Source organism: Streptomyces sp. NPDC024687 (genome assembly GCF_055559055.1).
Map to the genome: position 1 here is coordinate 228,371 of NZ_JBVHLJ010000006.1, position 55,213 is coordinate 283,583.

50 protein-coding genes, 1 tRNA gene and 3 pseudogenes (2 of these 54 cut by a window edge) are annotated in these 55,213 nt (G+C 70.0%); 29 read left to right on the plus strand and 25 right to left on the minus strand.

Annotated features, from left to right (window positions below; all coding sequences use genetic code 11):
• Positions 1 to 593, minus strand: partial view of a DeoR/GlpR family DNA-binding transcription regulator gene (locus tag ACZ39I_RS24555; RefSeq protein ID WP_467246470.1) — the 5' portion only. 169 nt of this gene lie to the left of the window's left edge; the window shows 593 of its 762 coding nt (coding positions 1–593); it begins with the start codon at positions 591 to 593; its stop codon lies off the left edge, out of view.
• Positions 594 to 787: 194 nt separating this feature from the next.
• Positions 788 to 2,305 carry an MFS transporter gene (locus ACZ39I_RS24560; protein ID WP_352388453.1) on the minus strand — a complete coding sequence of 506 codons (1,518 nt, stop codon included), beginning with the start codon at positions 2,303 to 2,305 and terminating at the stop codon, positions 788 to 790.
• 62 nt (positions 2,306 to 2,367) lie between these two features.
• On the opposite strand from ACZ39I_RS24560, the gene ACZ39I_RS24565 reads away from it, so the two are divergent.
• Positions 2,368 to 3,381: a helix-turn-helix transcriptional regulator gene (locus tag ACZ39I_RS24565; protein WP_467246945.1), complete on the plus strand. Its 1,014-nt coding sequence runs from the start codon at positions 2,368 to 2,370 to the stop codon at positions 3,379 to 3,381.
• Between the two features lie 301 nt (positions 3,382 to 3,682).
• Here the strand turns inward: ACZ39I_RS24565 and ACZ39I_RS24570 are convergent, their stop codons facing one another.
• Positions 3,683 to 4,681, minus strand: coding sequence for a sigma-70 family RNA polymerase sigma factor (locus ACZ39I_RS24570; protein ID WP_467246472.1), 999 nt, complete (start codon positions 4,679 to 4,681; stop codon positions 3,683 to 3,685).
• Positions 4,682 to 4,874: 193 nt separating this feature from the next.
• Here ACZ39I_RS24570 and ACZ39I_RS24575 point away from each other — a divergent pair, with 193 nt between their 5' ends.
• The gene (locus ACZ39I_RS24575; RefSeq protein WP_467246473.1) at positions 4,875 to 5,405 is read left to right on the plus strand and encodes a GNAT family N-acetyltransferase; all 531 of its coding nucleotides are present in this window, start codon (positions 4,875 to 4,877) and stop codon (positions 5,403 to 5,405) included.
• 17 nt (positions 5,406 to 5,422) lie between these two features.
• Here the strand turns inward: ACZ39I_RS24575 and ACZ39I_RS24580 are convergent, their stop codons facing one another.
• A complete protein-coding gene (locus ACZ39I_RS24580; protein WP_467246474.1) occupies positions 5,423 to 6,214 on the minus strand; it encodes a dioxygenase family protein in 792 nt (263 codons plus the stop codon).
• Positions 6,215 to 6,350: 136 nt separating this feature from the next.
• Here ACZ39I_RS24580 and ACZ39I_RS24585 point away from each other — a divergent pair, with 136 nt between their 5' ends.
• The gene (locus ACZ39I_RS24585; RefSeq protein WP_467246475.1) at positions 6,351 to 6,860 is read left to right on the plus strand and encodes a MarR family winged helix-turn-helix transcriptional regulator; all 510 of its coding nucleotides are present in this window, start codon (positions 6,351 to 6,353) and stop codon (positions 6,858 to 6,860) included.
• Positions 6,861 to 6,965: 105 nt separating this feature from the next.
• Here ACZ39I_RS24585 and ACZ39I_RS24590 read toward each other — a convergent pair whose 3' ends face one another.
• Both ACZ39I_RS24590 and ACZ39I_RS24595 read right to left on the minus strand, forming a co-directional pair.
• Positions 6,966 to 8,507, minus strand: coding sequence for an MFS transporter (locus tag ACZ39I_RS24590; RefSeq protein ID WP_393603017.1), 1,542 nt, complete (start codon positions 8,505 to 8,507; stop codon positions 6,966 to 6,968).
• A gap of 131 nt (positions 8,508 to 8,638) precedes the next feature.
• On the minus strand, positions 8,639 to 9,277 hold the full coding sequence (locus ACZ39I_RS24595; RefSeq protein WP_467246476.1) for a TetR/AcrR family transcriptional regulator: 639 nt from the start codon (positions 9,275 to 9,277) through the stop codon (positions 8,639 to 8,641).
• A 246-nt stretch (positions 9,278 to 9,523) separates the two neighbouring features.
• On the opposite strand from ACZ39I_RS24595, the gene ACZ39I_RS24600 reads away from it, so the two are divergent.
• The gene (locus ACZ39I_RS24600) at positions 9,524 to 10,801 is read left to right on the plus strand and encodes a M6 family metalloprotease domain-containing protein (RefSeq protein WP_467246478.1); all 1,278 of its coding nucleotides are present in this window, start codon (positions 9,524 to 9,526) and stop codon (positions 10,799 to 10,801) included.
• Positions 10,802 to 11,141: 340 nt separating this feature from the next.
• Positions 11,142 to 12,734, plus strand: coding sequence for an IclR family transcriptional regulator domain-containing protein (locus ACZ39I_RS24605; RefSeq protein ID WP_467246480.1), 1,593 nt, complete (start codon positions 11,142 to 11,144; stop codon positions 12,732 to 12,734).
• Positions 12,735 to 12,757: 23 nt separating this feature from the next.
• Here the strand turns inward: ACZ39I_RS24605 and ACZ39I_RS24610 are convergent, their stop codons facing one another.
• The gene (locus ACZ39I_RS24610) at positions 12,758 to 13,519 is read right to left on the minus strand and encodes an SDR family NAD(P)-dependent oxidoreductase (protein WP_467246481.1); all 762 of its coding nucleotides are present in this window, start codon (positions 13,517 to 13,519) and stop codon (positions 12,758 to 12,760) included.
• 257 nt (positions 13,520 to 13,776) lie between these two features.
• Here ACZ39I_RS24610 and ACZ39I_RS24615 point away from each other — a divergent pair.
• Positions 13,777 to 13,852: transfer RNA gene (locus ACZ39I_RS24615), tRNA-Arg, on the plus strand.
• Between the two features lie 82 nt (positions 13,853 to 13,934).
• Here the strand turns inward: ACZ39I_RS24615 and ACZ39I_RS24620 are convergent.
• Positions 13,935 to 14,195, minus strand: a complete 261-nt coding sequence (locus tag ACZ39I_RS24620; protein WP_467246483.1) for a tyrosine-type recombinase/integrase — start codon at positions 14,193 to 14,195, stop codon at positions 13,935 to 13,937.
• On the opposite strand from ACZ39I_RS24620, the gene ACZ39I_RS24625 reads away from it, so the two are divergent.
• The 8 genes and pseudogenes from ACZ39I_RS24625 (at position 14,101) to ACZ39I_RS24660 (ending at position 20,359) form a co-directional block, all read left to right on the plus strand.
• Complete coding sequence (locus ACZ39I_RS24625) at positions 14,101 to 14,529, plus strand: ATP-binding protein (RefSeq protein WP_467246485.1); 429 nt, start codon at positions 14,101 to 14,103, stop codon at positions 14,527 to 14,529. The two genes, ACZ39I_RS24620 and ACZ39I_RS24625, sit on opposite strands and share 95 nt — an antisense overlap.
• A 59-nt stretch (positions 14,530 to 14,588) precedes the next feature.
• Positions 14,589 to 14,943 (plus strand): annotated as a pseudogene (locus tag ACZ39I_RS24630) (hypothetical protein).
• Positions 14,940 to 15,380, plus strand: coding sequence for a hypothetical protein (locus ACZ39I_RS24635; RefSeq protein ID WP_467246487.1), 441 nt, complete (start codon positions 14,940 to 14,942; stop codon positions 15,378 to 15,380). The pseudogene ACZ39I_RS24630 and the gene ACZ39I_RS24635 overlap by 4 nt, the downstream one beginning before the upstream one ends.
• 619 nt (positions 15,381 to 15,999) lie before the next feature.
• The gene (locus tag ACZ39I_RS24640) at positions 16,000 to 16,230 is read left to right on the plus strand and encodes a hypothetical protein (RefSeq protein WP_467246489.1); all 231 of its coding nucleotides are present in this window, start codon (positions 16,000 to 16,002) and stop codon (positions 16,228 to 16,230) included.
• The gene (locus ACZ39I_RS24645) at positions 16,227 to 17,192 is read left to right on the plus strand and encodes a hypothetical protein (RefSeq protein WP_467246491.1); all 966 of its coding nucleotides are present in this window, start codon (positions 16,227 to 16,229) and stop codon (positions 17,190 to 17,192) included. The genes ACZ39I_RS24640 and ACZ39I_RS24645 overlap by 4 nt, the downstream gene beginning before the upstream one ends.
• A 1,104-nt stretch (positions 17,193 to 18,296) precedes the next feature.
• Positions 18,297 to 18,500: pseudogene (locus tag ACZ39I_RS24650) on the plus strand (Uma2 family endonuclease); the annotation flags it as partial.
• 112 nt (positions 18,501 to 18,612) lie between these two features.
• Positions 18,613 to 19,005, plus strand: coding sequence for a hypothetical protein (locus ACZ39I_RS24655; protein ID WP_467246493.1), 393 nt, complete (start codon positions 18,613 to 18,615; stop codon positions 19,003 to 19,005).
• Between the two features lie 109 nt (positions 19,006 to 19,114).
• On the plus strand, positions 19,115 to 20,359 hold the full coding sequence (locus tag ACZ39I_RS24660; RefSeq protein WP_467246495.1) for a hypothetical protein: 1,245 nt from the start codon (positions 19,115 to 19,117) through the stop codon (positions 20,357 to 20,359).
• A gap of 2 nt (positions 20,360 to 20,361) precedes the next feature.
• Here the strand turns inward: ACZ39I_RS24660 and helR are convergent, their stop codons facing one another.
• Positions 20,362 to 22,551: an RNA polymerase recycling motor ATPase HelR gene (gene helR, locus ACZ39I_RS24665; RefSeq protein WP_467246497.1), complete on the minus strand. Its 2,190-nt coding sequence runs from the start codon at positions 22,549 to 22,551 to the stop codon at positions 20,362 to 20,364.
• Positions 22,552 to 22,845: 294 nt separating this feature from the next.
• Between helR and ACZ39I_RS24670 the strand changes: the two genes are divergently transcribed.
• The 5 genes from ACZ39I_RS24670 (at position 22,846) to ACZ39I_RS24690 (ending at position 27,305) form a co-directional block, all read left to right on the plus strand.
• A complete protein-coding gene (locus ACZ39I_RS24670; protein WP_467246499.1) occupies positions 22,846 to 23,514 on the plus strand; it encodes a glycoside hydrolase family 11 protein in 669 nt (222 codons plus the stop codon).
• A complete protein-coding gene (locus tag ACZ39I_RS24675) occupies positions 23,514 to 24,191 on the plus strand; it encodes a polysaccharide deacetylase family protein (RefSeq protein ID WP_467246500.1) in 678 nt (225 codons plus the stop codon). The genes ACZ39I_RS24670 and ACZ39I_RS24675 overlap by 1 nt, the downstream gene beginning before the upstream one ends.
• Positions 24,192 to 24,510: 319 nt before the next feature.
• The gene (locus tag ACZ39I_RS24680) at positions 24,511 to 25,428 is read left to right on the plus strand and encodes a peptidoglycan recognition protein family protein (protein ID WP_467246501.1); all 918 of its coding nucleotides are present in this window, start codon (positions 24,511 to 24,513) and stop codon (positions 25,426 to 25,428) included.
• 130 nt (positions 25,429 to 25,558) lie between these two features.
• Positions 25,559 to 26,698 carry a DUF2235 domain-containing protein gene (locus ACZ39I_RS24685; RefSeq protein WP_467246503.1) on the plus strand — a complete coding sequence of 380 codons (1,140 nt, stop codon included), beginning with the start codon at positions 25,559 to 25,561 and terminating at the stop codon, positions 26,696 to 26,698.
• A 103-nt stretch (positions 26,699 to 26,801) separates the two neighbouring features.
• Positions 26,802 to 27,305, plus strand: a complete 504-nt coding sequence (locus ACZ39I_RS24690) for a glutathione peroxidase (RefSeq protein WP_451475606.1) — start codon at positions 26,802 to 26,804, stop codon at positions 27,303 to 27,305.
• Positions 27,306 to 27,609: 304 nt separating this feature from the next.
• Here the strand turns inward: ACZ39I_RS24690 and ACZ39I_RS24695 are convergent, their stop codons facing one another.
• The 3 genes from ACZ39I_RS24695 to ACZ39I_RS24705 form a co-directional block, all read right to left on the minus strand.
• The gene (locus tag ACZ39I_RS24695) at positions 27,610 to 27,801 is read right to left on the minus strand and encodes a DUF397 domain-containing protein (RefSeq protein WP_266518024.1); all 192 of its coding nucleotides are present in this window, start codon (positions 27,799 to 27,801) and stop codon (positions 27,610 to 27,612) included.
• 223 nt (positions 27,802 to 28,024) lie between these two features.
• Complete coding sequence (locus ACZ39I_RS24700; RefSeq protein WP_352388492.1) at positions 28,025 to 28,894, minus strand: helix-turn-helix domain-containing protein; 870 nt, start codon at positions 28,892 to 28,894, stop codon at positions 28,025 to 28,027.
• A gap of 345 nt (positions 28,895 to 29,239) precedes the next feature.
• Entirely contained in the window at positions 29,240 to 29,995 is a 756-nt protein-coding gene (locus ACZ39I_RS24705) for a GOLPH3/VPS74 family protein (protein ID WP_352388494.1), read from the minus strand.
• A gap of 235 nt (positions 29,996 to 30,230) precedes the next feature.
• On the opposite strand from ACZ39I_RS24705, the gene ACZ39I_RS24710 reads away from it, so the two are divergent.
• Both ACZ39I_RS24710 and ACZ39I_RS24715 read left to right on the plus strand, forming a co-directional pair.
• A complete protein-coding gene (locus tag ACZ39I_RS24710; protein ID WP_467246505.1) occupies positions 30,231 to 33,104 on the plus strand; it encodes a D-alanyl-D-alanine carboxypeptidase in 2,874 nt (957 codons plus the stop codon).
• A 155-nt stretch (positions 33,105 to 33,259) separates the two neighbouring features.
• A complete protein-coding gene (locus ACZ39I_RS24715; protein WP_467246507.1) occupies positions 33,260 to 35,146 on the plus strand; it encodes an MFS transporter in 1,887 nt (628 codons plus the stop codon).
• Positions 35,147 to 35,161: 15 nt separating this feature from the next.
• Here the strand turns inward: ACZ39I_RS24715 and ACZ39I_RS24720 are convergent, their stop codons facing one another.
• Positions 35,162 to 36,004, minus strand: a complete 843-nt coding sequence (locus ACZ39I_RS24720) for a hypothetical protein (RefSeq protein WP_467246509.1) — start codon at positions 36,002 to 36,004, stop codon at positions 35,162 to 35,164.
• Positions 36,005 to 36,101: 97 nt separating this feature from the next.
• On the opposite strand from ACZ39I_RS24720, the gene ACZ39I_RS24725 reads away from it, so the two are divergent.
• Both ACZ39I_RS24725 and ACZ39I_RS24730 read left to right on the plus strand, forming a co-directional pair.
• The gene (locus ACZ39I_RS24725; protein ID WP_467246511.1) at positions 36,102 to 36,890 is read left to right on the plus strand and encodes an SDR family oxidoreductase; all 789 of its coding nucleotides are present in this window, start codon (positions 36,102 to 36,104) and stop codon (positions 36,888 to 36,890) included.
• A 126-nt stretch (positions 36,891 to 37,016) separates the two neighbouring features.
• The gene (locus ACZ39I_RS24730; RefSeq protein WP_467246513.1) at positions 37,017 to 38,582 is read left to right on the plus strand and encodes a sodium:solute symporter family protein; all 1,566 of its coding nucleotides are present in this window, start codon (positions 37,017 to 37,019) and stop codon (positions 38,580 to 38,582) included.
• Positions 38,583 to 38,659: 77 nt separating this feature from the next.
• On the opposite strand, the gene ACZ39I_RS24735 is transcribed toward ACZ39I_RS24730, so the two are convergent.
• Together ACZ39I_RS24735 and ACZ39I_RS24740 are read right to left on the minus strand one after the other, a co-directional pair.
• Positions 38,660 to 39,778: an ADP-ribosylglycohydrolase family protein gene (locus tag ACZ39I_RS24735; protein WP_403653627.1), complete on the minus strand. Its 1,119-nt coding sequence runs from the start codon at positions 39,776 to 39,778 to the stop codon at positions 38,660 to 38,662.
• Positions 39,779 to 39,920: 142 nt separating this feature from the next.
• Positions 39,921 to 40,745: an NAD(P)H-binding protein gene (locus ACZ39I_RS24740; protein ID WP_467246515.1), complete on the minus strand. Its 825-nt coding sequence runs from the start codon at positions 40,743 to 40,745 to the stop codon at positions 39,921 to 39,923.
• A 111-nt stretch (positions 40,746 to 40,856) separates the two neighbouring features.
• Here ACZ39I_RS24740 and ACZ39I_RS24745 point away from each other — a divergent pair, with 111 nt between their 5' ends.
• On the plus strand, positions 40,857 to 41,267 hold the full coding sequence (locus tag ACZ39I_RS24745) for a winged helix-turn-helix transcriptional regulator (protein WP_467246517.1): 411 nt from the start codon (positions 40,857 to 40,859) through the stop codon (positions 41,265 to 41,267).
• Positions 41,268 to 41,450: 183 nt separating this feature from the next.
• On the opposite strand, the gene ACZ39I_RS24750 is transcribed toward ACZ39I_RS24745, so the two are convergent.
• The gene (locus ACZ39I_RS24750; protein WP_467246519.1) at positions 41,451 to 44,753 is read right to left on the minus strand and encodes a tetratricopeptide repeat protein; all 3,303 of its coding nucleotides are present in this window, start codon (positions 44,751 to 44,753) and stop codon (positions 41,451 to 41,453) included.
• Between the two features lie 89 nt (positions 44,754 to 44,842).
• Between ACZ39I_RS24750 and ACZ39I_RS24755 the strand changes: the two genes are divergently transcribed.
• A complete protein-coding gene (locus tag ACZ39I_RS24755; RefSeq protein ID WP_467246521.1) occupies positions 44,843 to 45,349 on the plus strand; it encodes a DUF2165 domain-containing protein in 507 nt (168 codons plus the stop codon).
• 1 nt (position 45,350) lies between these two features.
• On the opposite strand, the gene ACZ39I_RS24760 is transcribed toward ACZ39I_RS24755, so the two are convergent.
• The 3 genes from ACZ39I_RS24760 to ACZ39I_RS24770 form a co-directional block, all read right to left on the minus strand.
• Entirely contained in the window at positions 45,351 to 45,911 is a 561-nt protein-coding gene (locus tag ACZ39I_RS24760) for a hypothetical protein (protein WP_467246523.1), read from the minus strand.
• A gap of 112 nt (positions 45,912 to 46,023) precedes the next feature.
• Entirely contained in the window at positions 46,024 to 48,636 is a 2,613-nt protein-coding gene (locus tag ACZ39I_RS24765) for a bifunctional FO biosynthesis protein CofGH (protein WP_467246525.1), read from the minus strand.
• 58 nt (positions 48,637 to 48,694) lie between these two features.
• Positions 48,695 to 49,537 carry an LLM class F420-dependent oxidoreductase gene (locus tag ACZ39I_RS24770; protein WP_467246527.1) on the minus strand — a complete coding sequence of 281 codons (843 nt, stop codon included), beginning with the start codon at positions 49,535 to 49,537 and terminating at the stop codon, positions 48,695 to 48,697.
• A gap of 205 nt (positions 49,538 to 49,742) precedes the next feature.
• Between ACZ39I_RS24770 and ACZ39I_RS24775 the strand changes: the two genes are divergently transcribed.
• Positions 49,743 to 50,879 carry an FAD-dependent oxidoreductase gene (locus tag ACZ39I_RS24775; protein WP_467246529.1) on the plus strand — a complete coding sequence of 379 codons (1,137 nt, stop codon included), beginning with the start codon at positions 49,743 to 49,745 and terminating at the stop codon, positions 50,877 to 50,879.
• Between the two features lie 35 nt (positions 50,880 to 50,914).
• On the opposite strand, the gene ACZ39I_RS24780 is transcribed toward ACZ39I_RS24775, so the two are convergent.
• From ACZ39I_RS24780 to ACZ39I_RS24800, 5 genes and pseudogenes are all read right to left on the minus strand, one after another.
• On the minus strand, positions 50,915 to 51,052 hold the full coding sequence (locus ACZ39I_RS24780) for a hypothetical protein (RefSeq protein ID WP_467246530.1): 138 nt from the start codon (positions 51,050 to 51,052) through the stop codon (positions 50,915 to 50,917).
• Positions 50,992 to 51,172, minus strand: a pseudogene (locus ACZ39I_RS24785) (hypothetical protein); the annotation flags it as partial. The gene ACZ39I_RS24780 and the pseudogene ACZ39I_RS24785, both read right to left, overlap by 61 nt.
• Entirely contained in the window at positions 51,163 to 51,915 is a 753-nt protein-coding gene (locus ACZ39I_RS24790) for an anti-sigma factor (protein ID WP_467246532.1), read from the minus strand. The gene ACZ39I_RS24790 and the pseudogene ACZ39I_RS24785, both read right to left, overlap by 10 nt.
• A complete protein-coding gene (locus ACZ39I_RS24795; RefSeq protein WP_467246534.1) occupies positions 51,912 to 52,388 on the minus strand; it encodes a sigma-70 family RNA polymerase sigma factor in 477 nt (158 codons plus the stop codon). Before ACZ39I_RS24795 ends, ACZ39I_RS24790 begins: the two co-directional genes overlap by 4 nt.
• Before the next feature lie 112 nt (positions 52,389 to 52,500).
• Positions 52,501 to 52,875 (minus strand): hypothetical protein, encoded by a 375-nt coding sequence (locus tag ACZ39I_RS24800; RefSeq protein ID WP_467246536.1) that lies wholly within the window; start codon positions 52,873 to 52,875, stop codon positions 52,501 to 52,503.
• 197 nt (positions 52,876 to 53,072) lie between these two features.
• On the opposite strand from ACZ39I_RS24800, the gene ACZ39I_RS24805 reads away from it, so the two are divergent.
• From ACZ39I_RS24805 to ACZ39I_RS24815, 3 genes are all read left to right on the plus strand, one after another.
• The gene (locus ACZ39I_RS24805) at positions 53,073 to 53,531 is read left to right on the plus strand and encodes an ATP-binding protein (RefSeq protein WP_467246538.1); all 459 of its coding nucleotides are present in this window, start codon (positions 53,073 to 53,075) and stop codon (positions 53,529 to 53,531) included.
• A gap of 108 nt (positions 53,532 to 53,639) precedes the next feature.
• On the plus strand, positions 53,640 to 54,230 hold the full coding sequence (gene sigK, locus ACZ39I_RS24810; RefSeq protein WP_467246540.1) for an ECF RNA polymerase sigma factor SigK: 591 nt from the start codon (positions 53,640 to 53,642) through the stop codon (positions 54,228 to 54,230).
• Positions 54,230 to 54,979 carry an anti-sigma factor gene (locus ACZ39I_RS24815; RefSeq protein WP_467246541.1) on the plus strand — a complete coding sequence of 250 codons (750 nt, stop codon included), beginning with the start codon at positions 54,230 to 54,232 and terminating at the stop codon, positions 54,977 to 54,979. The genes sigK and ACZ39I_RS24815 overlap by 1 nt, the downstream gene beginning before the upstream one ends.
• A 15-nt stretch (positions 54,980 to 54,994) precedes the next feature.
• Here the strand turns inward: ACZ39I_RS24815 and ACZ39I_RS24820 are convergent, their stop codons facing one another.
• On the minus strand, positions 54,995 to 55,213 hold the end of the coding sequence (locus ACZ39I_RS24820) for an ATP-binding protein (RefSeq protein ID WP_467246542.1). It continues 219 nt past the right edge of the window; the window shows 219 of its 438 coding nt (coding positions 220–438); its start codon lies beyond the right edge, outside the window; the stop codon is at positions 54,995 to 54,997.

The window sequence follows — 55,213 nt, forward strand, 5'->3', positions numbered from 1 at the left end:
CCGAGTGCGGCGCGCTTGACCGCGGCCTCGGCGAGGTCGGGGGTGGTGAGGCCGTGCTCGGCGGAGAAGCCGTTGGCCGCCACGAAGAGGACATCGGCCCGGATCTCGCCGTACGCCCGCAGCGCCCAGGCGTCCACGGCGGCGCGCGTACGGTGCCGTACGCGCCCCCCGACCAGGTGGAGCTGGATGCCGGGGTGGTCCGCGAGGCGGGCCGCGATCGGCAGGCTGTGCGTGACGACGGTGAGCGAGGCCTCCAGCGGGACGGCGGCGGCCAGGCGGGCCACGGTCGTACCGGCGTCGAGGATCAGGGTGCCCTCGGCCGGCAGTTCGGCGAGGGCGGCCTTGGCGATGTGGTCCTTCTCGCTGGCCGCGGTCGTCTCGCGCTCGGCGAGGTCCGGCTCGAAGTCGAGGCGCCCGGCCGGGATGGCCCCGCCGTGCACCCGGCGCAGCAGGCCCGCGCGGTCGAGGGCCTTCAGGTCGCGCCGGATGGTCTCGGCGGTGACCTGGAACTCCTCGGCCAGCGAGACGACGTCCACCCGCCCGCCGTCACGGGCGAGCCGGAGGATCTCCTGCTGCCGTTCCGGTGCGTACATGTCCGCTCGCCTCCGACCGATGCCCGAACGTGTGGTTTCAGAGGGGAGGCTACGCCCGGATTTCCGGAAAGTAAACAGGTTCGGATGTCATCCGGGCATGAACGGACTTACATGGAGCTTCCAACGGACGGTTGTGTCCGTGTACGGCACAGGGCCCGGTACCGCAGCCGGTACCGGGCCCATCACCTCCGATGTCAGGAGACGAGTGCGGGCTCCTGCTCCGCCTGTGCCGGAAGCTCGGCCGCCCCCTCCACGTGCTGCGCGGGCCGCTTCGGCAGCGCGAACATCAGCAGGAAGATGACGCCCATCACCGCCGCGACCCATCCGAGCGCGTGCTGGAAGGCGTCCACGAAGGCCGGGCCCACCTGCTCCGGCCGCAGGTCGTCGCCGATGACCCCGAAGAACACCACCGACACCAGCCCGAGCCCGAGCGCGTTGCCCATCTGCTGCACGGTGTTGATGAGTCCCGACGCCGAACCGGCGTGCTCGCGCGGCACCTCGGAGAGCACCGCGTCGGTGAGCGGGGCGACGATCAGGCCCATGCCGACGCCCATCACGACCAGCGGCAACGCCATCTGCCACGAGCTGATCGCCATGCCGTACCGCTCGGCCTCCCACAGGTAGAGGAGCACGCCCACCGCCATCAGCAGCGCGCCCGCCTGGAGCACCCCCCGCCCGAACCGCGGCACGAGCACCTGCACGGACAGCCCCGCGGCCGTGGAGACGGCGAGCGAGAACGGCACCCCGGTCAGCCCGGCCCGCAGCGGGCTCCAGCCCAGCCCGGTCTGCATGTACAGCGTCCACACCAGGAAGAAGATGCCGAGCCCGACCCCGAACACCGTCTGCACGGCGATCCCGGCCGCGAAGCTCTTCACCCTGAACAGCGACAGCTCGACCAGCGGCGACCCGTCCCGCGCGGCCTTGCGCCTCTCGTACGCCACCAGCGCCGCGAACACGAGGGGTGCGCCGGCCATCGACACGTACCCCCACACCGGCCAGTCCAGCTCCTCACCGCGGGTCAGCGGGTAGAGCAGCATCAGCAGCCCGAGCACGACCATGGCCACGCCCACCAGGTCCAGCTTCAGCGCCCGCGGGGCCTTGGACTCGGTGATGAAACGGCTCCCGAGCACCAGCCCCATGATCCCGACCGGCAGGTTGATGAGGAAGATCGGCCGCCACTCCAGCCCGAAGAGGTTCCACTCGGTCAGCAGCGCCCCTAGCAGCGGACCGGACACGGCCCCCAGCCCGACGACCGCGCCGAACAGCCCGAACACCTTGCCGCGCTCGTGCGCGGGGAAGGTCGCGTGCACGATCGACAGGACCTGCGGCACCATCATCGCCGCCATGCCGCCCTGCAGGATCCGGGCCGCGACCAGCATCTCCGGGTTCGCGGCGAAGCCGCACAGCGCCGACGCGAGCGTGAACCCGCCGATCCCGACGAGGAACAGCCGCTTGCGCCCGTGGATGTCACCGAGCCGCCCTCCGGTGATCAGCCCCGCGGCGAAGGCCAGGGCGTAACCGGCGGTGATCCACTGGATCTGGCTGACGGAGGCGCCGGCGTCCTGCCGGATGGACGGGATGGCGATGTTGACGATCGTGACGTCGACGAGGTCCATGAAGGCCGCGGTCATCACGATGGCGAGGGCGAACCAGCGGCGCCGGTCGCCCGCGGCGGGCCGCGGAGCGGTGGATGTGGTCTCGGTGGAGGTCATGCCATGAAGCTAGGGCCCCATTAGGTCAGATCGTGTCCTACTTCTACGGCATTCTCGAACTCATGACGACGGACACCCCGGCACGGCTCCTGACGCTCCTCTCCCTCCTCCAGACGCCCCGCGAATGGCCCGGCGGCGAGCTCGCCGGCCGGCTCGGGGTCTCCCGCCGCACGGTCCGGCGGGACATCGACCGCCTGCGCGAACTGGGTTACCCCGTCCAGGCGACCAAGGGGTCCGACGGCGGCTACCGGCTCGTCGCGGGCAAGGCCATGCCCCCGCTCGTCCTCGACGACGAGGAGGCGGTGGCCATCGCGGTCGGGCTGCGGGCCGGGGCAGGGCATGCGGTCGAGGGGATGGAGGAGGCGTCCGTACGGGCGCTGGCAAAACTGGAACAGGTCCTGCCGTCCCGCCTGCGGCACCGCGTGTCCACGCTGCAGGCCGCGACGACTCCGCTGACCAGCGGGGACGGGGCGAGCATCGCGACCGAGACCCTGACGGTGATGGCGTCCACGGTGGCCGGACACGAACGGCTCCGGTTCGCCTACCGCGCCAAGGACGGCGCCGAGTCCCGACGCGTCGTGGAACCGTACCGTCTGGTCTCCACCGGGCGCCGCTGGTACCTCGTCGCCTACGACCTCGACCGCGGCGACTGGCGGACCTTCCGGGTCGACCGGGTGAACGATCCCTTCGCCACGGGGGCGCGGTTCGCTCCGCGGGAGTTGCCGACGGGTGGCGCGGCGGAGTATCTGCGGCAGTCGATGTACCACCGCCAGGAGACCTACGAACTGGTCGTGACGTTCGAGGGCGAGGCGTCCGTGGTGGCGGCCCGGGTGCCGACGTGGATGGGGGTGCCGGAGCCGGTGGGCGAGGGACGGTGCCGGCTGCGGACGACCGTCGGGGACGCGGTGGACTGGATGGCGGTGCGGCTGGCCATGACCGGAGTCGAGTTCGTGGTGGAGGAGCCCGCGGAACTGGCGGCCGCGGTGCGGGAGTTGGGGGGACGATTGGTCCGGGCGGCAGAGGGGTGGAAGAATCTGCCGTCCGGTGGGTCACCCCGTGGTTCAGGTACGGGGTGACCCACCGTTCCGCTGTGCCGGGCCATGCGAAGGCGGGCGAAGGCGGGGCGTGAAAAAGAGCCGGACCCCGGCGCCCGGGGGGAGGGGCGCCGAAGTCCGGCTCTGGGAGAGTCCCGGCGCCGGGGGGGGGGATTGCGGCGGGACTTGGTTCAAGAGGGTCCGAAGGGGCCGAAGACCCGGTCTCCGGGCCCCGAACACCTGGACCCTGAAGTCTTGTTCCCTGGGGCCGGGCGGTTAAGCGGCCTAGTACAGCCATGTTTACGCGGTCTTTAGCCACCCGGCGTACGCGGGCACGCCCCACCTACGCCGCCGCGTCGAACCCGGTGGACCGCGCCAGCTTCTTCAGCTCCAGCAGGGCGTGCTTCTCGATCTGCCGGATCCGCTCGCGGGTGAGTCCGTGCTCCTTGCCGACCTCGGTCAGCGTGCGCTCGCGCCCGTCCTCGATGCCGTACCGCATCTTGATGATGGAAGCGGTGCGCTGGTCGAGGCGGCCGATGAGGTCGTCCAGTTCCTCGCTGCGCAGCAGCGTCAGCACCGACTGCTCCGGCGAGACCGCGGAGGTGTCCTCCAGGAGGTCACCGAACTGGGTGTCGCCGCTGTCGTCCACCGACATGTTCAGCGAGACCGGGTCGCGGGCCCAGTCCAGGACGTCGATCACGCGCTCGGGGTTCGAGCCGAGCTCGGCGGCGACCTCCGCGGGCTCCGGGTCGCGGCCGTGCTCGCGGTTGAACTCGCGCTGCACTCGGCGGATGCGGCCCAGCTCCTCCACGAGGTGGACGGGCAGCCGGATGGTGCGGGACTGGTCGGCGATGGAGCGGGTGATGGCCTGACGGATCCACCAGGTCGCGTACGTCGAGAACTTGAAGCCCTTGCGGTAGTCGAACTTCTCGACCGCGCGCACCAGGCCGGCGTTGCCCTCCTGGATCAGGTCGAGCAGGGGCAGTCCGCTGCGGGGGTAGCGGCGGGCCACGGCCACGACCAGGCGGAGGTTGGAACGGATGAACACGTCCTTGGCGCGCTCACTCTCCTCCACCAGGGCCTCCAGCTCCTCGCGGGTGGCGTCGGCCTTGGCTTCCTCGTACCCGTCGAGGACCTGCCGGGCGAACACACCCGCCTCGATGATCTGGGACAGCTCGACTTCCTTGGCGGCGTCGAGCAGCGGCGTACGCGCGATCTCGTCGAGGTACATGCCGACCAGGTCGCGGTCGGCGATCTCGCCGCCATGGACGCGAACACTGCGTGCCGCGTCGGTAGACCCGCCGGTGGCGGACTTACGACGGGCGACGGCACGGGTTGCCATGCGTGCTCCCTTGCGATGTTGGGTCAGCGGGTGGTCCGTCGGACGCTGGGTCCCGGTTCCGGTTGCTTTCCGGACTCTCCTCGGGTGCCCTGCATCCGATGGAAACAACGACTGGAAACCGGACAGAATTCCCAAGCCGTGCCGCTATTTTTCTGATCTTGCAGTACCCTGTCCGGCCACATGAGGAGGAGCGATGCCGTCGGAACGTACAGAGGTGCAGGTCAGGCCGGGAGTCGAAAGCGACCTCGGGGCCCTCACCGACCTCTACAACCACTACGTTCGTGAGACGCCGATCACATTCGACACCGCTGTCTTCACCCCGGAGGAGCGCCGCCCCTGGCTGCTCTCCCACCCTGAAGACGGCCCGTACCGCCTGAAGGTTGCCACCGACACGGACCCGACAGGAACCTCACAGCGGATCCTCGGGTACGCCACGTCCAGCCCGTTCCGCGCGAAGCCCGCGTACGTGACCTCCGTGGAGGTCACCGTCTACCTCGCTCCGGACGCGGGCGGCCGGGGCATCGGCACCCTCCTCTACAAGGCCCTCTTCGAGGCCCTGGCCGGCGAGGACGTGCACCGCGCCTACGCGGGCATCGCACAACCCAACGAAGCGTCCACGCGGCTGCATGAACGCTTCGGTTTCCGGCACGTCGGCACGTACCGGGAAGTGGGCAGGAAGTTCGGCCGCTACTGGGACGTGGCCTGGTACGAGAAGGGCCTGTAGACCCCCGCGGGAGAGTGTCAGCCGAACTGCACGGACCGCTTGGCCATCCCCATCCAGAACCCGTCGATGACGGACCTCTGCGAGTCCAGCTCGCCGCTCACGTCCGCCGCGCCCATCGTCACGAACAGGGGGGCGAAGTGCTCGGTACGCGGGTGGGCGTAGCGCCCGGCCGGGGCCTTGTGCAGGAAGTCCAGCAGGGAGTCCACGTCCCGCGCCTCGAGCGCCCGCCGGCCCCAGTCGTCGAACTCCGAGGACCAGGTGGGCACTCCGCCACCGGTGTGGCGCAGGGCGGCGAGGTTGTGGGTGAAGAAGCCGGAGCCGACGATCAGGACACCCTCGTCGCGCAGCGGGGCGAGCTTGCGGCCGATCTCCATGAGCCGGACCGGGTCGAGGGTCGGCATGGAGATCTGGAGGACCGGGATGTCGGCCTCGGGGTACATCTCGACGAGGGGGACGTAGGCGCCGTGGTCCAGTCCGCGGTCCGGGATGTCCTGCACGGGGATGCCGGGGGCGCGCAGCAACTTGCGGACGGACTCGGCGAGTTGGGGGGCGCCGGGGGCGTCGTACGTCACCTGGTAGTAGTGCTCGGGGAAGCCCCAGAAGTCGTAGACGAGCGGGACGGGCTGCACCGCGCCGAGGGCGAGGGGGGCCTCCTCCCAGTGGGCGGAGACCATGAGGATCGCCTTGGGGCGGGGCAGGTCCGCGGACCAGGCGGCGAGCTCACCGGGCCAGCTGGGGTCGTCGGCGAGCGGCGGGGCGCCGTGGCTCAGATAGAGGGCGGGCATGCGCTCCAGCGTGGCGGCGGACATGGCGGGGACTCCTCCGGTACTTCCGATGCGTCGAGTGCTTCACAAGGTCGAGTGCTTCAAATTTAAAGCTTCTATCGACATGACTGTACGCCTCACTTGTTTAAGATTCAAGGAGAGAGCTCGTAGAGTGGGAAACATGAACACGGCATCCGTCCCCGACGAGGAGCCCCAGTGGCTCGACGACGAAGAGCAGCGCATCTGGCGCTCGTACATCCACGCCACGACCCTTCTCGAGGATCACCTCGACCGCCAGCTGCAGCGGGACGCGGGCATGCCGCACATCTACTACGGCCTGCTCGTCGGCCTCGCCGAGGCCCCGCAGCGGCGGCTGCGGATGACCGAGCTGGCCATGAAGGCGAAGATCACCCGGTCCCGGCTCTCGCACGCGATCGCCCGGCTGGAGCGCAACGGCTGGGTGCGGCGGGAGGACTGCCCGGACGACAAGCGCGGCCAGTTCGCGGTACTCACCGACCCGGGCCTGGAGATGCTGCGGGGCGCCGCGCCCGGCCATGTGCGGGCCGTACGCAACGCCGTCTTCGACCGGCTCACCCCGGAACAGCAGAAGTCCCTCGGCGAGATCATGCAGATCGTCGCCGAGGGACTCCAGCCGAACGAGGTGGGCGCGGATCTGCCCTGGCTCCGCTGAGCCGCTCACTCAGCTGGGCCAGGGCAGTTCCTGGGTCGTACGTACGGGGCGTCCCCTTCCCCGTCCGTACGTGGTTCTCGAAGGGGTACGACCGACCGGTCGCCGTCAGTGGGCGACGACCGGGATCGCCAGCTCCTCCTCGGCGCCTTCCGCGGACCCGGTCACGGCGGTCGTGTCCGGGCGGCCGGCGTTGACGAGGGTCACGACGATGACCGCGGCGAGCACCAGCATGCCGACGGCGAACCAGATCGCGTTGGTGTAGCCGTGCACCTGGCCCTCCAGCGCGACCAGCTGCTGCTGCGACTTGGAGCCCGCGGAGCCGATGTGGTCGGCGATGTAGGAGGTCGTGGCGGAGGCGGCGATCGTGTTCAGCAGGGCCGTACCGATCGCACCGCCCACCTGCTGCGAAGTGTTGACCATCGCGGAGGCGACACCGGCGTCCCGGGGCTCGACGCCCAGGGTGGCCAGGGACATGGCGGGCATGAACGCCGTACCCATACCGAGGCCGAGCAGCAGCATCGCCGGCAGGATCGTCGAGGCGTACGACGAGCCGATCTCCAGCTGGGTCATCAGGAGCATGCCGACCGCGGCGACCAGGAAGCCGGGGCCCATCAGCAGGCGGGCCGGCAGGCGGGTCATCAGACGGGTGCCGATCTGGGTCGAGCCGACCATCATGCCGACGATCATCGGCATGAAGGCGAAGCCGGTCTTGATCGGCGAGAAGCCCTTCACGATCTGCAGGTAGTAAGTGAGGAACAGGAAGGTGCCGAACATCGCGATGATCGCGATGCCGAGGGAGAGGTAGATCCCGCCGCGGTTGCGGTCGGTGATGACGCGCAGCGGCAGCAGCGGGGCCTTGACCTTGGCCTCGGTGACGACGAAGGCGGTCAGCAGGACGACCGACGCGACGAACATGCCGACGGTCACGGAGTCGCCCCAGCCGTTGGACTCGGCGCGGGTGAAGCCGTAGACCAGCGCGACCAGGCCCAGGGTGGACAGCAGGACGCCGGGGATGTCGAGCGGGTTGCGGTTGCGGCCGCCCTCGGGCTCACGGATGACGAAGTACGCGCCGAGCGCGGCGACGATCGCGAACGGGATGTTCACGAAGAACGTCCAGCGCCAGTCCATGTACTCGGTCAGCACACCGCCGAGGATGAAGCCCACGGCGCCGCCACCACCGGCGATCGCACCGTAGATGCCGAAGGCCTTGGCGCGCTCCTTGGCGTCCGTGAACATCACGGCGAGCAGGGAGAGCGCGGCGGGCGCGAGCAGCGCGCCGAAGACGCCCTGGAGGGCACGGGCACCGAACATCATCGCGCCGCTGGTGGCCGCGCCGCCGAGCGCGGAGGCACCGGCGAAGCCGATCAGGCCGACGACGAAGGCGTTCTTGCGGCCCCACAGGTCGGCTATGCGGCCGCCGAAGAGCAGGAGTCCGCCGAAGGCGAGCGCGTAGGCCGTGACGACCCACTGGCGGTTGCCGTCGGAGATGCCCAGGTCGGTCTGGGCGGAGGGCAGGGCGATGTTCACGATGGTCGCGTCGAGGACGACCATCAGCTGGGCGAGCGCGATGAAGACGAGCGCTTTCCAGCGGTTGGCGTCACCGGACACGGCCGGTGCGCCGGAAGCCTTTGCGGCTGTTGCAGACATGGGGGTACCCACTTCGGGACTTCGGAACGGAAAAAGAATGAAGAAAGGGGACGGTCCGTCATCGGCGACGGCCGGTCGAAAGTCGTTGTAAAGACTGTTCTCGCGCTCTGAACTAATCGGTTCTCGTCGGATCAGGCCTGGCGGAGGTCCTCCATGGTCAGGGCCGCGCCCGGCAGCTGGGAGCGGGCCGGGGCCCGCAGTCCGTCCAGGAAAAGCTGAAGGGTGCGGTGCACGAACCCGTCGAGGGTGAGGCAGCCGGTGCCGGCCGGGGGCCGGGACAGCTGGGCCACGGCGACCATCAGGTCACCGACGCTCACGTCGCCGCGCAGCTGACCGGCCGTCCTGGCCCGGTCCATGAGCTGCTCGACGAGCTGCTCGATGCGTACGCGTGCGGCCACCAGGTCGGGGTGGTATTGGTCGAAGGTGCCCTGCACCATCGGGCACAGGGCGGTGATCCGCTCGTCGGCGGCGGTGTGCACGAAGCGCTCCAGCGCGCCGAAGGCGTCCCCGGTCGTCGCGAGCGCGAGCTCGGCCGCCTCCGCCGTCCGGTCCATGACGGAGCAGACGACCTCACGGACGAGCGCGTCGCGGTCGGGGAAGTTCCGGTACACCGTGGCATTGCCGACGCCGGCCCGGCGAGCGATCTCGTCGAGCGGCACGTCGGGGCCGAACTCGGTGAACATCTCGCTGGCGGCGGTGACGATCCGCTCGCGGTTGCGCAGGGCGTCGGCGCGGGGCGCCTTGCGCTGTGCGGAGAGAGCGGTCTGCACGGTGTGCTCCTCGGTTGACGGTTGATCCGGGGACTCAGTCCCCGTTTCGCTCGGACACTGGTCTAAACGGGGAGACGCTCCCCGGTTATTTCGGGTTGAGGAGAAATCATGGTGTGACCTGAGTCACAGTCTCGCGATACCCACGTTCGGTCTCCTCCAGCGCGCGTGCACCCCTGCCCCGGCAGAGGGTGATCGAGAAGGTGCAGCCTTTTGACCAGCGGCTGCCGTGCTCCGGAGGGTGCTCGCATGCCGTGGACCAGACGTCGGATACGCCCGCGCCGGGTCGCCGCCCTCGCGTCCGTGACCGCGCTGACCCTCGCGGTCAGCACCTCGGCCGGCACCGAGCGCCCGGTCTCCGGGACCACGACCGCCGGCCCGGTCGCCGTGGCCCGCTCCGACAGCCACGGCGCCTGTCTGATCAGCGGTGGCCCGGCCGTCCAGATGTCCGAGGGTCTGCCGACGCCCGGCGGCTACTCCCGCTCCACCGGCACCGTCCGCGCCCTCACCCTGATGATCGACTTCTCCGACGCGCCGGGATCCGGCAGCGCCCAGAGCCGCTTCCGCGAGTTCTTCCCGCAGACCCAGGACTGGTTCCGCACCAGTTCCTACGGCCGTCTCGACTACCGCCCCGAGACCCCGATCACCGGCTGGCTGCGGATGCCGAAGTCCTTCCGGGCCTACGGCATAGAGCGCGGCGCCCCCTTCGACCCCGGCTACCGCCGACTCGTCCAGGACATCGTGGCCGCCGCCGATCCCCGGGTGGACTTCCGGTCGTACGACTTCCTGAACGTCCTGGTGACCCCGAACGCCGGCCCCTCCGCCCTCGACACGGTCCTGTCGGTGACCTTCGCCGGCAACACCGACGCCCCGGTCGCCGACGGCGTCCCCGTCGCCAACGCCTCCTTCGTGTACTCCCGCCAGGACGACGGCTCCGGTTCCTTCCCGCAGACCGGCTACCGGGTACTGCCCCACGAGAACGGCCATGTCTTCGGCCTGCCCGACCTCTACACCCAGGACGGCGGGGGCGCGGTCGGCCACTGGGACATCATGAGCGAGGACTGGGGCACCAACAACGACCTCCTCGGCTGGCACAAGTGGAAGCTCGGCTGGCTGGACTCGACGCAGGTCAACTGTGTGACGGCGCCCGGGACTTCGGAGTACACGCTGACTCCGCTGGCCGGGCCCGGCCCCGGCACCAAGCTCCTCTTCGTCCCCCTCGGCCGCCGCACCGGCTACGCGGTCGAGCTGCGCACCCGCGAGGGCAACGACGAGACGGTGTGTCGGCCGGGCGTCCTCATCTACAAGGTCGACGCGAACGTGGACACCGGGCGGGGCCCGGTCCGCGTGTACGACGCGCGCCGCAACAGCGGGGGCTGCACCCGGAGCCCCAACGTCCACGCGGAACTCTCGGACGCACCGTTCGCAGCGGGGGAGGAGTTCCGGGACCCGGTGAGGGGGGTGCGGGTGCGGGTGCTGGGGGTGGACGGGGGCGGGAACTACCGGGTGGGGGTGACTCGGGGGTAGGGGTTGTCGGGGGTAGGGGTTCTCTGGGTTGGGGGTTCTCTGGGTTGGGGTTCTCGGCGAGGGCGGTGGCGTGCTGGGGGCGGACGGGACGGCGTGGCGTGTCGGGGTGTGGTCACGCGGGGGTAGGGGCGGGCACCGGCGCCCTCCGGTCCGGCACGGGCGGTGGCGGGTGGCGGGCGCTACCAGGTGTGGTCACCGGAGACAGCAGCGGACAACCGGCCCCCTGAGTCATGTACGGGCGTGGACACCTACGCCGCCGGTCCCGGCGAGGGACGTGGCGCGCCGGGGGCGCGGTATCGGATTACCGTAGGCCTGCCGCGACCGCCGTACCGGAGAGCCGATGCCCGCTGAGACCACCACTCCCCCGCCGGTACCGCAGTCCGCCGCGCCGGCCGAGGCGGTCACGCCGCTGATCCGGGGGGTCGGGGTGCTGCGGGAGCTGACCGAGGCGGGCGGGACACTCAGCCTGAGCGGCCTGGAGCGCGCGACGGGCCTGGCGCGTTCGACGGTCGACCGCATCACGGCGACGCTGTCCCGCATGGGATACGTCCGCCTCGACGGCCGGGACGCGGTGGCGACCCCCCGCCTCATGGAACTCGGCAACGCCTATCTCGCCGCTCTGCGCCTGCCCGCCCTGCTGTCCCGGCGCGCCGACGCCCTCGCCGACGAGCTGGACGAGTCGGTGTCGCTGGCCGTCGCCGACCGGGACGGCATCCGCTTCATCCACCAGGCCACCCGCCGCCGCGCGATGTCCCTCAGCTTCCGCATCGGCGACCTGCTCCCCGCCGAACGCACCGCGCCCGGCCCCCTGTTCGCCTCCGAGTGGACGGACGGCGACTGGCGGACGTGGCGCGAACGCCGGGCGGCGGACCCGGAGAACCGGGCCTTTTCGGCCGTACCCCATCGACAACTCCCTCTCCCGGATGGCGAGTTCGAGACGAAGGCGGCACAGGCCGGCCGCGAAGGCTGGGCGCTGGACGACCAGTTGATCGAACCGGGCCTGGTGGCGGTCTCCGTCCCCGTACGGGACCCCCGCACGGGCCGGATCGCCTGCGTGGCGAACGTCGTGAGCCACACCAGCCGCCACACCGCGACCGACCTGCGCGACACCCTGCTGCCGCGGCTACGGGCGACGGTGGCCGAGATGGAACGCGAACTGGCCGCCGCCCCCGAGCCGGCCCCGGCCCCGCCGCCCTCGGGATCGGCCGCCTGGATCAGCACGGCCAAGAAAGAACTGGGCCGGGAGTTCATCGAGTCCCTCGCGCGCGGCCTGACGGTCCTGACGGCGTTCGGCGAGGGCAGGGCCGCGCTGACCCTGACGGACGTGGCCCGGGCGACCGGTCTGGCGAGGGCGACAGCCCGCCGCGCCCTGATCACCTACGAGCACCTGGGCCTGGTCCGCGGCCAGCCGGAGTCCCGCACCTTCAGCCTCACCCCCCGTGTCCTGTCCCTGGGCTTCCCACCCCTCTCCCGTACGACCCTCCCCCGCATCGCGGCCCCCCACCTGGCCGACCTCTCGGCACTGGTCGGGGAGTCGACGGCGCTGGCGATCCTGGTGCCGTCGGGCCCGGACTCCGACCCCGAGATCCAGTACACGGCGAGGGCCGTGTCCCCCCGGATCATGGGCGTGGACATCAGGGTGGGCACCCGGCTGCCGGCGTCGGCGACCTCCCTGGGCCGGGTGCTGCTGACGGAGAACCAGGGGTACGCCCTGCTGGACGAGGACTGGGAGGACGGCCTGCGCACCGTCGCCGTCCCCCTCCGCGACCGTACGGGCCGGGCGGTCGCCGCCGTGAACGTGGCCCTGCACGCGGCGGGCCACACGGAGCGGGAGTGCGTCGAGGAGATCCTCCCGGAACTCCGCCGCACGGCGACCCGTATAGAGCGGGAACTGCACGTGGCAGGCCACTTCACCCGGGTCGCCCTCCTCTGAGTCGCCCTCCTCTGACAGTCGGATCAGCTGGTGACACCGCCGTCGACGACGAGATCGTGGCCGACGACGAAGCTCGACTCCTCGGACGCCAGCCACAGCACCGCGGCCACGATCTCGTCCGTCGTCGCGACGCGGGCGATCGGAACCGTCGTCGCCAGCCGGGCGGCACGCTCGGCGTCGCTCTCTCCGGGGCGCAGGGACATGCCGGTGTCCGTGGCGCCGGGGCTCACCGCGTTGATGCGCACGTTGTCCTTGATGTGGTCGAGTGCGGCGACCCGGGTGAGGGTGCTCACCGCGGCCTTGGACGCGGCGTAGGCGGCCATGCCGGGACGGCGCCCGTGGTAGCCGATGTTGGACGCGGTGTTGACGATGACGCCGCCGCCGTTCGCCCGCATGTGCGCGATCTCCTGCTGCATGCCGATCAGGACGCCGTTCAGGTTGACGTCCAGCACGGACTGCCACACGGCCAGGTCCAGGTCGCCGACCGGGGCGGGCTTGCCGAAGATGCCCGCGTTGTTGTGGGCGACGTGCAGGCCGCCGTGGCGCTCCGCCGTGGTGCGCACCAGACGCTCCATGTCCTCGGGCCGGGTGACGTCGGCGACGACCGCGTCGGCCACACCACCGTCCTCGTCGACGAGCCGCACGGTCTCCTCGATGGACTCCGGCCGGGCCCCTGCGGCCACGACGATGGCACCCTCGCGCGCAAAGGCCCGAGCGGCGGCCCGGCCGATACCGGATCCGGCCCCGGTGACGACGACGACCTTGTCCTTGAAACGGGCGGTCATGGGGGTGCTCCTCGGTACTTGTCGTGACGGATGGACCGGAGCCGCCCGAGCCCACACAGAGCGACGGCGACGCCGACAAAGGCGAAACCGTAGCCGGAGTTCAGAGCGGACGCCGCGGCAACCGACAGACCTCAGCGCCGGCGGAGAGACCAGCAGGCCAGGAAAGCGGGCGGAGGCATCCGCCCCAGCCCCACCACCCCCGCCTGATCCGCTAACCTGTCATGGACCGCCCTCCGCGGCGGTCCACGCAAAGCCCCGCCTTCGTAGCTCAGGGGATAGAGCACCGCTCTCCTAAAGCGGGTGTCGCAGGTTCGAATCCTGCCGGGGGCACCAGGCAAAAGGCCCCGGACCGATCATGGTCCGGGGCCTTTGACATCCACTTTTGACATCAACGAGGGCGATCACTCACGACCGGTCACTCACGACCGGGCCGCCTCTTGAGCAGCCGATCCATGTGCCTGATGGCCTCCCGCTGGGTGTCCTGCACGACGTGCGTGTACACGTCCATGGTGATGCTGATCTGGCTGTGCCCCAGGATCTCCATCACGACGCAGGGCGCCACCCCGGCAGCGGTGAGGAGGGTGGCGCACCCGTGCCGGGCATCCCAGGTCTGGGGGCTCACTTGCCCAGGTTTCCCGGAAGAGGTCGGCCGGGCCCGCCGCTGGACCCGGGACATCCTGAGTGGATCGCCATGGGCGGAGGACGCCGAACTGATCGTGAGCGAGCTGAGCGCGAACGCGATCCTCCACACCGCCAGCGGCCACCACTCGGGCAGCTTCCATCTGGCCCTGGCGGTATCGGCACAGGCCATCGCGCTGTCGGTCACGGACGATGGAGGCGCCGACACAGCGCCGAAGATCAAGCGTCAGGACCAGGACGCCGAGCACGGCCGCGGCCTGGGCATGGTCAGCGTGATCGCTCACCGAGTCGTCGTCCACGAAAGCGACGGCGGCCACACGGTCACCGCGGAACTGTTCACAGCCCCGCCCGCGGGAGGCCAGCCGTGCTGATGGACAAGCCGCAACGGGGCTAGTGGTGCGAGTGCTGGACCGAAGACCTCACCGAGGAGATGCGACCGGTTCTCCGGGCCTCCTTCGACGCGTATTCGGCACCGCAGGCCGACAGATGGGTAGCGGTCGCACTCCGCACGATCTCACCGGCACTGGACCCCGACGCGTCCCAGGAGGCGTGGGAGTGGCTGTACGACGGCCGCATCGCGACGAGGAAAGCCACTCCTACGCGCCGAGCCCTGCACGGTGTCCCTCACTCAGGCCAACACCCGCATCACCTGGACGATCCGACCAGCACTCTTCCTGCCCCTCGCACACCGCCAGGGCCTTGACATCCCAACCTGCGCGCACCAGTTCAAGCCCCGCACAGGGCCTTCAAAACAGGCACGGCTTCTCATTAGAGTGCCCGCATGACCGACTCAGACGTAGGCGGGACGATACGCAAGCCCAAGCGCATCGAGGATCTCACCGACGTGTACGACTTCCTGGAGGAGGTACGACTCCGTCCAGGCATGTGGGTCCGTCTCAGTTCCTTGCAACACCTGGACTCCATGCTCACCGGCTACCGCGTTGCGCTAGGAATCCACTACATCGCGGAGCCGTTCGACTTCTGGACTCCAGGCAGTCCGAGCCGCTTCTCCGAGTGGCTGTGCCATCGCCTGGGCCATCACTCCTCCCTCGGCTGGGCCGTAGAGATCGAGCGAGAGGCGGAGCGATCCGGCAGACCCGCCATGGAGATGTTCTTCGAGCTCCTGGACGAGTTCCGCGCCGCTGACCACCAGAACCAGGACAGTGCCAAGCCTGACGGACACCCGCCGACAGAGACCCAACAGCCCCACGCCTCAGACTGAGTTACAACTTTCTCTACTGGTTCAAGGCGGCTCGCTCCGCTCCCCGCGCGCGGCCCGGCCCCCGGCCGGGCCTGCGCTCCTGTCTCCGCCCCGCTCCAGCCCGGCCGGCACCGGGATGGAGGGGGCGCCGTTGTCGGCTGCGGGTGCATCGTTGTGAGGGTGGTGTGCTCCCATCCCGTCCGCCGTCGCCCCAGGCAGAGCCGAGCAGACGCGGCCCATGGCGTCCAGGTCGTTCGTACAGTGGCGCGCTCCACCTGGACGCCATGAACCACGCCCGCTCCACGGCGCGTGGGTCGACGGCGGACGGGATGGGAGCCGGGGGGTGGCACTGACCGTGAGGCAGTGGCTGCGGGTGGGTTGTCCCCCGACAGCCACCGTGTTACGAAACTGCCAGAGAACCTGCCGACTCCGTTATGCGTCCCAGTACAGCGCTGACCTGCATAGACTTCATACTTGAGCCATCCTTACGGAAGGTGTGGTACTGTCTAGTTGCTCGGCCATTAGTATGGCCGCAGCTACCCAGGCCGCCTTCTTGGCGGTTTTTTTGTTTGCCTCTAGAAGCCCCCAGCGTATGCCCAGCTGGGGGCTTTTGCTGTTTCTGGTAACCAAAGGAGGATCCGTGCTTGAAGTGGTTCAGGCCGAAGGCTGGTCGAGTATCGCTTACGGAATGGCACTCGTCGCCGGGTTGACAGCCTTAGCTCTGGTAATTTTCGGCATGGTTGCCTGGAAGGTGGTTAGCCGGGCTCGCAATGAGGACCTCGTGAAGGTGCTCGAAGTTACCGGCCTGGCCCTCTCCAACCTACTACGCAAGGGGGCAACCAAGCCGCGCACGAAGCGAGGAGGACGGTGAAACGAAATCGCGTCACGTCACATCGTGACCCAACGTCGCGCTACGCCGGAGAGGATGCCCTAGGATCGGCGTTCAAAAAACTTCCAATCCAGGATCAGGAAATCCTTGCCGCTTATCTCTACGGTATTTCTTGGAGGGCGCTCGATCGGGCAACGCTTGGAAATGGCGAGTCCCGCTGGAGCCTTGACGTAATCGTCTCAGCCTCGTTGCAGAAGATCCGTGGAAGCGAGGCCTTTGAGGCACTCCTGGAAGAGCTGAGATCGGAGCACGGGCCCAAATATTCAAAACCCATTCACGATGTGGCGAGGAGAATGGGCCTCACCGGGCTGCCTCAGTGCAACCAGTGCTCCGAGACGATAAGGGAACTTGCTGCCACCGGACGTCCCCGAATGTACTGCTCTAACGCATGCAAGCAGGCCTCTTATCGCTTAAGGAAGCTCAGCTGCGACAACCAAGAGGGACCTTCTCAACACAAAGAAGCAGGTGCCAGTTTTCTCATGCGAGACCCTTGGGCCACTCCCGAAGAAATTTCACACGACCCAAAAATGCATCCGTGGGATCCTGAAGATAAATGGTATTCCGACAATATTCGCGTTCGGTGGGACAGCTACTGGCATCCGTGGGGCAGGGCCGAAGGGTTAGGCAGATGCTCCCCACTTGTGGCAGTGAAAGTCATGTGCGCGCGAATGATCGAACAGATTGAGAGTCGCAACTGGATACCCGCACCCCACGACATCGAGTACGCACGCGATCTCGTAGACGCGACGTCAAATTTCGACATACTGTCAGTCGAGGCGCTCAATTCTGTTTATTCCAGCGACGAAGCGTCGTCTACCAGCATCGGAAAACTTTATAGGCCGCTATGGCGCATTTCAGCCTGGCCGTCGGATTTCGAAGCCAGTCAAGTGCGCGAAGTTACTCGAATATTGAAATGTTTTTTCCATTCAATGCTCAGTCGATAGCAAGGGCGGACTCGAATAACCCAGCTCTAACGACTGAGCCTCTAGTGCAGAACTTTATTGATGCACCTGGGCCCCAGCTACGGGCCCAGGTAACAGCTCGCGCCTATCCAGTTGGCGCTTACCTCTCAGTACCTCCTTGCGTCCGAGAGGGACGCCGCAGCGCTCCGAATGTTGTCGGCTGCGTTGTTGAGAGCTGCCGGCAGCTCTGCCACTCGCATCAAGGCCTGAGCTGCGGACGTCAGCAAGCTACGGAGGCGTACGCCAGCGCCTCCGTCCCACCGTCGCACCAGTCGATGGCATCAGCTGGAGCAGGATCGGATCGAACTCCTAAAGCGGGTGTCGCAGGTTCGAAGCCTGCCGGGGGCACAGAGAAAGGGCCAGCTCAGGAGGGTTTCCTCCCCATGCTGGCCCTTCGTCGTGTTCGAGGCCGTGCCACACATGTGCCACTGGGGTCCGCGCGGAGCCACATCCCCTGGGCAGGGAGTCGGCGTCTTTCGCTGTTGGATGGGGACGTGCCGAAGAGCGATGACTACGCGAGAACCAGCATGCGACTGACCCTATGGGGCTGCTTTGCCGGGTTGGCCGTGGCCTTGGCCATCCCGGTGTACCTGGTGGTGGCCGTGCTCCTGGGCGGGATGCCCACCCCTTGAAGCATCGGGTGTGGCTGATCAGACGGGAATCCAGTCAGGCCACTGTGGGGGGACGTTGCTCACGGGGCAGAGTCCGGAGTCGCCGGGATAGCCGTCCAACGTTCCTCGGGTCGCGAAGAGCCACCATGCCAACGACACCGTCGCGACGACCACCAGCAGCGTCGGCAGTGAGACGCGGACCGTCGTTGGCGCACGAACGACCAGGCGTCGACCGATGGCCAGCGCCGCGAGTCCGGCGAGTGCTTCGCCTCCTACGACAAGAGGGAGCCAGAGGTTGAGTTCGAGGCGTCCGCCGGCGTCGTAGCCCGCGTCGCAGTATGCGCGCGCCCAAACCGTCAACGACCAGGCTCCGCAGCCCATGGCAGCTCCGAACAATGCGGAGCCTGCCCAGGGGAGGCAGGAGGTGGATCTCGACTCGGCTGTGTGCACGACATGACACGACATCGAACGTGCCATTCACGGTTCCGAGACGGTCGGGTACGCCAAGGCAGGCATCGGCTTCTACTGGCGGATCGAGCAGGCGGCGACAGGCGTTCCTCTCGTGTACACCTATGTTCTCGACCCAGCGACAAGGACCTACCGGGACGGAGACGTCTTCACCGGCGTCCTCAAGGTAGCGGCCCCTTTCCCCCTGGAGATCGACCTCGGCCAGATCTGACATCGTTGGGGCACCTCGTCTTGGAGTCCGGCCTGCCCATAGAGGACCCGCGCCCTACCCAGAACGGCAGCCGGGGTGGCATCCTGCTTCCTCCCGACGGAAGGGGCAGCGAGTGGCGACGCGTCCGGATCCTGCTGCGAAGAAGTTCGCTCGTTTTGTAAGGGACGCGGCCATCAGGGCCGGATATGCCGTCAACTCCTCGTCGGGGGACGGCAAGGCCAGGCTCGCCACAGCGGCGGATATGCCGGAGGCCGACATATCCAAGATCCTCGCGGGGGACTACGCAGTCCCGACCAGCCTGCTCAAGCCCCTGTCGGCGGCCCTGGACGTACGGCAAAAAGATCTGCTCAGGGCGGCCGGAGTGCTGGAGGACAAGGCCGCACAGCAGAACCGTCCGCTGACCGTGCAGCTCGCTGCGCAGCGGCTCGGCATCAAGTCCCCGAAGAACGTGGCGGCCCTCCAGACCCTCGTCACGGCTCTGCTCGAAGCCGAGAAGCGACGCTGAGCCCCCAAGGCATACCGCACCGCCCGGCCTACCGAACGCCCCCGTAGGGATTGGCCGTCCTCACAGCGGCTATAACGCCAGCGAGTGCGATGTCGCGATCGGGGGACGGATGGCGCAGCTCGATGCCCTGGAACCGCACCTGATCGGTGCCGTCTTCCGCGTGCCCAGGCCGTTCGGGATTCGCCCGGTGATGAGTCTGCTGCGCCGAGTGCCGAAGCCGTTACGGGGCGCGGCTCGGTTTCTTGTCCGGCTCTGGTACTCGCCGCTGTCGGCCAAGACGAGGTTCCTGCTGGTCGGTCTGTTCGCCTCGATGACCCTGCTGGGGCTGGCCGAGGCCGGTGGTGTGCTCGTGGGGCCCACGGGTGGGCAGGCGCGGCCGGCGGTCGGTTACCTCTTCTCCGATCACGCGCGGCCGAGCGCGGTCAGCCTGGCGTTGCTGCAGGACCCGGCCGGCCTGATCGTGCTGGCCGTCGTCTTCGTCACCCCGATCTTCTCCTGCCAGCAGGTCCGGGCCATCGCCGACTTCGTGCCGATGAACGAGCGCAACGGGGGTGCCCTCCACCTGTCCGAGCAGCAGATAGCGCAACACAACCGGCTGGTCGCCAGGACCAACCGGTCGTTCACCAGGCTCGGCGGCCGGGGCGTCTCGGTGGCCATCATGACGGTCGTGGCGGTGGGAACGGCCCTGCTGTTCGCCTTCGTCAACGCGTACGGCCTCATGCAGACCTGGAACTCCACCCTGCTCCCGGACTCGGTGTGGCGGTCTCAGGTGTACGCGGGCTGGTGGGCCAACCTGCACACCCATCCCGAACTGGCTCTGGCGCTGTGCGCGTCGGGGACGTACGCCTTCTACTTCCTGACCAAGCAGCTGGCCATGGGCGTGATCTTCACGATCTATCTGAAGCGGTCCGCGGCGCTGGGGTTCGGAGTGACGCCGAACATGACGTTCGACAGTGACGGGTTCCGTGGGCTGCGCACCCTGCGCCAGTTCATGCTGTGGACCTACGGTTCCGCCCTGGCCCACATGGTCGGTCTGCTGGCCCTCTCGCTGGTCTGGCTGCCGGCCTCGCCGTGGATGCTCTTCGTGGTGGTGGGGGTGATGGTGGTCGACACGGTCGTGATCATCTATCCCTCCTCGATCGGCTACCACTTCGCGCTGGCCGTCAAGAAGTCCTACGTCCGCTCGCTGCACCCGAGCGCCGCCTCCTCCGGCGACCATGACGCGGAAATAGCGCAGGTGTGGTCGGTGCCGGTGCTGCCCATGGCCACCCGCAAGGCCATCACCGGGCTCACCCTCTACCTGCTCGTGCCCGCTGTCGTCGCGCTGGTCCCGGAGGTGATCCAGCGGCTGTGAAGTCAGTCCCCCACGTCCCCCACGTCCCCCACGGAGGCGGAGGCACTCGTCAGGATCACCAGCCGCTGTGTCGCCCTGGTCATCGCCACATAGCGGTCCACCGCCCCCTCGACGCCCTCGCCGAAGTTCTGCGGGTCCACGAGGATCACCAGGTCGAACTCGAGGCCCTTCGACAGGGCCGGGGTCAGGGAGCGGACCCGGGGGGTCGGCTCGAAGTCCGGGGCGCCGATGACGCAGGCGATGCCCTCGGGGTGGTCCGCGAGCCAGGTGTCCAGCAGCGCGGTCAGGTCCGTCACCGGGCCGTACGTCACCGGGATGCCGGTGCTGCGGATCGAGGTGGGGACGTTGGCGTCCGGGAGGGCCGCGCGGATGACCGGCTCGGCCTCCTTCATGATCTCTTCCGGGGTGCGGTAGTTGACGCTCAGGGAGGCCATGTGGACGCGGTCCAGGCCCACCCGCTCCAGCCTCTCCTGCCAGGACTCCGTGAAGCCGTGCCTGGCCTGGGCGCGGTCGCCGACGATGGTGAAGCTGCGGGACGGGCAGCGCAGCAGCAGCATCTGCCACTCGGCGTCGGTCAGTTCCTGTGCCTCGTCCACGACGACGTGGGCGAACGGTCCGGCGAGCAGGTCCGGGTCGGCGATGTGCAGGGCGGCCTCGTCGACCAGCGCGTCGTGGAAGTCCTCGCCGCGGAGCATCGTCACCAGGCCCATCCCGTACTCGTCGTCGGCGACCGCGCTCAGGCTCTCCACGACCGTGGCCATGCGTTCGCGTTCGGCGGCGAGGGTGGTCTCGTTACGGCGTCTGCGGCGGGAGATCTCCGGGTCGCCGAGCCGCTGCCGTGCCGCGTCCAGGAGCGGCAGGTCGGACACCGTCCAGGCGTGGCCGTCCGCGCGCTGCAGGGTCCGTACCTCGTCGCGGTCCAGCCAGGGGGCGCACATCCGCAGATAGGCCGGGACGGTCCACAGGTCCGAGACCAGGTCGGCCGCCTCCAGGAGCGGCCACGCCCGGTTGAACGCGGTGAGCAGTTCGCGGTTCTGGCGCAGGGACTTGCGGAGGAGGGCCTCCGGGGCGTCGCCCTCGTGCTTGTCCACGAGGATCGTGAGGAGTTCGTTCCAGACCTGGTCGCGGGCGTCGTTGTGCGGGGCGCCCTCCGCCGCGTCGAACGCCTCGGCCCAGTCGGTGGCGGTCAGCCGGATGTCGGACCAGTGGGTGGTGACGGTCATGCCCTCGGTGGGCGGCTCCTCGTAGAACCGGACGGCCTTCTCGATCGCCTTGACCAGGTCTGCCGAGGACTTCAGGCGGGCCACCTCCGGGTCGCTCTCGACCCCTGCCGTGGCTCCTTCGGCGACGAGGTCCCTGAGGACGCAGGTCTGCACGCCCTCCTCGCCGAGGCTGGGCAGGACGTCGGAGACGTAGGCCAGATAGGGCCGGTGCGGGCCGACGAACAGGACGCCGCCGCGGCGGTGTCCGAGGCGCGGGTCGGAGTGCAGGAGGTAGGCGGAGCGGTGCAGGGCGACGACGGTCTTGCCGGTGCCAGGGCCGCCGTCGACGACGAGCGCGCCGCGGGATCCCGCGCGGATGATGGCGTCCTGGTCGGCCTGGATGGTGCCGAGGACGTCCCGCATCCGTTCCGAGCGGTCGCTGCCCAGGCTGGCGATGAAGGCGGACTGGTCGTCGAGCGAGGCGTGGTGCCCGGCGAAGCCGTCCGGGGCGAACACCTCGTCCCAGTAGTCGCCGATCCGGCCGTTCTTCCAGCGGTACCTGCGGCGGCTGGCCAGTCCCATCGGGTTGGCGTGGGTGGCCCCGAAGAACGGCTCGGCGGCGGGGGAACGCCAGTCGACGAGCAGTCTGCGGCCCGTGCTGTCGGTGAGGCCGAGTCGTCCGACGTAGACCGGCTCGGGGTCGTCGGCGCCGACCATGTGCCCGAGGCACAGGTCCAGGCCGAAGCGGCGCAGGGTGCGCAGCCGGGCGCTGAGGCGGTGGATCTCGGTGTCCCGGTCCATGGCTTCCTGGCCGATGCCGCCGGGTGCCCTGAGGGTGGTGGCGAGGGTGTCGGACAGTTCGGCGATCGTCTGCTCCAGGCACTCCGCGATGGCCGCGAAGTGCCGCTCGTCGGCGGCGATCAGTGCGGGGTCGGCCTTGGCGGCGAGGCGGTCGGGGAGATCGAACACGCTCGTGGGCAGGGAATTCAAGTCAGCAGCTCCGGTTTCGGGTACGGCCGGTAAGTGTGCGCCCACCCCGGGGCCTTGCCGCAAGCCCCCTCGTACGCTATACGTTGAACATGGCAAGGAGGTGCTGACCTCCCTGCCTTTTTCTTTTGCCTCGACCGTCCGGAAGGTCTTCGAAACATTCGAAGAAATACATCGGTTCTTTGAGGCCCTCCGTATAGAAGATGATCAGGTATCACCAGCTCACGGCTACCGAATCATTCGAAACATGTGCCGAAAGTGTTGACGCTTGACAGGGGCAGACCAAAACTGTGGGGCATGACTCACACACCCGCACACCCCACGCGCCGCAGCGTCTGCGGCCTCCTCCTGGCCACCGGGGCCACGCTGGCCCTGCCCGGCACCGCCGAGGCGGCCACGGTCATCACCACGAACCAGACCGGGACCAACAACGGCTACTACTACTCGTTCTGGACGGACGCCCAGGGCACCGTCTCCATGACCCTCAACAACGGCGGGAACTACAGCACTTCCTGGCGCAACACCGGCAACTTCGTGGCCGGCAAGGGCTGGAGCAACGGCTCCCGCAGGACCGTGAACTACTCCGGCAGCTTCAACCCGTCCGGCAACGCCTACCTGGCCCTCTACGGCTGGACCTCCAACCCGCTCGTCGAGTACTACATCGTCGACAACTGGGGCACCTACCGGCCCACCGGAACGTACAAGGGCACCGTCACCAGCGACGGCGGGACGTACGACATCTACCAGACCACCCGGTACAACGCCCCGTCCGTGGAGGGCACCAGGACCTTCAACCAGTACTGGAGCGTCCGGCAGTCGCGGCGGACCGGCGGCTCCATCACCACCGGCAACCACTTCGACGCGTGGGCCCGCGCCGGCATGCCGATGGGCAGCTTCAAGTACTACATGATCCTCGCGACCGAGGGTTATCAGAGCAGCGGCAGCTCCAACATCACGGTGGCGTGATGGGGGCCCGGGCACACCTGCCGTTACTGGCCGCCGCCGCTCTGGCCGCCGCCGGCACCCTCGCCGTCCCCGCCTCCGCCGCCCCCGCGCAGGCCGCGGCCTGCTCCGGGTACGTCGGCCTCACCTTCGACGACGGCCCGGGCAGCGGCACCACCACCCTGCTCAACTCCCTGCGGCAGTACGGCCTCAGGGCCACCATGTTCAACACGGGCCAGAACGCCGCCGCCAACCCGGCCCTCGTCAGGGCCCAGGTCAGCGCCGGGATGTGGGTCGGCAACCACAGTTACACGCACCCGCATCTGACCCAGCAGAGCCAGGCCACGGTCGACTCGGAGATCTCCCGCACCCAGCAGGCGATCGCGAACGCCGGTGGTGGCACACCGAGGCTGTTCCGGCCGCCGTACGGCGAGACCAACGCGACGGTGAAGGCCGTGGAGGCCAAGTACGGGCTGACCGAGGTCATCTGGCAGGTCGACTCGCAGGACTGGAACAACGCCAGTACCGACGCGATCGTCGCGGCGGTCGGCCGGCTCACCAACGGGCAGGTCATCCTCATGCACGACTGGCCCGCCAACACCCGCGCGGCGATCCCGCGCATCGCACAGACACTGGCCGCCAAGGGGCTGTGCTCCGGCATGATCTCGCCCCAGACCGGCCGCGCGGTGGCACCGGGCTGATCCACGGCCACCGCGATCCACCCACGGTCGTCCGGCCACAGCGATCCGGCCTCGGCGATCCGGCCTCGGCGCGGCGGTCGTTCCCCCTCGGGCCGCCGCGCCGAACACGGGTCACCGAAACACCGCGCGCGTACGACGCCGGCGACCCCCTTCGGCTGTGAATGCCGCGTTTCCCCTTCGGGGCGGGCCGTTGCCCGCAAGTATGAGCGGCGAGTGGGGCGAGCACGTACCACTACATGCCCTTCCCGCACCTCAACTCACGAGATCCGGCCTCTACTTGACGCGTTGCTCGGCGCGTCGCCCGGAAGGAACCGCAGCCATGGCCACACCCCTGTCCGCCGCGAAGATGCTCGCCGCGCTGAAGGCCGAGGGCCTCACCGTGCACGAGCACGCCGGCTGGAAGACCCACAACCGCGACGCGGCGTCCGGGAAGTCCTTCGGACCCGTCATCGGGGTGCTGATCCACCACACCGGCGGGCACAACGACAAGGAGCTCTGCTACAAGGGCAGATCCGACCTGCCGGGGCCGCTGTGCCACGCCTGGCTCGGCAAGACCGCCGGACTGTGGATGATCGGCAACGGCCGTACCAACCACGCGGGTTACGCCGACATCGATGTCCTCAACGCGCTCCGCAACGAGAAGCCGCTGCCCCACGACGACGTGGCGACGGCGGACGGCAACGACTGTCTGTACGGCCTGGAGATCGAGAACCTCGGCAAGAGCGGCGACCCCTACCCGACAGCGCAGTACCGGCAGGCCGTGCTGTGGGCGGCGGCGATCTGCCGGGCGCACGGCTGGAGCGAGAAGTCCGTCGCCGGGCACAAGGAGTGCCAGCCCGGCAAGATCGACCCGAGCTTCGACATGGACGACTTCCGGGCCGCCGTGAAGAAGCAGCTGGCCGCGGGGGCCGGAAAGACGGAGCCGACGAAGCCGGCGGGCAAGCCCCGCGTCGACCTGTCCCGGCTGGTCAAGGCCGCGAAGACCGACCCCGGGGCCAAGCAGGGCCACGTCAGCTACATGGCCGGCACCAACCTGACGGAGGCCGCCCTCGTCGAACTCGGCTACCTCTCCAAGTCCTACGCCGGAGACGGCTCCTTCGGCACCACCACCGTCGCCGCCTACGCCAAGTGGCAGCGCCACCTGGGCTACAGCGGCGCCGACGCCAACGGCATCCCGGGCAAGGTCTCGCTGGCGCGGCTGGGCGAGAAGACGGGACTGTTCACGGTCGTGGCCTGACCGCCGGTCCGCCGCCGACCCGCCACCGGGCTCCGAGTTGCGGGGCGGCGCGGTCCCTGCGGTACTGGCTGTATCTGCCGAGCAGTCGCGCGGTCCTCTCCGCAGGGGCTACGGGTAGAGGAGGCACAGGATGGCCAAGCGTCTGGTGGTCTGCTGCGACGGGACGTGGAACCTCGCCGACCAGCCGAGCAAGACGAACGTCGCCAAGGTGGCCCTGGCCGTACGGCGACGCTCCGCTGACGGAGCGGAACAGCGGGTGTACTACCACAGCGGGGTCGGCACCAACCGGCGGGAACGGCTGCGGGGCGGGGCGTTCGGGGTGGGTCTGTCGCGCAACGTGCTCGACGCCTACCGCTTCCTGATCCACACCTACGAACCCGGCGACGCCCTGTACCTGTTCGGCTTCAGCCGGGGCGCGTTCACCGCGCGCAGCCTGGCCGGGCTGGTGCGCAACTGCGGCATCCTGCGCCCGGAACAGGCCGACCGGATCGACGAGGCGTGGGCGTTGTACCGCAGCCGCGCCGACAAACCGACCAGCGTGTCCGCCACGCTGTTCCGCGGGGCGTACTCGTACGAGACGGAGATCCGTTTCGTGGGCGTCTGGGACACGGTCGGCTCTCTGGGCATCCCGGTTCCGGCGCCCCGGTTCCTCCAGCCGCTCGTCGACCGCTTCAACCACCGCTGGGCCTTCCACGACACCACCCTCAGCAAGTCGGTGAACGGCGCCTTCCAGGCCCTGGCCGTCGACGAGGAGCGCTCGGCGTTCCCGCCGACCCTGTGGCAGCAGGAGAAGGAGGCCACGGGTCAGGAGTTGCTGCAGATGTGGTTCTCCGGGGTGCATCTCTCCGTCGGGGGCGGCGAGAAGGACTCGGGCCTGTCCGACATCACCCTCCTGTGGATGGTCCGGCAGGCCGTCCGGTACGGCCTGGAATTCGAGCCCGGGATCCTCAGCGCGAAGGGGCCGGACAGCATGAACCCGCAGGAGTGCGTCGACTTCGCCGTCCAGCCGAACCCGATGGGCCCGTGGGTCCCCTCCCGGACGGGCTTCTACCGCCTCTTCCGGCCCCTGCACCGCCCGATCGGACAGGAGAGGGACAAGCAGGGTCGCCTCGTCGGCAACGAGCATCTGGCTGACACGGTCCTGCGCCGCCGCGAGGGCGACTCCCGCTACCGCCCGCCGGCGCTCGAGGCCTACCTGAAGGACGTCAGGCATCAGGACGCCGACCCGGTCCCCCTCGCCTTCAACGACGTGCCCGTCCACACTCCCTGAGGTCCGGGCTCACGTCATCCGGGCCGTGACACCTCTCCAGCGCGAAGAGCGTCAGGGTCACCGCGATCGACGCGGCCGCCATGAGCGGAGTTAGCATCCGCTCATGACGACTACAGATGGTTCCTCTCCCCTCGACACCGAGATCGGGGCCCTCACGGGCGGCTCCGCCGACCTTGCCCAGTACGCCGGCAAGGCCGTCCTCATCGTGAACGTGGCCTCCAAGTGCGGGCTCACCCCGCAGTACAACGGCCTGGAGAAGCTCCAGGAGCGGTACGCGGAGCGGGGCTTCACCGTCCTCGGCGTGCCCTGCAACCAGTTCATGGGCCAGGAGCCCGGCAGCGCCGAGGAGATCGCGGAGTTCTGCTCGGCGACGTACGGCGTGACCTTCCCGCTGACCGAGAAGGTCGAGGTGAACGGGGAAGGGCGGCACGCCCTGTACGAGCGGCTCGTGGGCTTCGCCGACGCGGAGGGGCACGACGGGGACATCCGCTGGAACTTCGAGAAGTTCCTGATCGGCCGGGACGGATCGGTCGTGGCGAGGTTCTCCCCGCAGACGGAGCCCGAGTCGGACGAGCTCGTCACCGCCGTGGAGAGCGCGCTGGCGTAGGCGGCCGCGGGTCCGCTGTGGCTGGTCGCGCAGTTCCCCGCGCCCCTGAGTGGGTGCAGTCGCGTCTGCCCAGCTGTGCCCGTCCTTGGGGGCGCGGGGAACTGCGCGACTGGCCCGCCACCGGACCGCACCCGACGCACAACCCCCCGGCCGAAGCGCCGCAGGCACAGGCACACGCCGAGCCCCCTCGGCAAGGACGGCGATCTGGTCGAGAGGGCTCTGTGGTGGTGCTTGTGCTGTTGTCGTGAGCAGTTGTGGTGTGCAGTTGTGGGTGAACGGGACGGGGATCAGACCGGTCCGCCCCTCACACCTTGACCGAGGCCACGAAGGCGCTCCACGCCTCGGCGGGGAAGGCCAGCTTGGGGCCCTCGGGGATCTTGGTGTCGCCGAGTTCGAGTGCTTCCTCTTCGGTCGACCTCACCATCAGGCATGCCCCGTTGGCGTTGGTGTAGGTGGAGGTCGTCCATGTGTCCAGGTTGCCCAGACGAATTGCCATATTCGCTCCGTAGCCAGATGCGCAGTGTTCGGATTACGCCAACCTTTACTGATCGTTGGCGTGATCGACGCTACTCGCCGACTTCCTCTTTCGGAGCAGTCGTTCACTCTTCTGGTGGCATATTCCAAGGGACTCTTCCAGACGGGCAAGGCCGGGGTGTACCATCCGGCCCGCCCTGTCCGGAAGCGGCTCGGAGGCGGCTCGGAGGCGGCTCAGACGTAGTTCACCGGGCGTACTCCCGGGCGTACTCCTTGGCGATGTCCTCGATCATCTGGCGCGACTGGTCGACGTTGAGCGCCTGCGCCCTCAAGTGCTCGTACATCACGGTGTACTTCTGCACGTCGTGCGCCTTCTCCAGGTACAGGTCGCTGGTGACGCCCTCGATGTAGACGACGCTGGAGTCCGCCGCGTCCGAGAACTCCAGGATGGAGTACTGGCCGCTCAGCCCCGGGTGGGCGCCGACGTCGAACGGCAGCACCTGCACGGTGATGTGGGGCTGCTGGGACATCTCCACGAGGTACTCCAGCTGCTCGCGCATCACCTGCCGGCTGCCCACCACCCGGCGCAGGGACGCCTCGTCCAGAACGACCCACAGCCGCAGCGGATCCCGTTCGGCCGCGACCCGGCTCTGCCGCCGCAGCCGTACCTCGACCCGCTTGTCGTTCTCCGTCTCGGTGGCCTCCGGCGCGCCGCCGCGCACGATGGCCTCGGCGTACGGCCGGGTCTGCAACAGGCCCGTGATGATCTGGGGTTCGTACACGCGCAGCGACTCGGCGTCGGTCTCCAGGCCGATGTAGACGCTGTACGGGATGTCCCCGAAGGCGTGCCACCAGCCCTGCTGCCGCGAGTCCTTGGCCATCTGCATCAGGGATTCGACGATGCGCTGGTCCTCGACCTCGTACACCCCGCACAGGTCGCGGACGTCGCGCTGGCTGATGCTGCGCCGGCCGTTCTCCAGCCGGCTGATCTTCGACTGCGACACGAGCAGCCGCTCCGCCACCTCTTCGGCCGTCATGCCCTTGAGCTCGCGGAGCCTGCGCAGCTCCTGGCCCAGCCGGCGTCGCCTGACGGTGGGATTGACACTGGACGCCACGGGACGTGCACCTCCGGCTGCTGCCTCGTTCTTGACTTTGCGTATCTGCTGTTGAGCAGACTGCCACCAAGGTGCTTATTACCGCTGGGAAACGGTGTATATGCGCTGGGTGCACGTCAGTTGGGGCCGCTCGTCCGGCATGCCCGGACATGCGGCCGGACATGCGGCCGCGCGGGGCGTCGGAACCCGGCGACGCCCGATGTACGGACGTACGGTTCCGTCGCCCCGCGCGGACCAGCGGCTCCCGAACCGGTCTCTGGGGACTGACGGTGCGGCGGCTGAGTGGTGCGTGGTGCGGGTCGTGCCTGGTCGTGCTGCCGGCGGTGCGTGCCGTGGGACTGCGGCTCAGTGAGCCACGGCGCGCGCCATCGGTCCTCGGCGCGGTTGCATCGGAACGCCATGAGCGGGTTCCGGCGCGGGCCTGGCTCCGGGGGCGGCCTGACGGCCGGCCGGTGCCGGGCTGCGACGTGGCTGTGCGGCCACGCCGTTCTGGACGTCCATCACGGCGTGCGCGACGAGTCCGCCCATGGGGTCGTGCCTGATCAGGTCCCGCAGCCGGGAGCGCGAGGAACGTCCCTCGTTGCCCGGATACAGGTGCTTGCCGAGGCCGACCGCGTGTGCCAGGGCGGCGAGCGCGGCGGTCCGCGGGTCCGGCGGTACGCCGGTGCGGATCGCCGAGTCCAGTCGGGCCTTGATCTCCCGGCTGATCTCGTTGTCCGTCGCCTGGTAGCGAGTCGTCGGCAGCACTCCGCACATCTGACCCGCCACGGCATGCACCATGCCGCACCGCTCCAGATGCGAGAGGTAGGTCTGGCGGAGCCCAAGGCGCGGCCCGCCGATCCAGTTCACTGCCCGCACGGGAGCGCCACGCCTTCGCAGCAACTCCAACGCGCAGTCCAAAGTCGGATCTCCTGTCGGCCGTGGGGCTACCACGGCTATACGATCCCCGTCTGGGGCTATCCGTCCGGCCAGCGCCAGCTCCACTAGCTGTGCTCCGGCCAGACCGAGGTCGAGCGACTGCGGCTGTGCGGTGGTACCCGTGGTCGGGTCCAACGCCAGCAGCAGAAGCTCCTCCGGAAGTGTTCTGCGGCTCCTGCCCATCCATGCCTCCCCGCGTGGATGAAAGACAGGGTGACCCCTCTCACATTGGTCTGTCGAGGGTGCGTGACCTCTTTGTAGTGGAACCAGTAGGTATGTCGTTCTCGTCTACCGCCTGGGACAGGGCCACACACAGGACACTGGTACATGGTTCGGACAGCGTGGTGTGGCGGCTGCCCGGGCGGCGATTCAACGGTTCGGCAGACGCAGGGTGACGGATACCGATCACCTGCGGCACATGGAGGAGGCATCGGTGGCGGGCGAGTCCCCCGACAGGTCGAAGCAGCGCGAGTCGTCGGCAGAACCGACGTCGGGGAGCGGGAGCCCGGTTCCCGGGGCGAGGAGTTCCGCACGCGATCCCCGGCTCGCGGTCGCACGCGAGTCCATCTCCCTCGCAGGCATCGACACGGCCACGAGGGTCTTCTCGGTACGCGACCTCCCGAAGACGCCCGAGGACGGCGCCGGGGGCCCCGCAGAGGCCGGGACGGGGGGTTCCGGGCCCAGGGGGGCCGGGGACACGCGTTCGGCCGTGGACGGGGCCGAGGAGCTCGAGCACGAGCCTGAGGCCGGGAAGTCCGCGGGCGAGGCCGAGGCGACGGAGCCCGCCGACGGGGCCGACGCCGAGGAGGAAGCCGGCGGGACCGAGTCCAGGGACGAAGTCGGCGGCGCCGAGGCTGAGACCGAGGAGGAAGCCGACGGGGCCGAGGCCGCAGTCGGCGGTTCGGGCGAGGCGGAGGACGCGGAGGGCACGGCGCCGGACGACTCCGACACGGCCAAGGGTTCGGGCGACACGGGCGCGGCCGGGGGCTTGGATGACACCGGCACGGGCGAAGGCTCGGGCGGCGTCGGCACAGCCAAGGGCTCGGACGACACCCGAACGACCGAGGGCTCGGGCGACCCCGACAGCAAGTCCGGTGACACCGCTACCGCTGAGAGTTCTGGTGACTCCGATAGCGAGGTCGGCAACTCCGGTGGGCGCGACGAGTCGGCCCCCTCGGGCGACGCGCGACTGCGGGACGCGGTTGCGGCGTGGGTGGCTACGGCGGACGGGGCCGGTCCCGAGGAGGGTTCCGGCAAGGCGGAGGCTGCGGAGAAGCCCGCGGGCAAGGACGCTGAGCCCGCCGAGGACGAGCCCGGCCCCGACGCCGGGTCGAAGACGGCCACCGACACCGACGCGGCGCCCGAGAGCGACGCCGCCGATATCGCCGTAGCCGATGAAGTTCCTGCCGCCGACGAGGATCACGCTCCGGACACCGGCGACTCGACCCCCTCAGGGGCGCGGGGAACTGCGCGACCGGCCCCCACCGACCCGCGCACGGACGACGAGCCCGGCGAGGACCCCCGTCCTGACGCCAGCGAGCCCGAGTCCCCAGGGGCGCGGGGAACTGCGCGACCAGCCCCCACCGACCCGCGCACGGACGACAAGCCCGGTGAAGCCGACGTAACCGACAAGGCCCCCACCGACCCGCGGACAGACCACAAGCCCGGCGAAGCCGACGTAACCGACAAGGCTCCCGCCGACTCGCCGACGGACGACGAGCCCGGTGACGGTGACGCGGACGCGGCCGACGCGCCCCCCGTCGACCAGCCCACCGCCGTCTTCAAGGCACCCCGGCCCCCCGTGGACCAGCCCACCACCATGCTGAAGCTCGGCAAGGCACCGGAGGCGGAGCCCAAGCCCAAGCCGGAGGCCCCCGCCGAGCGGACGAGCAAGTTCGTCGCGCTGAAGGGTCTCGACGAGCCGCGCGAGCCGCGCGAGCCGCGGCCGAGGGCGGACGTGACCGCCGCCGTCCCCCAGGTCGGCCCGGAGCGGACCACACAGCAGCCGCTGCCGCCGAAGCCGCCGCTCGACCTGCTCGCGGAGCTCACCAACACTCCGCCGCCCCCGCCCAGCCCCCTGCGCACGCTCGGTCGCCGGGTCAAGATCTGGACCCCGATCCTCATCCTCCTGGTCGTCGCGTTTGCGATCGTGCAGGCCCTGCGCCCCCTGCCGGACCCCACGCTCAGCCTCACCGCCGAGGACTCCTACACCTTCGACGGCAGCAAGGCGACCCTCCCGTGGCCCACTGAGGGCCAGGGCTGGATGGACGTGAACGGCATCGGCACGATGGGCGACTTCGGCAAGCAGACCCCCGTCGCGATCGGCTCCGTGGCCAAGGCCATGACCGCCTACATCGTCCTGAAGGACCACCCCCTCAAGGCCGGCGAGGAGGGCGCGAAGATCACCGTCGACGCGCTCGCCGAGAAGGAGGGCGGTTACAACAAGGAGGGTGAGTCCACCCTCAACACCGTCAAGAAGGACGACGTCCTCACCGAGAAGCAGGCGATCTCGGCGATCATGATCCCCTCCGCCAACAACATCGCCCGGCTGCTCGCCCGCTGGGACGCCGGTTCCGAGGCCGCGTTCATCAAGAAGATGAACGACACCGCCAAGGAACTCGGTATGAAGAACACGAAGTACACCGACGCCTCTGGCCTGAAGGAGACCACCGTCTCCACCGCCGAGGACCAGGTGAAGCTCGGGAACGAACTGGTGAAGATCCCTGCGCTGATCGACATCACCAGCAAGCCCAGCTGGAAGGACCCCTCCGGCCAGCCCTGGAACAACTACAACCGCCTCGTCCCCTACAACGGCGCCATCGGCATCAAGACCGGCACCACCACCAAGGCCGGCGGCAATCTCCTCTTCGCCGCCACCAAGGAGGTCGGCGAGGAGACGGTCACCGTGGTCGGCGCGATCCTCGGCCAGCACACGGCGCCGATCATCGACACCGTGAACGCGGTCAGCAAGACGGCGATGCTCGCCGCCCAGGACGCCCTGACCTCGACGAAGATCCTGAAGAAGGGTGACGTCGTCGGGTACGTGGACGACGGCCTCGGCGGCCACACCCCCGTCGTGCTCACCAAGGACGTCACCGCCGTCGGCTGGGCCGGCCTCGAGGTGAAGCTGTCCTTCGCCGCCGACGACGTACCGCACACCGCGAAGGCCGGCACCAAGGTCGGCACTCTCACCGTCGGCGACGGCGAGGGCGGCGCGGTCAAGGTCCCGGTCACCCTCCAGAAGGATCTGACCGAACCGGGTCTCACCGACAAGCTGACCCGCGTCGGCTGATCCGGAAACGGGACAGACGCCCCACCCGGCCCGTCGACCGGACCCCGCCCGGGGTTCGGGACGGCGGGCCGCGTGCTAGCGTCACGAACCGGGGCAGGTCGACGCTGGGGCGCGACCGAGAAACGAAGACGGGACACCACGGGGAGTGCCTTCAGGTGGCCACTGCGGAGCCGACACGCGCCGACGACACCGACCCGGGCCCGGGTACCGGCCCGCGAATAGGCGTGCCCGCGGAACCTGAGACCGGGAACGGCGGCCCTTCCGAGGACCCCAAGGGCCCCCACCAGGACCCCCAGGACCCCGAGTGGACCAGAACCCGGACCGCCCTCCTCGCCCTGCGCGAGCGGCTGCTTCGTCACCCCGTCCTCTCCATGACCGCGCTCTCCGGCATCCTCCACATCGTCTGGTTCTTCACGTTCGCGAACAGTGGCGGCGACCTCGCGGCACAGGACGCCTGGGCCGAGTTCGTCGGCCGGCACCCGGACTCCGCGTACAACCTGGCCTGGTACGGCGGCATGCACCCGGTGTCGTACAGCATCGTGTCGCCGTATCTGATGTCGGTGCTCGGCGTCCGTACGACGATGATGCTGGCCGGGACCGTCTCGGCCGGGCTGCTGACGCTGATCCTCATCCGCAGCCGGTCGGTGAAGAACCCGCTGTGGGCCTCGCTGGCGGGTGTGTACGCCTTCCTGTGCAACGCGGCCTCGGGCCGGGTGACCTTCGGTCTCGGCACGGTCTTCGCGCTCGGCGCGGTCGCCGTCGTCTTCTGCTGGCCGCACCGCTGGCGCTACAAACGCTGGGCCAAGGCCGCCTGCGCGGCCCCGCTCGCCGCCCTCGCCACCATGGCCTCACCCGTGGCCGGCCTGTTCGTGGGCCTGGTGGCGGTCGCCCTCTTCCTGGAGAAACGGCGACCCGGCGCCTGGGCGCTCGGCCTCGCCCCCACCGCCGTCGTGGCCCTGTCCGCCTGGCTCTTCCCGTTCGCCGGCACCCAGCCGATGAAGATCGCCTCGGTGCTGCTGCCGCTGGCGTACGGCCTCCTGGTCTACTTCCTCGTCCCGCGCGAGTGGACGACGGTCCGGATCACCGCCGGGGTCTACAGCCTGTCGGTCGTCCTGGTCTGGCTGGTCAGCTCCCAGATCGGCTCCAACATCTCGCGGCTGCCGATGCTGTTCGCGGGGGTGGCCCTGGCGGCCGCGCTGCCGTTCACGGTGCCGCGCTCCCGCAAGTGGTACGCCGTCGTCGTCGCCTTCGCCGGCTTCACCGTCTGGATCGGCTTCAAGTCGGTCGACGACGTCGTCCACACGACCCCCACGGCGTCCTGGGCACGCGAGCTGGCCCCCCTCGTCAACGAGCTCCAGGAGGTCGGCGCCGAGAAGGGCCGCGTCGAGGTCGTACCGGCCGCCTCCCACCGCGAGGCGTCCGCGCTCGCGCCGTACGTCAACCTCGCCCGGGGCTGGAACCGGCAGGCCGACATGGAGCGCAACCCGCTCTTCTACGACGACACCCTGAACTCCGCGAACTACCACGAGTGGCTCCAGCGCTGGGCCGTGCACTTCGTGGTCGTGCCGAAGGACGAGCCCGACGGGGACGGGGGCGAGCGGGAGCGGGAGCTGGTCCAGCGCGGGATGCCGTACCTGAAGCAGATCTGGGGCGACGCGAACTGGCAGCTGTTCCAGGTGACCGACCCGGCGCCGCTGGCCTCCCCGAACACGGTCGTCGACCGGGCCGCGCAGGGCGAGATGACCATGCGGGTGAAGAAGGCCGGGCGGATTCTGATCCGGATCCCGTACTCGCCGTGGCTGTCGATCGTCGACGCTGAGGGCAAGAAGCTGCAGGCCCCGCAGGAGACGGACGCGTCGAAGGAGCGGGGCGACGGGGAGCCGAAGACGTTCGCCAACGTCAACGGCTGCCTGATGGAGACGCCGGAGGACGCGGACGGGGACAAGTGGACGATGCTGCTGGCGCCGAAGGCCGGGACGTACCGGCTGGCCGCGCCCTACACCGTGCCGCGGGGTACGCCCTGTCCCGATGAGTGGAAGTAGTCGTGCGGCCCCGGGTCAGCGCAGCCGGTCCACGTAGGTGTCCGTGCCCGGAACCGTCGGGACGAACGGCGCCAGCAGCTCCGCCCTGCCCATCGGCGGTTCCTCCAGGTCCGTGAAGTACTGCTCCCAGCACTCCCTCGGGTCCGTCTCCAGGAACCACAGCAGCGTGAGCCGTGTGTCGACGCCCTCCACCTGCTTGACATAGGTCATGCGGTCGCCGGGGAGGGGGGTCGGGCGGAAGATCGTCACCATGGCCGCCGGGGAGCCCGCCAGGCGCCTGGGCAGGTGCCGCGCGACCAGCCACTCCAGCAACTCCGGTCGCCGCTCCGGGGATTCGGCGTCGATGACCTCCAGCACCAGCCCGGCGTACGGGTGGTCCAGGGCGTGGAAGTCCCTCGGGCCCGCCGCCCCGTCGCGGTAGACCGTGGACTCGTGGTCCTGGAACGCGGTGAAGACGTGGGTGCGGTCGTGGTAGACGCGGGCGTCGCGGTTGAGGCGTTTGTTGATGGCCACCGTCCACTTCATGTGGTCGTCGTAGCGGCCGTCGGTGACCCAGTAGGTGGAGAGGTAGCAGCCCGCCGTCACCGGCTGGGCCACTGCCGACTTCTCCGGGACGCGCAGGAGTTGGAGGTCCCGGGTGGCCACCCAGCGGCGGCCCGCGAACATCCAGGGCATGGCCATCGCGCCCGCGTAGTAGTGGTCGTCCTCGTACCAGCGGTTGTAGGCGTACTCATGGCCGGGGTGCGGTTCGACCATGGTGATCAGCGCGTGGCCGGGGCGGACTCCGTAGGGTCCTGTGGCGGCCAGTTCGGCGTACGTCTCGCTGTGGGTCTCTTCTGACACGGTCTCTTCTGACATGGGACCTTCCCTCCTCCAGCGCTCGCCCATACTCTGACGCCCCGTCAGATTATGCGCCAGAGCCAGAACCCAGGCAGGAAGCAGGGAGGCCGCCGGTATGTCACTTCTCTCCGGGAAGACCGTCGTGGTGTCGGGAGTCGGTGCCGGGCTCGGCCATCAGGTCGCGGCGGCCGTCGTGCGGGACGGCGGGAACGCCGTGCTGGGTGCGCGGACCGAGGCGAACCTCGCCAAGAGCGCCGCGGAGATCGATCCGGACGGGGCGCACACGGCGTACCGGTCGACGGACATCACCGACGAGCAACAGTGCACGGCACTCGCGGAGTTGGCGCTGGAGCGGTTCGGGCGGCTGGACGCGGTGGTGCAGGTGGCCGCGTGGGACAGCTACTTCGGCGGGCTCGAGGACGCGGACTTCGCGACCTGGCAGTCGGTCATCGATGTGAATCTGCTCGGGTCGCTGCGGATGACTCGGGCGTGCCTTGCGGGACTGAAGGCGGCGGGCGGCGGATCGGTCGTGTCCGTCGGGACGCAGTCGGCCGTGGCCGCCCCCTCGCAGGTGCGGCAGGCCGCGTACGCCGCCTCGAAGGGGGCGCTGACCAGCGCGATGTACTCGCTGGCGCGGGAGCTCGGGCCGTACCGGATCCGGGTCAACACCGTGCTGCCGGGCTGGATGTGGGGGCCGCCGGTGCAGGCGTACGTGCAGTTCACGGCACACACCGAGAAGGTGCCGGAGGCCGACGTGCTGAAGCGGCTGACCGACCGGATGGCGCTGCCCGACCTCGCGACGGACGGGGACGTGGCGGACGCGACGGTGTTCCTGGCCTCGGACCGGGCGCGGGCGATCACCGGACAGTCGTTGCTGGTCAACGCCGGGGAGCTGATGCGATGAGTTCATATAGATGAACGTAGGCCATCAGCTCGAATATCTTTACCTCCCTTTGACCTGACGCCAGCTTGTCGTGTCCACGTGGTGGCACCCACGATGAGCGCCGGGCTGATCCGTGGGAGGGCGCATATGAACGGTCTCGACTGGGCCGTGCTCATCGGCTATTTCGGCGTGATGGTCGCCATCGGCGTCTGGTCGCACAAACGTGTCGACGACGTCAGCGACTTCTTCACCGCCGGCGGCAAGATGCCGTGGTGGCTGTCGGGCATCTCGCACCACATGTCGGGCTACAGCGCGGTGATGTTCACCGGGTACGCGGGCATCGCCTACACCTACGGCGTCACCTCCTTCATCACCTGGTCCTTCCCCATCGCCCTCGGCATCGCGATCGGCTCGAAGCTGTTCGCGCCGCGCATCAACCGGCTGCGTTCACGACTCCATGTGGCTTCCCCGCTGGAGTATCTGAAGAACCGTTACGACCTGAAGACCCAGCAGGCGCTGGCCTGGTCGGGCATGCTGCTGAAGATCGTTGATGTGGGCGCCAAGTGGGCCGCGATCGCGACCCTGTTGTCGGTGTTCACCGGGATCTCGCTCAACCAGGGCATCCTGATCACCGGCGCCATCACGGCCGTCTACTGCACGATCGGCGGCCTGTGGGCCGACGCGCTCACGGAGCTGGGCCAGTTCGTCATCCAACTCCTCGCCGGCGTCGCGATGTTCATCGCCGTCGTCCTCAAGCTCAACGACAAGGGCATCGGCTTCTTCGGCGCCTGGGACGAGCCGGAGCTCCAGGGCCACGGAGAGCCGCTGGTGGGGCCGTACGGAACGGTCTTCCTGCTCGCCTTCCTCTTCATCAAGCTCTTCGAGTACAACGGCGGCATGCTCAACCAGGCCCAGCGCTACATGGCCACGGCCAACGCGCACCAGGCCGAGCGCTCGGCGCGGCTGTCGGCGATCCTGTGGCTGGTGTGGCCGGTCGTCCTGTTCTTCCCCATGTGGATGTCACCGCTGCTGGTCCAGTCGCAGAAGCCGGACGGCTCCGACTCCTACGGCCTGATGACCGAACAGCTGCTGCCGCACGGCCTGTTGGGCCTCGTCATCGTCGGGTTCTTCTCGCACACCATGGCCATGTGCTCCTCCGACGCCAACGCCATCGCGGCCGTCTTCACCCGGGACTGCGCACCGGTGGTGTGGCGCAGGGCGCGCAGCTGGAGCCAGGGTCAGGGGCTCAGGGTCGCGCGCATCACGACGGTCGTCTTCCTCGGCCTGTCGATGGCGGCGGCGACCCAGGTCAACTCCCCCGCGTTCAAGGACATCATCACCGTCGTGATCAAGTGGGTGGCCGGCCTCATGGGCCCGATGGCCATCCCGATGATGCTCGGCCTGCTGCGCCCGTTCCGCCGCTCCGGTCCGACGGCCGCGCTCACCAGCTGGTCGATGGGTCTGCTCACCTTCTGGCTGGTCAACTACCCGATCAACTGGAACGTCGACGGCGGTGTCCCGCTCCAGTACCAGGTCTCGATCCCGCTGGCCGTCTCCCTGGTCCTCTACATCGCCATCGGGTTCATCAAGCCCGAGGACACCCCGGAGCGCCTCGCGATCATCGAGAAGATCAACACGGACGACGACGGGGCGGCGGGCGTCGCGATCCCGGCTCCGGTGGGCCCGGCGGACCGTACACCGGTGAAGGACTGACCTCGGCCTCCTGAAGCCCGAGTGTTGCCGCCCGCGCCCTGCTCCTGGTCGCGGGCCAGGCACCGCTGCAGCGGGTCTCACCCCCGCGGGTAGCGCGCCAGCCACCCGGGGGACGCTCCCGCGGGACCGTGCAGCGCGGGCCCCTGGGTCATCTCCATGGCGAAGTCGTCGGCGAGTTCCAGGAGTGTGGGGCGGCCCTCCAGTTCGGCCAGCCAGGCCGGAGGGAGGGCCGTCTCCCCGTGCAACGCTCCCAGCAGACCGCCGGTGAGCGCGCCGGCCGCGGCGGAGGGCCCGTCGTGGTTCACGGCGAGGCACAGGCCGTGCCGTACGTCCTCTCCGACCAGAGCGCAGTACACGGCGGCGGACAGCAGCCCGTCCGCCGAACCGTCGGCGGCGAGTTCCTCGACCCGCGCCGGGGTGGGCATCCCCTGCCGTACGGCCCCGAGCGCGTGCTGGAGCGCGTCCGACACGGGCTCGTGCCCGGGCCGCGCGGCCAGCAGTGCGAGGGCCCGCTGCACCGCGCCGTCCAGGCTGTCGCCGAGGGCCAGCGCGTGCACGATCAGGGCGTACGCGCCGGCCGACAGATAGGCGACGGGGTGCCCGTGGGTCTGCGCGGCACACTCGACGGCCAGCTGTACGACCAGCTGCGGCTCCCATCCGACGAGGAGCCCGAAGGGCGCGGAACGGGCCGTGGCCTCGGGCCCGAGTTCGTTCGGGTTCTTGGGCGACTCCAGGGTCCCCATGGTGTCGTCGCCGAACCCGACGAGCAGGGACCGGGTCGGGTCGCGGCGGGCGTACAGCCACTCCTCCCGGGCCAGCCAGCCGTCCTCCTTGCGCCGCTCGTCGGGCCCCCAGTCGCGCTGGGTGGCGGCCCAGCGCAGATACGCCCGGTGCAGGTCGGTGGGCGGGTGCCAGGCGCCGGTGTCCCGGCGGACCTGGGCCCGTATGAGCCCGTCCACGGTGAAGAGGCTGAGCTGGGTGAGATGGGTGACGGCGCCGCGTCGGCCGTATCCGAACCCGAGGTCCACGAGCCCCTCGGCGCCGTACGCCTCCCGGATCTCGTCCAGTCCGAGCCCGTCGACCGGCGCGCCCAGCGCGTCACCCACGGCCACTCCGAGGAGCGTCCCGCGCACCCGGCTCCGGAAGTCCTGCTGCTCGGCACGCCCCCAGACGACGGCCCCGGTTGTCGCACCCACCAAGACCTCCCATGGCGACCGTCCGTATGTACGACGCCCTGCACTGTAATCGACGGGCGGTGGGAGGTTCAGGGGGCGTGCGGGTATGCGGGGTGCGACCCGGTTGGTCCTCGAAGTACGGCTATCACCCGGAAACCGCAGGTCACCGGAAGAGGGAGGCGTTGCGGGCCGCCCAACCGGCGAAGGCGCGGGGCGGACGGCCGAGGACCCGCTCGACGTCCGGGGAGACGCGCCTGAGGCCCGGTGACGGGGCGCCGAGCATGTCGAGGGTGGCGTCCGCGACCGGCTCCGGCATGAACCGCACCATCTCGGCCCTGGCCTCGTCCCGGGTCTGCTCGACGAACCGCACCGGCTCGCCCAGCGCGTCCGCGATCGCGGCGGTCTGCTCCCGGGGGGATACGGGGGCGGGCCCGGTCAGTTCGTGGACGCGCCCGGCATGTCCGGGATCCCGCAGCGCAACGGCGGCGACCCCGGCGATGTCCTCGGGATCGACGGTCGGCAGCGCGACGTCCCCGAACGGCGCCGCCACGGTCCGTCCGGCGCGCACCGCGGCGGCCCACCGGAGGGTGTTGGAGTGGAAGCCGGCGGGCCGCAGCATGGTCCACTCGAGCCCCGACCGCCTTACGGCGTCCTCCAGTTCGGAGGGATGGTCGCCGGTGGTGACGCCCTGCGAGGACAGCAGCACGACCCGCCGGACACCACCGGCCCGGACGACGTCGAGGACGTCGTCGAGGTTGCCGCCTTGCGCCATGAAGTCGCCGGAGGTCAGAAGGAAGAGCGCCTCGGCCCCGTCGAGGGCGGGTTTGAGGGTCTGAGGTGCGGCGAGATCGGCCTGGTGATGCCGTAGCCCTGCCGGAATGTCACGGGGGCTTTGCCGGGAGACGGCCGTCACCCGCTCCCCCGCCGCGAGAAGTTCCTTCACGAGGGGTCGCCCGACGTTCCCCGTAGCACCGGTCACCACGATCATGTTGCTCCCCTTTTCCGAGGTCCCTGGACTGGTTCCTGTGGACACACGGCGAAGCTACTATCGGGATGCCAGTAGGTACCTAGAGGAAAGTAATGGACGGAGAGGGTTGATGTGACGCAGACCACAGCGCACGGCCGCAGGACCGGGACCGATGTCCCCCCGGAGAACGCCTGCCCCATCGCCCCCGTGGTCGACATCGTCTTCAGCCGCTGGACCACACCGATCCTCTGGACCCTCCACGAGTACGGCCGTCAGCGCTTCGTGGAAGTGGAACGCCGGATCGCCACCATCACCCCCAAGGTCCTGACCCAGCGCCTGCGCCAACTCGAGCGCGACGGCCTGGTCCACCGCACATACCACGCGGAGGTCCCGCCCCGCGTGGAGTACGAGATCACCGAACTGGGCCGCAGCCTGGCCCCGTTGTTCGCGACGCTGGCGCAGTGGTCACCGAACCTGGAGAGGGTGGAGGAGGCTCGGCAGGCCTATGACGCCAGGGACGGCGGCGGGGGTCGGTCGGCGTGACGCCGGTCGGCATCCGCGCTTCGGGAGGATTCCGGTGAGCACAGGCGGGGCCCAGACAGCGCTGGGCAACCGGCTTTCCCCTATTGGTCATCGGAGACCGGGGCGCAGCGCGCCGCTCAGCTGCGGGGTCCCCGAATTCGAAAATCGTCTCGTTCACGCGCTCGGCGAGTCGTCCGGAACCAATCACCCCGCATAGCGAGCCCGTATCGCGTCCCTCGCCTCGGTCACCGCTGTCAGGCAGGCGTGGACGTGGTGACGGTCCCCGTCGGCGGCTGTCAGCAGTTCGGTGAGGATGGCGGCCAGGGTCGCCAGGTCGTCCCATTCCGGGGTGAGGGCGAGGAGTTCGGACAGGCCCCGGTCCGCCGCCGGGTCGTCGGACAGGGCACAGCCCAGGAAGCAGTGGGCCTGGGCTCGCATCACCGGGGTGGTCTCGGGGTCCTGCTCGACCAGGTGGGCGAGGTCGCGCCACAGGGGTTCGGCGGCAGCCGGGCCTTCGGAGCGGTGGACCGTCATGGCCAGTTGGAAGGTGCCGACGAGGGGGTCGGTGGTGCGCAGGTGCTCGGCGAGAGCGCGGGCCTGCGCCCACTCGCCGTAGTGACGGTGGAGTTCCGCCCGTACGTCGTCCACCTCCGCGGAGTGGGTCGATGCCAGCCGCTCCCTCGCCTCCTCCCATCTCCCGCACCACATCAGCAGTTCGATCACCGCGCCCCGCTCCCACGTCGCCTCGGCATCCAGCGCCACGCAGCGGTCCAGGTCGGACAGAGCCTGTTCCGTGCGGCCGATCGCCAGGCACACCCGGCCCCGCAGGCCGTAGGCCCACGCGTACTCCGGGTCGGCCGCCAGGGCGCGGTCCAGGTGCTGCAGGGCCTCCTCGTAGGACTTGCGGGCGTGGTGAATCGCCCCCAGGCCGGCCAGGGCGGTCTCGTGGGCCGGGTCCTGTGCCAGGAGGGCGTGGAAGACGGCCACCGCCTCGTCGGGCCGGCCCGCGATCCGGTACGCCGAGCCCAGCTCGGCCTGGATCCAGTGGGCGCCGGGCTCCGCTCCCGCCGCTCGCCGCAGGTCCTCCAGCATGCCGTCCCGGTCGTCCAGTCGGCGCCGCACCCGGGATCTCATCACCAGCGCCCAGGCGTAATCGGGGATCAGCCCGACGGCCCGGTCGAAGTCGGCCAACGCCGCCTCGTACCGGCCGAGTTCGTACAGGGCCTGGGCGCGGCTCGCCAGTGCCGACGCGTAGCCCGGCTCCAGGGTCACCGCGCGCCCCAGTTCCGCCACCGCCTCCTCGTACCGCCCGGCGAGCCGGTACGCGTCGCCGCGTTCCGACGCGACCCAGGCCACCTCGGGCGCGAGCGCGGCCGCCCGGTCCAGGTCGGCGAACGCCTTGTCCAGGTCGCCGCGTGCGCGGTGCAGCCGGGACCTGCGCACCAGCGCCCACAGGTACTCGGGGTCGATGCTCAGCGCACGGTTGAAGTCGGCGAGCGCCTCGTCGAGCCGGCCCATGGTGTGCCGGCACACCGCCCGCCCGGTCAGGGCGATGTCGTCGGTGGGGTCGAGGGCGACGGCACGGCTGAAGTCGGCGTCCGCCTCGTCGAGCCGGGACGCCAGACGGTAGGTCTCGGCCCGCTCGGCGAGGATCCACCCGGTGTCGGGGGCCAGTTCGACGGCCCGGTCGAGGGCGGCCAGGGCCGCCGGGTAGTCCTCCAGGAGCTGGTGGGTGAGGCCCCGGCCGTAGTGGGCCCGCGGTTGGAGCGGATCCAGTTCCACCGCACGGTCGTACTCCTCCAGGGCCTGCGCGTACTCCTGGCGGTTGCGCAGGTCCCTGCCGCGCAGCACGTGCGCCTCCGCCCGGCCGGCCGGGTCGAGACCGGGGCGGGCCAGGAGCAGGTCCGTCGCCCTGGACACCGCGCCCTCCTCGTCCGCGAGCGCCGCGGCCAACGACCGTCCCCACTCGCGGAGTACGGCATGGTCCGCCGCGTCGCCCGCCTCCTCCAGCATCCGTGCCCAGCGTCGGGCGACGACCTCGTCCTCGCGGCAGGCCACGACGAATCCGCGCAGCGCCTCGGCGAGCGCCGCGGGCGGGCGGGCGCACAGCAGGTGGTACATCTCCTCCAGGCGCAGCTCGCACCATTCCTCGTCGGCCCACAACTCCTCGGCGCTGCGGCCGAATCCGGCGTCCTCACGCCACTCGGCGAACGCCTCGGCGAGCCGCCGGTGCCGGGTCGTCCACTCGGTCCGGGACCGGCGCCGCTCCAGCCGGAGCATCTGCGCGCGTACGACGTCGTGGTACTGGAGCCGGTCCCCGCGCTGCGCGACGAACGGCAGCCCGGTCAACCAGGCGTACTCGGCGTCGAGTTCGTCCTCCGGGGAGGCGACGAGCACCCGGAAGACGTCCGCGTCCAGCCGTCTCGGCAGCGCGCAGGCCCTGGCGACCTTCCGGCGGGCTTCCGGTTCCGGCTTGAGGAACCGCTCCACCGCGGTCGTGCTCGGGTCGATCACGTCGTCCAGGGCTTCGGGGCGTCTGGCCGCGAGCGTCGACACGAGGACCGGGAGCCCGCCCGTCAGCCGCAGCACCTCCTCGACGACCGGTTCGGCAACGACGCCCCGCGCCGCGAGCAGACGGCGGGACTCGGCCTCGGTGAAGGGAGCGAGCGGCACCTCCGCCACCGAGTCCAGGCCGCCCCAGCGGGCACTGTCCAGGGGGCGCTGACCCGCGGTGACCACGACGACGGCGGCGGGCAGCCGGCCGTGCTCGCGGGGCTTGGTGAGGACGTCGTACAGCCATGGATCGAGGAAGGGGCCGGTCCGCTCGTACGTGTCGAAGAACAGGACGATCCACGGTACGGCGGAGGCGGCGGCCCTCAGTTCGCCGAGCAGCACCGGGGTGAGGACCCGCTCCGGGGCGAGGACCAGGTCGACGTCGTCGAGGTTGCGGAAGCGGGCGCCGAGGCCGGCCCGCAGCCGGTCGGCCCCCTGGGCGAGCCGGTCGGCGGGAAGGGCCCGGGTGACCAGGCCGGCGCCCGGCAGGGCGGCCTCCAGTGCGCCCAGGCCGACGTCCACCGCCATCCTGCTCCCGGCCGACGCCGGCTCCGGCGAGGACTCGGGTGCGAGCGCGGCGAGCGTGGCCGCCTCCGCCTCGCGCCGCCGCTCCCGCCAGGTCGCGAGGCGCCGCTCCAGGTCCTTCAACCGCCGCCCCTGCTCGGCGAATTCACGGCACAGGGTCTCCATCGCCTCCGGCACGCTGCCGACGCTGTCGTCGACGTAGGCCGTGAGTGCTCCGCGTTCACGGGCGAGCTGCGCCAACTCCTGGACCAGGGAGGTCTTCCCGATGCCCGCGCTGCCGTGAACATGGAACCGGAAGCGGTGCCGGGCGTCGGTGGCCGGAAGGTCGAAGTTCCGCAGGAACACGGCCCGTTCGGACTCGCGGCCCACGAATCCGGCCCGTGTGCGCCGCAGGATCAGCTCCTGCGCCGACGGCTCCGCCTGCGCCATGCGTCCGTCCCCTCGTCGCCGCCCGTCCGTCTCTCATTCTGGCGCAACCGATCTGGATCACGCCGCCCCGCGCAGGGAAGATGGCCCCCATGGCATCGACACCCCCACGCACCACACGCAGCGCACTCCACCTCTCCGCCACCCTCCTCACCGCCACCGTCGCGCTGTACATAGCGCTCGTGGCGTTCGGGAACATCACGGACTTCGGGACCAACCAGGCGTTCGTGCAGCATGTTCTCGCGATGGATACGACGTTCAAGGACGACGATCTGATGTGGAGAGCGATCACCAGCAAGGGACTTCAGAACACGGCGTACGTCGCGATCATCGTCTGGGAGACGCTGGCCGCGCTCGTGCTGATCTACGGCACGTGGCTGTGGGTGCGCGGGGACGATCCGCGGGCCCGGCGCTTCTCCACCTACGGCCTGCTCATGCTCATGCTGCTGTTCGGCGCCGGGTTCATCGCGATCGGCGGGGAGTGGTTCTCCATGTGGCAGTCGGACACCTGGAACGGGCTGGACGCGGCGCTGCGGGTGTTCGTGCTGAGCGGGCTCGTGCTGCTGGTGGTCAATCTGCCGGACCGCAACGCCGGTTAGGTCAGTTGACGACGACTACCTTCGTCCCCGTCTCGCCGAACGTCCACAGTGCCGACCCGTCAGCCGCCTTCATGCGGATGCCGCCGGTCCGGGTGCCGTTCGCGGGCGGGGGCGAGGAGCCGTCCACCGCGTTGGAGAAGGCGACGTTCACGCCGTCCACGGCGGTGAAGTACACGATGTGCTCGATCTTCACGCCGTCGGACCCGGTCGTCGGATCTTCCCTGCGCAGCGAGACCGAGTAGGTGCCGGGGGCCGGGTTCACCGTCCCCGGCCAGACGGCGAAGGTCCGCCGGGCCGCCTCGCTCGCGTCGATCAGCCAGATCCGCTTGTCGGCGAGCGAGTAGACGATCCGGCGGCCGGTCCCGGAGGCGTCCGGGACCGCGGTCGCCGACGGCTCGGGCCGCGCGGACGCACTCGGGGAGGCCGACACGCTCGGCCGGGCGGTGGCGGCCAGGCTCGGCTTCGTTCCCTTGTCGGCCTGTACGGCCAGGGCGACGACGGCGGCGATCGCCCCCACGGTCAGACCCGTCACCCAGACCTTCGGGGCTGGCACGGCACGCATCTCCTCGGCTAAGGATCCCCGTCGAACGGGGGTCGGATCATCGTACCGGCCCCCGCCGAGACACCTTCCGCCTCACTCAGTCCTTCCGCCTCACTCAGTCCTTCCGCCTCACTCAGTCCAGCACCGGCAGCAGCTCCGGCAGATGCCCGTCGGAGACCTGCGCCGCCTTCTGCCGTTCCTCCGACACCTCCCCGTACAGCGTGGTGCGCGGCCGTGCGGGACGGCCCGCCGCCTCCGCCACCGCGATCAGGTCCTTCACGGACTTGTACGAGCCGTAGGACGAGCCCGCCATCCGCGAGATCGTCTCCTCCATCAGGGTGCCGCCCAGGTCGTTCGCCCCCGAGCGGAGCATCTCGGCCGCGCCCTCGGTGCCGAGCTTGACCCAGCTGGTCTGGATGTTCGGGACCCAGGGGTGCAGCAGCAGGCGGGCCATCGCCGTGACCGCTCTGTTGTCCCGCATCGACGGGCCGGGGCGGGCGATGCCGGCCAGGTATACCGGGGCGTTGGTGTGGATGAAGGGGAGCGTCACGAACTCCGTGAAGCCGCCGGTGCGTTGCTGGATTGCGGCCAGCGTGCGCAGGTGGCCCAGCCAGTGGCGCGGCTGGTCCACATGGCCGTACATCATCGTGGAGGAGGACCGCAGGCCCACCTCGTGCGCGGTCTCGATCACCTCGATCCAGGTCGCCGTCGGCAGCTTGCCCTTGGTCAGGATCCAGCGGACCTCGTCGTCGAGGATCTCGGCGGCCGTGCCGGGGATGGAGTCGAGGCCGGCCTCCTTGGCCGTCGTCAGCCACTCGCGGATGGACATGCCGGTGCGGGTCGCGCCGTTGACGACCTCCATCGGGGAGAACGCGTGCACATGCATGCCGGGGACCCGCTCCTTCACCGCCTTCGCGATGTCGAAGTACGCCGTCCCGGGCAGGTCCGGATGGATCCCGCCCTGCATGCAGACCTCCACCGCGCCGACCTCCCAGGCCTGTTGGGCGCGGTCGGCCACCTGGTCCAGGGAGAGGGTGTAGGCGTCGGCGTCGGTGCGCCGCTGGGCGAAGGCGCAGAAACGGCAGCCCGTGTAGCAGACGTTGGTGAAGTTGATGTTCCGCGTGACGATGTACGTGACGTCGTCGCCGACCACCGACTTGCGGACGTCGTCGGCGATCCCGGTCAGCGCGTCCAGGGCGGGCCCGTCGGCGTGCAGCAGCGCGAGGGCCTCCGCGTCGGTGAGCTTCGTGGGGTCGTCGGCGGCTGTCCGCAGCGCGTCCCGGACGTCCGTGTCGATGCGCTCGGGCACCATGCCGGGAGCGGCCGCCTCGCGCAGGGCGCCCCAGTCGCCGTAGACCTCGTCGAAGTCGTCGCGGCGGTCGGACGTACGGCCCTCGGTGTCGATCGTGGCGTGCAGGTCGGTGCGGCCGGACGGGACGAAGACCTCCTCCGGCTCCTGCCACGGCAGCCCCTGCGGGAGGGCGTCGGGGCGGGCTAGGCCCGTCTCCGGGTCGGCCAGCGCCGCCACGTGCGGCCGCAGCCGCGGGTCCAGCCAGGGCTCGCCGCGCTGCACGAACTCGGGGTACACGCAGAGACGTTCCCGCAGCTCGAAGCCGGCGGCGCGCGAGCGTTCCGTGAGCTCCTCGATCTGCGGCCACGGGCGCTCGGGGTTCACATGGTCGATGGTGAGCGGGCTGACCCCGCCCCAGTCGTCGATCCCCGCCCCGATCAGGCGCTCGTACTCGCTGTCGACGAGGTTCGGCGGGGCCTGGATGTTGGCGGCCGGGCCCATGATGAGACGGGCGACGGCCACCGCTGCGACCAGTTCGTCCAGCTCCGCGTCCGGCATGCCCCGCATCGCGGTGTCCGGCTTGGCGCGGAAGTTCTGGATGATCAGCTCCTGGACGCTGTGGTACGCCCGTGCCGTGCGCCGGAGCGCGAAGAGGGACTCGGCGCGCTCCTCGTACGTCTCCCCGATCCCGAGGAGGATGCCGCTCGTGAAAGGCACCGACGAACGCCCGGCGTCCTCCAGGACCCGCAGCCGTACGGCGGGTTCCTTGTCCGGGGAGCCGTAGTGCGGTCCGCCGGGCTCGGACCAGAGCCGCTCGGCGGTCGTCTCCAGCATCATGCCCATGCTCGGCGCGACGGGCTTCAGCCGCTGGAAGTCGGTCCAGGACAGCACGCCCGGGTTGAGGTGGGGCAGCAGGCCCGTCTCCTCCAGGATGCGGATGGAGATGGCCCGGACGTAGGCGATGGTGTCGTCGTAGCCGTGCGCGTCCAGCCACTCCCTGGCCTCCGGCCAGCGGTCCTCGGGCTTGTCGCCGAGGGTGATGAGGGCTTCCTTGCAGCCCAGCGCGGCGCCCTTGCGGGCCACGTCCAGGACCTCGTCGGGGGACATGAACATGCCGTGGCCGGCCCGGCGGAGCTTGCCGGGCACGGTCACGAAGGTGCAGTAGTGGCACTTGTCCCGGCACAACCGGGTGAGGGGGATGAAGACGCTCTTCGAGTACGTGATGACACCCGGGCGGCCCGCCTGCGCGAGGCCGGCGTCCCTGACGCGGGCGGCGGAGGCGGTGAGGTCGTCCAGGGCCGGGCCGCGGGCCTGGAGCAGCACCGCGGCCTCGGAGACGTCGAGGGCGACGCCGTCCCGGGCACGTTTGAGAGCGCGACGCATGGAGTTCTCGGTGGGGCCGGTACCGCCGGGGCGGTCGGTGGGTCCGGTTCCGGAGGCCGCGGAAGTCGTCATCCTTCGAGCATACGAGCGGGGTGATCAGGGCAGTGGTGCTGCCCGGAGGTGGGTGACGTCACACACCTTCACCCTCACCCTGGACATAACGGGCATACTCATCAAGCACCTTGAGCACGTCACCCTCCCCCGCCGGAGGCAGCTGCAGCACGACCTCCTCGATGCCGAGCTCGGCGTAGTGGGCGAGCTTGCCGGGGGTGGGGACGACGGCGTACGGGACGACCTGGAGGGCGGCCGGGTCGCGGCCCGCGTCGGCCCAGGCGGTGCGCAGCACGGGCAGGGACTCGGTCAGCCCGCGACCGCCGATGGGGAGCCAGCCGTCGGCGTACTCGCAGATGTGGGAGAACAGCTTGGGTCCGGCGGCGCCGCCCACCAGGGTCCGCTTCCGGACGGGCTTGGGGAAGGCGTGGCTGGCCCGGACGCTCCCGAACTGCCCTTCGTAGGCGGTCGGTTCGTCGGCCCAGAGCGCCTGCATGAGCGCCATCCGGTCCCGGACCAGCTCCCGGCGCGTCCGCCACTCGACGCCATGGTCGGCGGCTTCCTCGACGTTCCAGCCGAAACCGAGTCCGAGCGTGAACCGCCCGCCGGAGAGGTGGTCGAGGGTGGCGATCTGCTTGGCGAGGTCGATCGGGTCGTGCTGGGCGACGAGCGTGATGCCGGTGCCGAGACCGAGCCGTTCGGTGACGGCGGCGGCCTGGCCGAGCGCGACGAAGGGGTCGAGGGTACGGCCGTACTCGCGCGGCAGGTCGCCGCCCGCCGGGTAGGGGGTGGTCCGCTCGACGGGGATGTGGGTGTGCTCGGGCAGATACAGCCCGGCGAAGCCCCGCGCCTCCAGCTCACGGGCGAGCCGGGTCGGGGTGATGGTCTCGTCGGTGAGGAAGATCGTCACGGAAATACGCATGACTGCATCTGTACCGGGCCGGGGCGGGGATGTCCATACCGACTGGTCGGCATCGACGTGATCGACCTCGGCCTCGGTGACGCGGTTGTCGGTGGTCTGTCGGGGCTGTCGGTGCGATGTCGGGGGTCTGTAGACGGTGGCCCGGAGTGTGTGGGGAGACGGCCGACCGGAACCACCGGGGAGGCCCCGTCCCTGAGGAGCCGCCATGACGAACAGCCCTGTCACGATCATCGGCGCCGGACTCGGCGGCCTCACGCTCGCCCGCGTCCTGCACGTCAACGGCATCCCGTCCACCGTCTACGAGGCGGAGTCCTCGCCGACCGCGCGTGCGCAGGGCGGGATGCTCGACATCCACGACTACAACGGACAGCTCGCGTTGGAGGCGGCGGGCCTGATGGACGAGTTCCGCGGTCTGATCCTGGAGGGGCGTGAGGCGACGCGGTTCCTCGACCGGGACGGGACGGTCCTGTTCGAGAAGGCCGACGACGGCACCGGCGACCGCCCCGAGGTGCTGCGCGGCGAGTTGCGGCAGCTCCTGATCGACTCGCTGCCGCCCGGCACGGTCCGCTGGGGCCACAAGGTCAGCGGGACGCGTGCACTCGAGGACGGCCGCCACGAGGTGACGTTCGCCGACGGGACCTCGGTCGTCACCGGTCTGCTGGTCGGGGCGGACGGCGCGTGGTCACGGGTGCGGCCGCTGCTGTCGGACGCCGTGCCCGAGTACACCGGCATGTCCTGCGTCGAGGTGTACCTGTACGACTCCGACATCCGGCACCAGGTCAGCGCGAAAACGGTCGGAGGCGGGGCGCTGTTCGTGCTCGCGCCGGGCAAGGGCTTCGTGACGCACCGGGAGAAGGGAGGCAACCTGCACACCTATGTGATGTTCGTCCGCCCGCAGGACTGGTTCGCGGACATCGACTTCACCGACTCCGCCGCGGCCACCGCGCGGATCGCGACGGAGTTCGACGGCTGGGCCCCGGAACTCACGGCGCTGATCGCCGACGCCGACACCGCCCCGGTCCTGCGTCCCTTCGTCGCCCTGCCCGTCGAGCACCGGTGGGAGCGGGTGCCGGGAGTGACGCTGATCGGCGACGCCGCCCATGTCGCCGCCCCGAACGGCGAGGGCGCCAACCTCGCCATGCTTGACGGCGCGGAACTCGCGCAGGCCCTCGCTGCCCACCCGGACGACATCGAGACCGCGCTCACCGAGTACGAGCGGGCCATGTTCCCCCGCAGCGCCGCAACCGCCACCGAGGGCACCGAGCCCTACGCCCTGATGTTCGGTGAGGACACTCCGCACGGCCTGATCAGCATGTTCACGGAGGAGGAGCGGGGGGACTGAGCGTCTGCGCCAAACGCCCCGCGGAACCGGGAGTACTACTCGGCCTGGAGGACAGTGAGCAGCTCGGCGAGGGCGGGCAGGGCGTGTTCGATCGCCGCGCGGCTGTCCGGGCTCAGCTCGGCCAGGGCGCGTTGCAGGGCGGCCGTGCTGGTGCGGTCGTAGGCCTGGAGCATCTCCAGCGCGGTGTGTCGATGATGTAGACGGTGGCGTTGGCGGTCTGGACGTTGCCGCAGACCACCAGCGGAGTCGTTGACGGTGTAGGAGTCACCGGAACCGGAGGTGGTCAGCTTCGAAAGGCCATCAGGGCGATCGGCGTGGTGGTGGGCTGTTTCGAGCCGCCGTCGGGTTCGACGGTGATGCCCATGCCCGAGGCCCGGTCGACGCCGCCCCGCATCAGGACGGCCTGGTCGCTGCGGTCGGGGTCCATCAATCCGGCGGACCGCATGGTCCCACCGTCGTCGAACCAGAGTTGGTAGACCTTGCCGCCGGGCGGGCGGGCCATGCCCGAGACGACGAACACGGCTCTGTCCCGGCTGTGGGAGACGACGACCGTACCGGTGGCACGGCCGGCCAGGCCGGCGGCCCGGGTCCTGGCGTCCGGCGCCGCCAGTACGGCGGCGATCTCGTCGGACGTCCGGGACACCTGCCGCGCCTGGTCGCGGGCGTCGGCAGCCTGCTGGTGCTGCCACACGGTCGTCCCGCCGAGCGCCGCGGCCGCGGCGAGGCAGGCGGCGAGCGCCCACCGGAACAGCAGCCGGGCCTTCAGCCCGGCGCGCACCGGCAGGATCCGGGCGGACGTGCCGGGTGTCTCCTGGCGGACGATGGTGATCCGGCGCAGTACCTGCTCGCGCGACGCCGACGTCGGAGTCGTGGCGACGGCCAGTCCCAGGCGGGCGGCCGTCGCGCTCAGCTCGGCCGTTTCCTGCGCGCACGACGCGCAGTCCACGAGGTGCCGTTCGAACGAGGCGTTCTCCTCATCGGACAGGGCGTGCAGGGCGTATGCGCCTGTCAGCTGGTGCAGGCCGATGGTCGTCACGCGGTCACCCCCAGGCAGTCGCGCAGCCGGATCAGTCCGTCGCGCAGTCGGGTCTTCACGGTCCCCAGCGGGAGTCCCAGTGCCTCGGCGACCTCGCGGTAGATCAGCCCCCGGTAGTAGGCGAGGGTGACGGACCGGCGCTGGAGGTCGGTCAGCGTGCGCAGGCAGCGCCGCACCTGTTCCCGCTCCAGGCGTGCCACGACGTGCTCGGCCACCTCGTCGTACTCCGGCACCTTGTCGAGCAGCGCGGCCTTGTGGTCCCGGGCCATCGCGGCATCCACCGAACGGACCCGGTCCACCGCCCGTCGGTGTGCCAGGGTGAGGATCCAGTTCACCGCGGTCCCGCGGTCGGGCCGGTAACGGGGAGCTGTCCGCCACACCTCCACCAGGACCCCCTGGGCCGCCTGCTCCACGAGTTCCTGAAGATCGGGCCCTACGGAAGGGTTTCTGTCGATATGTACAGCTTTTTTCACCGAGGGCCTCCACCGTCGGGACATGTCCAGACGTAATCCGTTCCCGCAGGCCCCGTGGATTGGTCGTGCAGCCCGCCGGCTGTGGCCGACGGGCTGCACGCGGGCTGTGAGGTCACTTGTGGTGGCAGTCCCAGTGGCCCTTCACCCAGTAGTGGTGCCAGTGTCCGTGGACGTAGACCCACGTGTAGTGGCGGTCGTAGGACCAGTAGCCCTTGTGCCACGAGCCGTGCTTGTCGTAGTGGCCCTTGTGCCAGGTCTTGGTGTACTGGACCTTCTTCTCCCAGTGGCCCTTGACCCACTTCTTCGCCCAGTGGCCCTTGACCCACTCGCACCGGTCGTGGTGGTCCCCGACCGGCGCCGTGGCCACGGTCGTGGACGCCGGCGCGGCCACGGCCGTGCCGGAGAGGCCCAGGGCGGCGCCGCCGGCCAGCAGCCCGGTGGCAGTCGCACCGGCCAGCAGTCGGCGGACTCGCATGGATACAGCCATGAAGGCTCACCTCGTCCTTCGAAGTCGATTGCATTGGCACAAGGGGTTCGAGGCACGCAGGCCCGCGTATGACTTCGGCCGGAGAAAACTTCGTCCGGGAAGCGGGGCATGCGACGTCACCAGGAGTCATCCACGGCCGGAGCGGCGTCGAATCCCTGGCGAAGCCGCGTCACTGCCCATCGCTCAAGGGACCTCTCATGACCGCCACCGCTACGCCACCCGTCGCTACGTCACCCGTCGCCACGCCACCCGTCCACAGCACCGACACCGGTCACCGTGTCGCGCTGGCCCGCAGCCGTCACGCTCCTGAGGTCGCCCGAAGGATCACCGCGCGGTGGCTGGCCGCGCGCGGCGTGTCTCCCGGCTCGGTGCCCGACGTACTGCTCATCGTCTCGGAGCTGGTCACCAACACCCTGCGTCACACCAGCGGCACCTGCACTCTCACGCTCACCGCGCACGCCACCACGGTCGGCATCACCGTCACCGACACCAGCACCCGGCTCCCGAGGATGCGGTCGGATCCGGCGGCGAACGAGGACGGCGGGCGTGGTCTGGCGCTGCTGTACGGCATGGGGGCCCGGCTCACCGTCACCCCGACCCTCCGGGGCAAGGCGGTGGAGGCCACTTACGACCTCGGCGGTGAAGCACCCCCATGACCTCGTGGAGTGAGCCTGCTGAGCCGGATGAGGGGCCCTGGGCTGCGGACTCATGCCGCGGGGCGCACGATCGATCGGGGACGAGCACGTCGACGGAACGTGAGAACCATGCCCAGCACAGCCCATGAGGAGTCATCCGAGCCGCCTGCCGACGACGCCCAGAGCGCCGAGGCACTGCTGGTCCGGGTCGCGAACGGTGACAAAGAGGCGTTCACCGGCGTGTACGAGGCGTTGGCGCACCCGGTCATGGGGCTGGCCTGCCGCGTTTTGCACGACCCGGCACAGGCGGAGGAGGTCACGCAGGAGGTGATGGTCGAGGTCTGGCGCACGGCCCGGCGCTACCGGCCCGAACGCGGGAGTGCCAAGGGCTGGGTGCTCACCCTCGCCCATCGCCGGGCGGTGGACCGGGTCCGTCACGCACAGGCGGCGACCCAGCGTGACCGCCGTGCGGATGCCGTGCTCGCGGGCCGCGAGCACGACGAGGTGGCCGAGGCCGTGGAAGACCACGACGAACGCCGACGCGCCCAGGAGTGCATGGCCCGGCTCGCCCGTATGTACCGGGTCCCCCTCGTGCTGGCCTACTACCAGGGGCTGACCTACGTCGAAGTGGCGGCCGCCCTGTCCACCCCGGCGGGCACCGTCAAGTCCCGCATGCGCACCGGGCTGCGCCTGCTGCGCGACTGTCTGGAGGCCCGGTGATGACCACCGAGGAAGTCCCGCACCAGCCGGTCGGCGCCTACGTCCTGCACGCTCTCCCCCCGAGCGAGGAAGCCGCCTTCGAACGGCACCTCGACGGCTGCCACGCCTGCCGGCGCGAAGTGGCCGAACTCGCCGAAGCAGCAGCCCGCCTCGCGCCCTCCCCCGCCGAGGACGCCGCCGTACCGGCCGACCTCTTCGACCGCGTCCTGGACGACATCGGCCGGACCCCGCAGGAACACGCGCCCACCGGCCGGCCACCCGGCCGACGTAGGAGGCGCCTCACGTCCTGGGCCCTGGCCGCGAGCCTCGCGGCCGCTGCCGCGTTCGGCGGGATCGCCGCCTGGCAGGCCGTCCAGGCCGATGACGCCCGCGAGCAGGCGACCGCACTGCAGCACGGAAACAACGCGCTGACCAGCGTGCTGACCGCGCCTGACGCCACCCTGCACACGACGAAACTGGCCGACGGCGGCTCCGCCACGGTCATCGTCTCCCGCGCCGCCGACCGGGCCGCCTTCGTAGCCGCGGACCTGCCCGCTCTCAGCGACGACAAGGTCTACGAACTCTGGTACGCGGCCCCCTCGGGCGACCTCCGCCCAGCAGGCCTCCTGCCGGGAACCGGAGACCGCACCGCCCGCGTTCTGGACCGACCGCTCGGAAGGACGGTGGCCGTCGGCATCACCGTCGAACCGGCCGGCGGATCCCAACGCCCCACCACCGAACCCCTCGGCATCATCCCCGTCGGCTCGTAGCACGGCACGCCCCGTTCACCGTGACATCCCCCCACCCCCGCACTCCGCCCACAGCAGCTTCCCGCCCTTCGACGCGCCCAGTTGCCGCAGTACCGAGACGCCCGTCGCGTCCGCGCAGGCCCGTACGAGGTGCAGGCCGCGGCCGTTCTCGGCGTCCGGTGCGGCGGGAGGCTTGTCGGTCGTGAAGCCGGGTGGGACGCGGGGGTCGGTGTCCCAGACGGCCACCCGGACCCG

What these genes read in the sequence shown, in the direction of transcription:
- ACZ39I_RS24560 (WP_352388453.1), bottom strand. Translation starts at nt 2,305, where the DNA reads ATGACCTCCACCGAGACCACATCCACCGCTCCGCGGCCCGCCGCGGGC.
- ACZ39I_RS24565 (WP_467246945.1), top strand. Translation starts at nt 2,368, where the DNA reads ATGACGACGGACACCCCGGCACGGCTCCTGACGCTCCTCTCCCTCCTC.
- ACZ39I_RS24570 (WP_467246472.1), bottom strand. Translation starts at nt 4,681, where the DNA reads ATGGCAACCCGTGCCGTCGCCCGTCGTAAGTCCGCCACCGGCGGGTCT.
- ACZ39I_RS24575 (WP_467246473.1), top strand. Translation starts at nt 4,875, where the DNA reads ATGCCGTCGGAACGTACAGAGGTGCAGGTCAGGCCGGGAGTCGAAAGC.
- ACZ39I_RS24580 (WP_467246474.1), bottom strand. Translation starts at nt 6,214, where the DNA reads ATGTCCGCCGCCACGCTGGAGCGCATGCCCGCCCTCTATCTGAGCCAC.
- ACZ39I_RS24585 (WP_467246475.1), top strand. Translation starts at nt 6,351, where the DNA reads ATGAACACGGCATCCGTCCCCGACGAGGAGCCCCAGTGGCTCGACGAC.
- ACZ39I_RS24590 (WP_393603017.1), bottom strand. Translation starts at nt 8,507, where the DNA reads ATGTCTGCAACAGCCGCAAAGGCTTCCGGCGCACCGGCCGTGTCCGGT.
- ACZ39I_RS24600 (WP_467246478.1), top strand. Translation starts at nt 9,524, where the DNA reads ATGCCGTGGACCAGACGTCGGATACGCCCGCGCCGGGTCGCCGCCCTC.
- ACZ39I_RS24605 (WP_467246480.1), top strand. Translation starts at nt 11,142, where the DNA reads ATGCCCGCTGAGACCACCACTCCCCCGCCGGTACCGCAGTCCGCCGCG.
- ACZ39I_RS24610 (WP_467246481.1), bottom strand. Translation starts at nt 13,519, where the DNA reads ATGACCGCCCGTTTCAAGGACAAGGTCGTCGTCGTCACCGGGGCCGGA.
- ACZ39I_RS24620 (WP_467246483.1), bottom strand. Translation starts at nt 14,195, where the DNA reads ATGTCCCGGGTCCAGCGGCGGGCCCGGCCGACCTCTTCCGGGAAACCT.
- ACZ39I_RS24635 (WP_467246487.1), top strand. Translation starts at nt 14,940, where the DNA reads ATGACCGACTCAGACGTAGGCGGGACGATACGCAAGCCCAAGCGCATC.
- ACZ39I_RS24660 (WP_467246495.1), top strand. Translation starts at nt 19,115, where the DNA reads ATGGCGCAGCTCGATGCCCTGGAACCGCACCTGATCGGTGCCGTCTTC.
- ACZ39I_RS24670 (WP_467246499.1), top strand. Translation starts at nt 22,846, where the DNA reads ATGACTCACACACCCGCACACCCCACGCGCCGCAGCGTCTGCGGCCTC.
- ACZ39I_RS24675 (WP_467246500.1), top strand. Translation starts at nt 23,514, where the DNA reads ATGGGGGCCCGGGCACACCTGCCGTTACTGGCCGCCGCCGCTCTGGCC.
- ACZ39I_RS24680 (WP_467246501.1), top strand. Translation starts at nt 24,511, where the DNA reads ATGGCCACACCCCTGTCCGCCGCGAAGATGCTCGCCGCGCTGAAGGCC.
- ACZ39I_RS24685 (WP_467246503.1), top strand. Translation starts at nt 25,559, where the DNA reads ATGGCCAAGCGTCTGGTGGTCTGCTGCGACGGGACGTGGAACCTCGCC.
- ACZ39I_RS24690 (WP_451475606.1), top strand. Translation starts at nt 26,802, where the DNA reads ATGACGACTACAGATGGTTCCTCTCCCCTCGACACCGAGATCGGGGCC.
- ACZ39I_RS24695 (WP_266518024.1), bottom strand. Translation starts at nt 27,801, where the DNA reads ATGGCAATTCGTCTGGGCAACCTGGACACATGGACGACCTCCACCTAC.
- ACZ39I_RS24705 (WP_352388494.1), bottom strand. Translation starts at nt 29,995, where the DNA reads ATGGGCAGGAGCCGCAGAACACTTCCGGAGGAGCTTCTGCTGCTGGCG.
- ACZ39I_RS24710 (WP_467246505.1), top strand. Translation starts at nt 30,231, where the DNA reads ATGGAGGAGGCATCGGTGGCGGGCGAGTCCCCCGACAGGTCGAAGCAG.
- ACZ39I_RS24720 (WP_467246509.1), bottom strand. Translation starts at nt 36,004, where the DNA reads ATGTCAGAAGAGACCGTGTCAGAAGAGACCCACAGCGAGACGTACGCC.
- ACZ39I_RS24725 (WP_467246511.1), top strand. Translation starts at nt 36,102, where the DNA reads ATGTCACTTCTCTCCGGGAAGACCGTCGTGGTGTCGGGAGTCGGTGCC.
- ACZ39I_RS24730 (WP_467246513.1), top strand. Translation starts at nt 37,017, where the DNA reads ATGAACGGTCTCGACTGGGCCGTGCTCATCGGCTATTTCGGCGTGATG.
- ACZ39I_RS24740 (WP_467246515.1), bottom strand. Translation starts at nt 40,745, where the DNA reads ATGATCGTGGTGACCGGTGCTACGGGGAACGTCGGGCGACCCCTCGTG.
- ACZ39I_RS24750 (WP_467246519.1), bottom strand. Translation starts at nt 44,753, where the DNA reads ATGGCGCAGGCGGAGCCGTCGGCGCAGGAGCTGATCCTGCGGCGCACA.
- ACZ39I_RS24755 (WP_467246521.1), top strand. Translation starts at nt 44,843, where the DNA reads ATGGCATCGACACCCCCACGCACCACACGCAGCGCACTCCACCTCTCC.
- ACZ39I_RS24760 (WP_467246523.1), bottom strand. Translation starts at nt 45,911, where the DNA reads ATGCGTGCCGTGCCAGCCCCGAAGGTCTGGGTGACGGGTCTGACCGTG.
- ACZ39I_RS24765 (WP_467246525.1), bottom strand. Translation starts at nt 48,636, where the DNA reads ATGACGACTTCCGCGGCCTCCGGAACCGGACCCACCGACCGCCCCGGC.
- ACZ39I_RS24770 (WP_467246527.1), bottom strand. Translation starts at nt 49,537, where the DNA reads ATGCGTATTTCCGTGACGATCTTCCTCACCGACGAGACCATCACCCCG.
- ACZ39I_RS24775 (WP_467246529.1), top strand. Translation starts at nt 49,743, where the DNA reads ATGACGAACAGCCCTGTCACGATCATCGGCGCCGGACTCGGCGGCCTC.
- ACZ39I_RS24780 (WP_467246530.1), bottom strand. Translation starts at nt 51,052, where the DNA reads ATGCTCCAGGCCTACGACCGCACCAGCACGGCCGCCCTGCAACGCGCC.
- ACZ39I_RS24800 (WP_467246536.1), bottom strand. Translation starts at nt 52,875, where the DNA reads ATGGCTGTATCCATGCGAGTCCGCCGACTGCTGGCCGGTGCGACTGCC.
- ACZ39I_RS24805 (WP_467246538.1), top strand. Translation starts at nt 53,073, where the DNA reads ATGACCGCCACCGCTACGCCACCCGTCGCTACGTCACCCGTCGCCACG.
- sigK (WP_467246540.1), top strand. Translation starts at nt 53,640, where the DNA reads ATGCCCAGCACAGCCCATGAGGAGTCATCCGAGCCGCCTGCCGACGAC.
- ACZ39I_RS24815 (WP_467246541.1), top strand. Translation starts at nt 54,230, where the DNA reads ATGACCACCGAGGAAGTCCCGCACCAGCCGGTCGGCGCCTACGTCCTG.